Source organism: Bradyrhizobium sp. BRP56 (assembly GCF_020194035.1).
Classification (GTDB): Bacteria; Pseudomonadota; Alphaproteobacteria; order Rhizobiales; family Xanthobacteraceae; genus Bradyrhizobium; species Bradyrhizobium australafricanum.
Map to the genome: position 1 here is coordinate 1 of NZ_JADYVV010000050.1, position 57,148 is coordinate 57,148.

Annotated in this window: 48 protein-coding genes, 1 other RNA gene and 1 pseudogene; 34 read left to right on the forward strand and 16 right to left on the reverse strand. The window is 65.5% G+C overall.

Features of this window, described 5'->3' with window-relative positions:
• The first annotated feature begins 415 nt into the window (after positions 1–415).
• On the forward strand, positions 416–3,088 hold the full coding sequence (locus I6F38_RS29305; protein ID WP_225162829.1) for an alpha/beta hydrolase fold domain-containing protein: 2,673 nt from the start codon (positions 416–418) through the stop codon (positions 3,086–3,088).
• 182 nt (positions 3,089–3,270) lie between these two features.
• On the opposite strand, the gene I6F38_RS29310 is transcribed toward I6F38_RS29305, so the two are convergent.
• Together I6F38_RS29310 and I6F38_RS29315 are read right to left on the reverse strand one after the other, a co-directional pair.
• On the reverse strand, positions 3,271–4,113 hold the full coding sequence (locus I6F38_RS29310; RefSeq protein WP_225162830.1) for a GNAT family N-acetyltransferase: 843 nt from the start codon (positions 4,111–4,113) through the stop codon (positions 3,271–3,273).
• Between the two features lie 154 nt (positions 4,114–4,267).
• The gene (locus tag I6F38_RS29315) at positions 4,268–4,903 is read right to left on the reverse strand and encodes a TetR/AcrR family transcriptional regulator (RefSeq protein WP_225162831.1); all 636 of its coding nucleotides are present in this window, start codon (positions 4,901–4,903) and stop codon (positions 4,268–4,270) included.
• A 188-nt stretch (positions 4,904–5,091) separates the two neighbouring features.
• Between I6F38_RS29315 and I6F38_RS29320 the strand changes: the two genes are divergently transcribed.
• The 3 genes from I6F38_RS29320 (at position 5,092) to I6F38_RS29330 (ending at position 10,327) form a co-directional block, all read left to right on the forward strand.
• Positions 5,092–6,378, forward strand: coding sequence for an HlyD family secretion protein (locus I6F38_RS29320; protein WP_225162832.1), 1,287 nt, complete (start codon positions 5,092–5,094; stop codon positions 6,376–6,378).
• A gap of 47 nt (positions 6,379–6,425) precedes the next feature.
• The gene (locus tag I6F38_RS29325; RefSeq protein WP_225162833.1) at positions 6,426–8,015 is read left to right on the forward strand and encodes a DHA2 family efflux MFS transporter permease subunit; all 1,590 of its coding nucleotides are present in this window, start codon (positions 6,426–6,428) and stop codon (positions 8,013–8,015) included.
• 512 nt (positions 8,016–8,527) lie between these two features.
• The gene (locus I6F38_RS29330) at positions 8,528–10,327 is read left to right on the forward strand and encodes an ABC transporter ATP-binding protein (protein WP_225162834.1); all 1,800 of its coding nucleotides are present in this window, start codon (positions 8,528–8,530) and stop codon (positions 10,325–10,327) included.
• Between the two features lie 64 nt (positions 10,328–10,391).
• On the opposite strand, the gene I6F38_RS29335 is transcribed toward I6F38_RS29330, so the two are convergent.
• Positions 10,392–11,135 (reverse strand): sulfite exporter TauE/SafE family protein, encoded by a 744-nt coding sequence (locus tag I6F38_RS29335; protein ID WP_018273026.1) that lies wholly within the window; start codon positions 11,133–11,135, stop codon positions 10,392–10,394.
• Between the two features lie 205 nt (positions 11,136–11,340).
• Between I6F38_RS29335 and I6F38_RS29340 the strand changes: the two genes are divergently transcribed.
• Positions 11,341–12,057 (forward strand): alpha/beta hydrolase, encoded by a 717-nt coding sequence (locus I6F38_RS29340; RefSeq protein WP_225162835.1) that lies wholly within the window; start codon positions 11,341–11,343, stop codon positions 12,055–12,057.
• Between the two features lie 132 nt (positions 12,058–12,189).
• On the opposite strand, the gene I6F38_RS29345 is transcribed toward I6F38_RS29340, so the two are convergent.
• Positions 12,190–14,697: an arylsulfatase gene (locus tag I6F38_RS29345; RefSeq protein ID WP_225162836.1), complete on the reverse strand. Its 2,508-nt coding sequence runs from the start codon at positions 14,695–14,697 to the stop codon at positions 12,190–12,192.
• Between I6F38_RS29345 and I6F38_RS29350 the strand changes: the two genes are divergently transcribed.
• Positions 14,696–14,836, forward strand: a complete 141-nt coding sequence (locus tag I6F38_RS29350; RefSeq protein ID WP_225162837.1) for a hypothetical protein — start codon at positions 14,696–14,698, stop codon at positions 14,834–14,836. The genes I6F38_RS29345 and I6F38_RS29350 overlap by 2 nt on opposite strands.
• Before the next feature lie 117 nt (positions 14,837–14,953).
• Here I6F38_RS29350 and I6F38_RS29355 read toward each other — a convergent pair whose 3' ends face one another.
• Both I6F38_RS29355 and I6F38_RS29360 read right to left on the reverse strand, forming a co-directional pair.
• Positions 14,954–15,481 (reverse strand): hypothetical protein, encoded by a 528-nt coding sequence (locus tag I6F38_RS29355; RefSeq protein ID WP_225162838.1) that lies wholly within the window; start codon positions 15,479–15,481, stop codon positions 14,954–14,956.
• A gap of 184 nt (positions 15,482–15,665) precedes the next feature.
• Complete coding sequence (locus I6F38_RS29360; protein ID WP_225162839.1) at positions 15,666–15,845, reverse strand: hypothetical protein; 180 nt, start codon at positions 15,843–15,845, stop codon at positions 15,666–15,668.
• Positions 15,846–16,074: 229 nt separating this feature from the next.
• Here I6F38_RS29360 and I6F38_RS29365 point away from each other — a divergent pair, with 229 nt between their 5' ends.
• Complete coding sequence (locus I6F38_RS29365; protein WP_026193140.1) at positions 16,075–17,094, forward strand: patatin-like phospholipase family protein; 1,020 nt, start codon at positions 16,075–16,077, stop codon at positions 17,092–17,094.
• A 4-nt stretch (positions 17,095–17,098) separates the two neighbouring features.
• A complete protein-coding gene (locus tag I6F38_RS29370; protein ID WP_225162840.1) occupies positions 17,099–18,550 on the forward strand; it encodes a GntP family permease in 1,452 nt (483 codons plus the stop codon).
• Between the two features lie 110 nt (positions 18,551–18,660).
• Here the strand turns inward: I6F38_RS29370 and rnpB are convergent.
• An RNA gene (rnpB, locus tag I6F38_RS29375) (RNase P RNA component class A) lies at positions 18,661–19,075 on the reverse strand.
• A gap of 147 nt (positions 19,076–19,222) precedes the next feature.
• Between rnpB and I6F38_RS29380 the strand changes: the two genes are divergently transcribed.
• Positions 19,223–20,122 (forward strand): LysR family transcriptional regulator, encoded by a 900-nt coding sequence (locus I6F38_RS29380; protein WP_168859073.1) that lies wholly within the window; start codon positions 19,223–19,225, stop codon positions 20,120–20,122.
• A gap of 105 nt (positions 20,123–20,227) precedes the next feature.
• On the forward strand, positions 20,228–20,662 hold the full coding sequence (locus tag I6F38_RS29385) for a PAS domain-containing protein (protein ID WP_225162841.1): 435 nt from the start codon (positions 20,228–20,230) through the stop codon (positions 20,660–20,662).
• Positions 20,663–20,834: 172 nt separating this feature from the next.
• Here I6F38_RS29385 and I6F38_RS29390 read toward each other — a convergent pair whose 3' ends face one another.
• Together I6F38_RS29390 and I6F38_RS29395 are read right to left on the reverse strand one after the other, a co-directional pair.
• On the reverse strand, positions 20,835–21,035 hold the full coding sequence (locus I6F38_RS29390; protein ID WP_225162842.1) for a hypothetical protein: 201 nt from the start codon (positions 21,033–21,035) through the stop codon (positions 20,835–20,837).
• 7 nt (positions 21,036–21,042) lie between these two features.
• Positions 21,043–21,198 (reverse strand): hypothetical protein, encoded by a 156-nt coding sequence (locus I6F38_RS29395; RefSeq protein ID WP_225162843.1) that lies wholly within the window; start codon positions 21,196–21,198, stop codon positions 21,043–21,045.
• A 228-nt stretch (positions 21,199–21,426) separates the two neighbouring features.
• Here I6F38_RS29395 and I6F38_RS29400 point away from each other — a divergent pair, with 228 nt between their 5' ends.
• Both I6F38_RS29400 and I6F38_RS29405 read left to right on the forward strand, forming a co-directional pair.
• The gene (locus I6F38_RS29400) at positions 21,427–21,780 is read left to right on the forward strand and encodes a YciI family protein (protein ID WP_057014988.1); all 354 of its coding nucleotides are present in this window, start codon (positions 21,427–21,429) and stop codon (positions 21,778–21,780) included.
• 94 nt (positions 21,781–21,874) lie between these two features.
• Entirely contained in the window at positions 21,875–23,110 is a 1,236-nt protein-coding gene (locus I6F38_RS29405; RefSeq protein ID WP_225162868.1) for an RNA polymerase sigma factor, read from the forward strand.
• Positions 23,111–23,190: 80 nt separating this feature from the next.
• Here I6F38_RS29405 and I6F38_RS29410 read toward each other — a convergent pair whose 3' ends face one another.
• The gene (locus I6F38_RS29410) at positions 23,191–23,418 is read right to left on the reverse strand and encodes a hypothetical protein (protein ID WP_016840052.1); all 228 of its coding nucleotides are present in this window, start codon (positions 23,416–23,418) and stop codon (positions 23,191–23,193) included.
• Between the two features lie 120 nt (positions 23,419–23,538).
• Entirely contained in the window at positions 23,539–24,405 is an 867-nt protein-coding gene (locus I6F38_RS29415) for an N-acetylmuramoyl-L-alanine amidase (RefSeq protein ID WP_176937093.1), read from the reverse strand.
• A gap of 580 nt (positions 24,406–24,985) precedes the next feature.
• On the opposite strand from I6F38_RS29415, the gene rsmH reads away from it, so the two are divergent.
• The 10 genes from rsmH (at position 24,986) to murC (ending at position 37,996) form a co-directional block, all read left to right on the forward strand.
• Positions 24,986–25,981 (forward strand): 16S rRNA (cytosine(1402)-N(4))-methyltransferase RsmH, encoded by a 996-nt coding sequence (gene rsmH / locus I6F38_RS29420; RefSeq protein ID WP_225162844.1) that lies wholly within the window; start codon positions 24,986–24,988, stop codon positions 25,979–25,981.
• A 2-nt stretch (positions 25,982–25,983) separates the two neighbouring features.
• Positions 25,984–26,433, forward strand: coding sequence for a hypothetical protein (locus tag I6F38_RS29425; RefSeq protein WP_225162845.1), 450 nt, complete (start codon positions 25,984–25,986; stop codon positions 26,431–26,433).
• A gap of 11 nt (positions 26,434–26,444) precedes the next feature.
• A complete protein-coding gene (locus tag I6F38_RS29430; RefSeq protein WP_225162869.1) occupies positions 26,445–28,202 on the forward strand; it encodes a penicillin-binding protein 2 in 1,758 nt (585 codons plus the stop codon).
• 49 nt (positions 28,203–28,251) lie between these two features.
• Positions 28,252–29,709: a UDP-N-acetylmuramoyl-L-alanyl-D-glutamate--2,6-diaminopimelate ligase gene (locus tag I6F38_RS29435; RefSeq protein ID WP_225162846.1), complete on the forward strand. Its 1,458-nt coding sequence runs from the start codon at positions 28,252–28,254 to the stop codon at positions 29,707–29,709.
• Positions 29,706–31,139 carry a UDP-N-acetylmuramoylalanyl-D-glutamyl-2,6-diaminopimelate--D-alanyl-D-alanine ligase gene (locus I6F38_RS29440; protein WP_225162847.1) on the forward strand — a complete coding sequence of 478 codons (1,434 nt, stop codon included), beginning with the start codon at positions 29,706–29,708 and terminating at the stop codon, positions 31,137–31,139. The genes I6F38_RS29435 and I6F38_RS29440 overlap by 4 nt, the downstream gene beginning before the upstream one ends.
• Before the next feature lie 10 nt (positions 31,140–31,149).
• Complete coding sequence (gene mraY / locus I6F38_RS29445) at positions 31,150–32,256, forward strand: phospho-N-acetylmuramoyl-pentapeptide-transferase (RefSeq protein WP_016846578.1); 1,107 nt, start codon at positions 31,150–31,152, stop codon at positions 32,254–32,256.
• 109 nt (positions 32,257–32,365) lie between these two features.
• Entirely contained in the window at positions 32,366–33,766 is a 1,401-nt protein-coding gene (gene murD, locus I6F38_RS29450) for a UDP-N-acetylmuramoyl-L-alanine--D-glutamate ligase (RefSeq protein ID WP_225162848.1), read from the forward strand.
• Positions 33,767–34,107: 341 nt separating this feature from the next.
• Complete coding sequence (gene ftsW / locus I6F38_RS29455) at positions 34,108–35,259, forward strand: putative lipid II flippase FtsW (protein ID WP_016846580.1); 1,152 nt, start codon at positions 34,108–34,110, stop codon at positions 35,257–35,259.
• 112 nt (positions 35,260–35,371) lie between these two features.
• Entirely contained in the window at positions 35,372–36,472 is a 1,101-nt protein-coding gene (gene murG / locus I6F38_RS29460) for an undecaprenyldiphospho-muramoylpentapeptide beta-N-acetylglucosaminyltransferase (protein ID WP_225162849.1), read from the forward strand.
• Positions 36,473–36,592: 120 nt separating this feature from the next.
• Positions 36,593–37,996, forward strand: coding sequence for a UDP-N-acetylmuramate--L-alanine ligase (murC, locus tag I6F38_RS29465; RefSeq protein ID WP_225162850.1), 1,404 nt, complete (start codon positions 36,593–36,595; stop codon positions 37,994–37,996).
• Positions 37,997–38,052: 56 nt separating this feature from the next.
• Here murC and I6F38_RS29470 read toward each other — a convergent pair whose 3' ends face one another.
• The gene (locus I6F38_RS29470) at positions 38,053–38,388 is read right to left on the reverse strand and encodes a GIY-YIG nuclease family protein (RefSeq protein WP_225162870.1); all 336 of its coding nucleotides are present in this window, start codon (positions 38,386–38,388) and stop codon (positions 38,053–38,055) included.
• A gap of 20 nt (positions 38,389–38,408) precedes the next feature.
• Here I6F38_RS29470 and murB point away from each other — a divergent pair, with 20 nt between their 5' ends.
• The 10 genes and pseudogenes from murB to ligA all read left to right on the forward strand — a co-directional run bounded on the left by murB (position 38,409) and on the right by ligA (position 51,274).
• Positions 38,409–39,329 (forward strand): UDP-N-acetylmuramate dehydrogenase, encoded by a 921-nt coding sequence (gene murB, locus I6F38_RS29475; RefSeq protein WP_225162851.1) that lies wholly within the window; start codon positions 38,409–38,411, stop codon positions 39,327–39,329.
• A gap of 107 nt (positions 39,330–39,436) precedes the next feature.
• Positions 39,437–40,423, forward strand: coding sequence for a D-alanine--D-alanine ligase (locus tag I6F38_RS29480; protein WP_225162852.1), 987 nt, complete (start codon positions 39,437–39,439; stop codon positions 40,421–40,423).
• Between the two features lie 66 nt (positions 40,424–40,489).
• Positions 40,490–40,814, forward strand: a pseudogene (locus I6F38_RS29485) (D-alanine--D-alanine ligase); the annotation flags it as partial.
• Positions 40,754–41,764 carry an FtsQ-type POTRA domain-containing protein gene (locus tag I6F38_RS29490; RefSeq protein ID WP_225162853.1) on the forward strand — a complete coding sequence of 337 codons (1,011 nt, stop codon included), beginning with the start codon at positions 40,754–40,756 and terminating at the stop codon, positions 41,762–41,764. The pseudogene I6F38_RS29485 and the gene I6F38_RS29490, both read left to right, overlap by 61 nt.
• Positions 41,761–43,077 carry a cell division protein FtsA gene (gene ftsA / locus I6F38_RS29495; RefSeq protein ID WP_028332543.1) on the forward strand — a complete coding sequence of 439 codons (1,317 nt, stop codon included), beginning with the start codon at positions 41,761–41,763 and terminating at the stop codon, positions 43,075–43,077. The genes I6F38_RS29490 and ftsA overlap by 4 nt, the downstream gene beginning before the upstream one ends.
• 89 nt (positions 43,078–43,166) lie before the next feature.
• A complete protein-coding gene (gene ftsZ, locus I6F38_RS29500) occupies positions 43,167–44,957 on the forward strand; it encodes a cell division protein FtsZ (RefSeq protein ID WP_092088690.1) in 1,791 nt (596 codons plus the stop codon).
• A gap of 349 nt (positions 44,958–45,306) precedes the next feature.
• Complete coding sequence (lpxC, locus tag I6F38_RS29505; protein WP_225162854.1) at positions 45,307–46,269, forward strand: UDP-3-O-acyl-N-acetylglucosamine deacetylase; 963 nt, start codon at positions 45,307–45,309, stop codon at positions 46,267–46,269.
• A 273-nt stretch (positions 46,270–46,542) separates the two neighbouring features.
• The gene (locus I6F38_RS29510) at positions 46,543–47,436 is read left to right on the forward strand and encodes an outer membrane protein assembly factor BamD (protein ID WP_092088686.1); all 894 of its coding nucleotides are present in this window, start codon (positions 46,543–46,545) and stop codon (positions 47,434–47,436) included.
• Positions 47,437–47,449: 13 nt separating this feature from the next.
• On the forward strand, positions 47,450–49,120 hold the full coding sequence (gene recN, locus I6F38_RS29515) for a DNA repair protein RecN (protein WP_225162855.1): 1,671 nt from the start codon (positions 47,450–47,452) through the stop codon (positions 49,118–49,120).
• Between the two features lie 6 nt (positions 49,121–49,126).
• A complete protein-coding gene (ligA, locus tag I6F38_RS29520; protein ID WP_225162856.1) occupies positions 49,127–51,274 on the forward strand; it encodes an NAD-dependent DNA ligase LigA in 2,148 nt (715 codons plus the stop codon).
• 155 nt (positions 51,275–51,429) lie between these two features.
• On the opposite strand, the gene I6F38_RS29525 is transcribed toward ligA, so the two are convergent.
• Positions 51,430–52,707, reverse strand: a complete 1,278-nt coding sequence (locus I6F38_RS29525; RefSeq protein WP_225162857.1) for a multidrug effflux MFS transporter — start codon at positions 52,705–52,707, stop codon at positions 51,430–51,432.
• 309 nt (positions 52,708–53,016) lie between these two features.
• Positions 53,017–54,846, reverse strand: coding sequence for an aminopeptidase P family protein (locus tag I6F38_RS29530; RefSeq protein WP_225162858.1), 1,830 nt, complete (start codon positions 54,844–54,846; stop codon positions 53,017–53,019).
• A gap of 190 nt (positions 54,847–55,036) precedes the next feature.
• Here I6F38_RS29530 and I6F38_RS29535 point away from each other — a divergent pair, with 190 nt between their 5' ends.
• Entirely contained in the window at positions 55,037–55,222 is a 186-nt protein-coding gene (locus tag I6F38_RS29535; protein ID WP_225162859.1) for a hypothetical protein, read from the forward strand.
• Positions 55,223–55,240: 18 nt separating this feature from the next.
• Here I6F38_RS29535 and I6F38_RS29540 read toward each other — a convergent pair whose 3' ends face one another.
• Complete coding sequence (locus tag I6F38_RS29540) at positions 55,241–55,747, reverse strand: hypothetical protein (protein ID WP_225162860.1); 507 nt, start codon at positions 55,745–55,747, stop codon at positions 55,241–55,243.
• A complete protein-coding gene (locus I6F38_RS29545; RefSeq protein WP_225162861.1) occupies positions 55,744–56,628 on the reverse strand; it encodes a 50S ribosomal protein L11 methyltransferase in 885 nt (294 codons plus the stop codon). The genes I6F38_RS29540 and I6F38_RS29545 overlap by 4 nt, the downstream gene beginning before the upstream one ends.
• Positions 56,629–56,798: 170 nt before the next feature.
• On the opposite strand from I6F38_RS29545, the gene I6F38_RS29550 reads away from it, so the two are divergent.
• Positions 56,799–56,963 carry a Flp family type IVb pilin gene (locus tag I6F38_RS29550; protein WP_016841571.1) on the forward strand — a complete coding sequence of 55 codons (165 nt, stop codon included), beginning with the start codon at positions 56,799–56,801 and terminating at the stop codon, positions 56,961–56,963.
• The last annotated feature ends 185 nt before the right edge of the window (positions 56,964–57,148 follow it).

Consider the following 57,148-nt stretch of genomic DNA (forward strand, 5'->3'; position numbering starts at 1 on the left):
TGCAACTGTTCAGGTTGATAGATGGAACGGGCGGGAGACCGAGCCGGCTCACGGCGTCAAGCGCCAAGGACCCAACGGCTTCCCGCCCACCCTCATCCTGACAGACTTCCAAGACACAGGGACCCATTACCACCGACGGTTATCGTTGCGCGTCGATGGAACGACGAGTCCCGTCCACAGCATCCGCCGCGGAGTATGGGTCCCGGCTTTCGCCGGGACGACATCAAAGTGTGCGGCGCCGTTCGTACCCGTTGCGTCGCCACAACTTACGTCACCACTTGCGTCTACGCGCTGTGCGGCGCGCTCCAGGCCGCGGGCGTCACAATTGCGGCGACCTCTGATTGCGTTTGTCGTGATGACAAACTGAAGGCGCAGGGCTAGCCTTCCGTCAAATCAAAACATACGGAGGAATGGCATGCCAGACGCAGCAGTTGCAGCACGCGCTTCAGACTCCACGCAGAGCGGAACCACGCAGCAGGTCGACGTTGCGGTGGTCGGCGCCGGCTTCGCCGGACTTTACCTGCTGCATCGGTTGCGCAAGGCGGGCTTCTCGGCGATCGCGCTTGAAGAGGGCGCCGATGTCGGCGGCACCTGGTACTGGAACCGTTATCCCGGCGCGCGCTGCGACATCCAGACCATCGACTACAGCTACACCTTCGACCCCGAGCTCGATCAGGCCTGGACCTGGTCGGAGAAATACGCGACCCAGCCGGAAATCCTGCGCTATCTCGGCTTCGTCGCCGACCGTTACGATCTGCGTCGCGACATCAGGTTCGGCACCAAGGTCACACAGGCGACCTGGAATGATGCGACCTCGCGCTGGCAGATCTCGACCAACAACGGCGCCAACGTCTCGTGCCGCTACTACATCATGGCGACCGGCTGCCTGTCCTCGCCGAAGCCCCCGGAGATCGACGGCGTCAAGGACTTCAAGGGCGAGATCTATTTCACCGGCCGCTGGCCGCATCAGGGCGTCGATCTCAAGGGCAAGCGCGTTGCCGTGATCGGCACCGGATCGTCGGGCATCCAGTCCATACCGATCATCGCTGAACAGGCCGCGCAGCTCACCGTGTTCCAGCGCACGCCGAACTTCGCGCTGCCTGCGGGCAACGGCCCGGCGCCGGATGATCGCAAGACCTATTTCGAGAGCGATCGTGCTGCCTATCGCGACCAGGCGCGCTGGTCGATGGCCGGCGTGCCCTATCCGCAGCAGACCGTGGTGAGCTGGCAATTGAGCGACGCCGAGCGCCGCGAGCGGTTCGAGAAGGCGTGGGCGGCGGGCGACCTCGTCCACATCCTGACCCAGCTCTGGGCTGACCAGGCGGTCGATGTCGACGGCAACAGACTGGTCGCCGACCTGATCCGCGAGAAGATCGGCGCCGTGGTCAAGGATCCGGAGACGGCGGCGGCGCTGGCCCCGCACGATCATCCGTTCGGCGCCAAGCGTCCCTGCCTCGATACCAATTACTACGCGACCTACAACCGTCCCAACGTGACGCTGGTGAATCTGCGGCAGGAGCCGATCAAGGGGATCACCACCAGCGGCATCTTCACCAACGGACGCAAGTTCGACGTCGACGTCATTGTGTTCGCCACCGGCTTCGACGCGATGACCGGGGCGATCATGGCGGTGCATCCGATCTCTGGCCGCGGCGGCAAGTCGCTGTCCGATGTCTGGGCGCACGGACCGCAGACCTATCTCGGCGTCACCGTCGCGGGCTTCCCCAATCTGTTCATGATCACCGGCCCCGGCAGCCCGTCGGTGCTGTCGAACATGGCTGTCTCGATCGAGCAGCATGTCGATTGGGTGGTGGAGCGGATCGCCGCGCTGCGCGACGCCGGCTTCACCACGATGGAAGCGACCGAGACCGCGCAGGCCGGCTGGGAACGGCACATGGCCGATTGCGCGACGCTGACGCTGCACCGGCTCGCCAACACCTGGTACACGGGCGCCAACGTGCCCGGCAAGCCGCAGGGCGTGATGCCTTATACAGGCGGCGTCGGTCCGTATCGCAGCATCTGCAACGAGGTGGTCGGCCGCGGCATGCTCGGCTTCAAGCTCACGGGTCCCGGCGTTGCCGAGCAATGCAATGACGGCGAGATCGTGCGCCTGCAGCCGGATGTGCGGCTGGTGCTGAACCTGCTCGGCGAGATGAACCTGCCGCCGCTCGAGACGATGGGGGCGCAGGGCGCGCGCGACTTCCTCACCGAATTCAACAAGGGGCGTCCCTTTGGCCGCCCGGTCGGCGAGGTCGGCAGCGGCATGCTGCAGGGCGCGGACGGTCCGCTGCCGTACAAGCTGTACCGGCCGGCGACGCCGGGGCCGCATCCGATCGTGGTGTATTTCCACGGCGGCGGCTGGGTGCTCGGCGACGAGATGTCGGACGATCCGTTCTGCCGCGACCTGTGCCGGCGCACCGGCATGATCATCGTCAGCGTCGGCTATCGCCATGCGCCCGAGCATCGCTTCCCGGCCGCGGCCGAGGACGGTTTTGCCGCGACGCGCTGGATCGCGGCCCATAGCGCCGAGCTCGGCGGCAGGGCAGGGCCGCTGCTGGTCGCGGGCTGGAGCGCCGGCGGCAACATCGCGGCCGTCACCTGCCAGCTCGCGCGCGATCGCGGCGGGCCTGAGATCGCGGGCCAGCTACTGATCTGTCCGGTCACCGATTCCACATTCGACCGGCCGTCCTATGTCGACAACGCGACCGGCTATTTCCTGACCCGCGGGCTGATGTACTGGTTCTGGGACCTGTACTGCTCGCCGGGCGACCGCACCGACCCGCGCGTCGCGCCGCTGCGCGGCAAGCTCGAGGGCCTGCCGCCGGCGTTCATCGCGACCAGCGAGTTCGATCCGTTGCGCGACGAGGGCATCGCCTATGGCGACGCACTCGCCAAGGCCGGCGTCAAGGTCGAGCAGCTCAAGGCGCAGGGCCACTTCCACTCGTCGTTCGTGATGGTCGACGTCATCATCACCGGCGTTGCCGGCCGCGTGAAGATGGCGAAGGCGCTGCGGCGCTTCGCCGGCCTGCCCGAGGAGGTCGAGCAGGACAACGTCGCTACGCCGGAGGTCAACGCGGCGGCGAACTAGCTCGGGTTTGAATTGCAGCCGCGCTCCCTCTCCCGCTTGCGGGCACTTGCGGGGGAGGCGCGTTGCGAAAATATCGAAAACAACCCCATGCAAAGGAGCCGGCGGTGGCAGGCGTTCGACCTAGCCACTTGACACGTCGGGCAACTCGCGGATATATTTCTAATATCCCGAAATATCTCGCGCTAACCGAGCTCGAACGTCGTGACGCCGAACACGCGATCGATCCGGAGTGGCGGGATCGTGCCGGTATACATCCGCGCGGTCTCGAACACCGGTGACAGCCCGAGGCCTTGCGCCAGCGCGACGGCGTCGCGGTTGACCGCGGGGACATCGAGGAAGACCTCGCCGCTGCCCGCGCTCGCGAGCAATGCGGCGACAACGGCCTCGGCGCCGGCACGGTCATCGGCAACGAGCGGACCGATCTTGCGGCCGGTCCGGCACGGGCGGATCACGCCCCAGCCGGCCAGCCTGCCGTCGCGCATCAGCGCGCGCCCGACATGTCCTGACGTGTTGATCCAGGCGCGCAGGAATGCCGGCCGCGGTGCGGGAAACACCGTGGCGTCATCGGCCTCGATCAGCGCCATCGGCAGATCGGTCAGCGCGACGGTGCCGTCGCTCGGCGCGTATGGTGCGGCGACAGTGCCGCCATAGCGCACATTGGCGTAAGCGAGCGCGAAGCCGGACTTCTGGTAGTTCGCCTGCTGCGCCACCACGCCATCGAGCCCGATCACGCGCGGGCGCGCATGCGCGATGGCCGCATTCCAGATCTTCAGGCCATGGCCGCGGCCGCGCAGATCCGGACGCACGATGTAGAAGCCGAGGAAGGCAAATTGCGCGCCGTAATTGACGCAGGAGATCACCGCGGCCGGCTCGCCATCGAGCTCGCCGATGAAGAAGCCCTGCGGGTCCTCGGCGGCAAAGCAGGGCGCATCGGCGAGACCGGGATTCCATCCCTCCGCCGCGGCCCAATCCACCGCGAGCGCGATCTCGTCCGGCTGCATCTGTCGGATGGTGAGGTCGTTCATGGTCGATGACTACCTCGAATTGGTGTCGGAGTAGCCATCGTAGCGCGCCGATGTCTCCTCGTCATTGCGAGCGAAGCGAAGCAATCCATCGGGCCGCGACTAAGAAGCTGGATTGCTTCGCTTCGCTCGCAATGACGAAGAGAGAGCAGTTAGGCTACTTCGGCCGGTACGCAGCGAAGAACACGCGCGTTGCGCTGTCGACGACGGTTGCGATCCGCTCCGGCGAGGGCGATGGCCTGGCCTGGAAGATGAATGCCTGGAACAGCGTCGCCTGGCACATCTGCATGAATTGCCAGGCCGCGAGCTGGTAGTCGTCGATCACGAGCTCGCCGAGCGCGGCGCGTGCCTCGAGATAGGCGGCGAAGCGGTCGACGGTGTGGGCGATGACGTGGGTGTAGAACCGGCTGCCGAGCTCGGGCATCCGCTCGGCGATCGCCATCACGGTGCGGATCGCCGAGCCGCCGCCGGGCCGGCACAACACCGCGACATAGGCGCGGCCGAATTCGGGGAGGGTGGTGTCGACGTCGCGCGCCGGATCGAAATTGAAGGCGACCTTGCCCTGCTCGAGCTTCTCTTCCTCGACGATCGCCGCGAACAGCCCGGCCTTGTCGGGGAAATAGACGTAGAGCGTGCCCTTGGAGACGCCGGCGGCGCGCGCGATCTCGCCCATGCTCGCGCCGTCAAAGCCGAGCTCCAGGAATACCTTACGGGCGCCGTCCAGGATCTGGCGGCGTTTCGACGATTCCTCCTCGCCGACGGACTGGAGGGAGGCTCGGGGCGCTGCAACCATTGATTTAGCTTCTCGGGAAGAAACTCAACCCAAAGTAGGAAAGGGAAGAATCGAAGCTTTATAATCTAGCGGACGGGAATGTATATTGACCGAACCGTTCGGTCAATGGTATCTTGGGAGTGACGATGCGCCGCACGGCCCTTATTCCGCCATCGCGCGCGTCAAGATTTTTGTGGGGAGCCTCGGCCATGGCCGCAGCACGGGATCAGGCTGCACGCATTGTTCGTTCCGAGCCTGAGATGGCCGAGGACGCGATCGCGCGCGATGCATCCGCCGATCTCGGCGAGCAGGGCCGTGCTGATGAAGCCAAGCGTCCCGCGGAGGCGCCGCCCGCGTCTGCACCCGAGCAGCCGGCGGCTTCGTCCGTTGCGGCGCCGGCGCCGAAATCCGGCAAGCGCAAATTCGTGATGATGGGCGTGGTCGGCCTGCTCGCGCTCGCCGCGGCGGGCTATGCCGCCTATTACCTGATGGTCGGGCGCTTCTACGTCTCGACCGACGATGCCTATGTCCGCGCCAACAACTCCATGCTCGGCGCGCGCGTCGCGGGCCATATCGCGGCGATCCTGCCCGGCGACAACGCGCTGGTGCGCGCAGGCGACGTGATCTTCCGGATTGATGACGGCGACTACCGTATCGCGGTTGACGCCGCCCGCACCCGGATCGCGACCCAGCAGGCGACGATCGAGCGCATCGGCCGCCAGGTTGCCGCGGCGGCGAGCTCGGTCGAGCAGGCGCAGGCCCAGCTCGTGTCCGCCCAGGCCGGTCTGAAGCGCGCCGATCTCGATTTCGATCGGCAGCAGGCGCTCAGCACCAAGGGTTTTGCCTCGCGCGCCACCTTCGAAGTCTCGGAGGCCGGCCGCGATCAGGGCGCGGCCAGCGTGCGATCCGCGCAGGCGGCCTATGATGCCGCCAAGGACAATGTCGAGGTGACCAAGGCGCAGCAGGCCGAGGCCCGCGCCCAGCTCGCCGAATTGCAGACCCAGCTCGCCAAGGCCGAGCGCGATCTCGAATTCACCAACGTCCGCGCGCCGGTCGACGGCACCTTCTCCAACCGCCTGGTCAACACCGGTGACTACATCAATGTCGGTCAGCGGCTCGGCAATGTGGTGCCGCTCGACGGCGTCTACATCGATGCCAACTATAAAGAGACCCAGCTCAAGCGCATCCGCACCGGGCAGCGGGTGACGATCAAGGTCGACGCCTACGGCTTCCGCAAGTTCACCGGCCTCGTCGACAGCATTTCGCCGGCGGCGGGCTCGGTGTTCACGCTGCTGCCGCCCGACAACGCCACCGGCAACTTCACCAAGATCGTGCAGCGCCTGCCTGTCCGCATCCGCGTGCCTGCCAGCGTCGCCAGGCAGGGCCTCCTGCGCGCCGGCATGTCGGTCTACACCACCGTCGACACCCGCGAGGGCGCGGCCGATGCCGACGCCGAAACCGATCTCGACGCACCGATGATGATCCATCCGCAGTGATGTCTTGAAGCTTCGGACAGAGTCCGAGGCTCGGAGCCGATGAGCCCATGGCTGATACGACCACTGCTTCACCCTCGATGATGACCGGCGCCTCGGAGTCCGAGCGCATCCAGCCGAAGCGGCTGGTTGCCTTCATTATCATGGTGTTCGGCATGTTCATGTCGATCCTGGACATCCAGATCGTCTCGGCCTCGCTGTCCGAGATCCAGGCCGGCCTGTCGGCCTCTTCGACCGAAGTGTCGTGGGTGCAGACCGCCTATCTGATCGCCGAAGTGATCGCGATTCCCTTGTCCGGATTCCTGTCGCGCGCGCTCGGCACAAGGCTGTTGTTTGCGATCTCGGCGTTCGGCTTCACCGCCTCGAGCCTGCTGTGCGGCTTCGCCTCCTCGATCGAGCAGATGATCCTGTGGCGCGCGCTGCAGGGCTTTCTCGGCGCCGGCATGATCCCGACGGTGTTCGCCTCGGCCTACACGATCTTCCCGCGCACCAAGTTCCACATCGTGGCACCGATCATCGGCCTCGTCGCGACGCTGGCGCCGACGGTTGGACCGACGGTCGGCGGCTACATCACCGACCTGATGTCGTGGCACTGGCTGTTCTTCATCAACATCGTGCCTGGCGTCATCATCACGGCAGGCGTGCTGGCGCTGGTCGATTTCGACCAGCCGAACTTCGCGCTGCTCGAGCGCTTCGACTGGTGGGGCCTGATCTTCATGGCCGGTTTCCTCGGCTCGCTCGAATATGTGCTGGAGGAGGGTCCGCAATATGAGTGGCTGCAGGACACCTCGGTCGCGGTCTGCGCCGCGATCGGCTTCGTCTCGGCGGTCGCGTTCTTCTGGCGCGTCTTGACCGCGGAGGAGCCGATCGTCGATCTCTACGCCTTCAGTAACCGCAACTTCGCGGTCGGCTGCGTGCTGCAGTTCTGCATCGGCATCGGGCTCTATGGCCTGACTTACGTCTATCCGCGCTATCTCGCGGAGGTTCGCGGCTACAGCGCGCTGATGATCGGCGAGACCATGTTCGTCTCCGGCGTCACCATGTTCTTGATGGCGCCGGTGGTCGGGCGGCTGATGCAGAAGGTCGATTTGCGCTACATCATCGCCTTCGGCCTCGTGACCTTCGCGCTCGGCTCCTGGCAGATGACCTGGATCACCCGCGACTATGATTTCTACGAGCTGCTGCTGCCGCAGATCCTGCGCGGCATCGGTATGATGTGCGCGATGGTGCCGACCAACAACATCGCGCTCGCGACGTTGCCGCAGGATCGCGTCAAGAACGCCTCCGGCCTGTTCAACCTGATGCGCAACCTCGGCGGCGCGGTGGGTCTCGCCGTCATCAACGAGGTGCTCAACGACCGCACCGATCTGCACATCTCGCGACTGCATGACCGCGTGACCTGGGGCAACACCACCGCGGTCGAGACCCTCAACATGTTCACCCAGCGCATGCAGGGCATGGGCGATTCCGCCGTCATGGCGATGAAGCAGCTCTCGCAGATCGTGCACCGCCAGGCCGCGGTGATGGGCTATGGCGACGCCTTCTTCATGCTGTCGCTGTTCTATGTCGCGCTCAGCCTTCTGGTGCTGTTCGTCAACAAGCCGCCGTCGATGACCGCGAGCGGCGGCGATGCGCATTAGGTGGTGTCATTTGTTCTTCATAGCCCGCATGAGCGAAGCGATATGCGGGCCGATCTCAGCAGTTCATCACTGAACGTGACGCGGCCCCGGATATCGCTTCGCTCATCCGGGCTACGGACTACGAAAGTGTGCCGTTGTCGCCGGGCTGAGTGCATCGCATCGGCGCGCGGGCTGCGCCCGGTCGCGTGAATAGCTGATATCGCCGACACATTGACGCACTCACGCCGATGTTACCTTGCCAATCGCGCGTGATGCATTTATAAGCAGCGCTTCCTTACTCGAACCGGGGAGATGCGCATGAAGTCGCTTATTTCGCAGATCGCGCGCCCGCGTTCGACGGTGCTGGACGCGTTTAAGCGTTAGCTCCCGACGTTGATCGGGCCTGATCCCCGATCAGCAAAACTTCCCAATACGCTATCGACAATTTCCAGCGGCGCTCGCGGTCGGATTCTGCCCGCACGTCGCCTCAGATGGAGCCGGCACGCGCTGCAAAGGCGTGGCCGGAATGTGCCATGACCTCTCTGACGACCAAGCGGCCGGCCGCAATCCGGATCGTGCTTCCCTTTGTCTTCCGCCATTGGCTGGAACAGCCGCTCCGTGCCTCCGCAGTGACGGCGGGATTCCTCGGCGCAACCGCGGCCGACCTGTTCATGCCGGTGTTTTCCGGCCATCTGGTCGACGCGCTGACCGCGGGCGCCACCGATGCGGCCGCGCGCCGTGCGGCGATGCTGGCGTTCGGCGCCATCGTCGGCCTTGGCGCGCTGTCGCTGGTGCTGCGGCTGGTCGGCATCCAGACCATCGTGCCGTTCACGCTGAAGACGATGTCCGATGTCGGGCAGCAGGCCTTCATGCGGGTGCAGCGCTTCTCGACCGACTGGCACGCCAATTCGTTCGCGGGCTCCACCGTGCGCAAGATCACGCGCGGCATGTGGGCGCTCGATTTGCTGAACGACACCATCCTGATGGCGCTGCTGCCGTCGGTCGTGGTGCTGCTCGGTTCGATGATCCTGCTCGGCGTGCATTGGCCGCAGCTCGGCGCGGTGATCGCGGTCGGCTCGGTGATCTATGTCGCGATGACCATGGTGTTCCAGGTGCGTTACGTCGCGCCTGCCGCGCGCGTTTCCAATGCGTGGGACACCAAGGTCGGCGGCACGCTGGCCGACGCCTTGACCTGCAACGCGGTGGTGAAGTCGTTCGGCGCGGAGACGCGCGAGGACATGCGGCTCGACGGCGTCATCAGCCACTGGCGCCGGCGGGTGCGGCGGACCTGGTTCCGCTACAACCATACTTCGACGGCGCAGCTCGTGGTGCTGCTGTGCTTCCGCGCCTCGGTGATCGGCGGTGCGATCCTGCTGTGGGCGCAGGGCCGCGCCACGCCGGGCGACGTCACCTATGTGCTGACCAGCTACTACATCATCCACGCCTATCTGCGCGATGTCGGCATGCACATCAACAACCTGCAGCGTTCGGTGAACGACATGGAGGAACTGGTGCAGATCCATGGCGAGCCGCTTGGCATCGTCGATGCGGATGATGCTGGGACGATCGACATCCAGGGCGGCCGCATCGTGTTCGACGACGTCACGTTTCACTATGGCGGCCATCGCCGGCCGCTCTATGACGGGCTGTCGGTCGACATCGATGCCGGCGAGCGGGTCGGCCTGGTCGGGCGCTCCGGCTCCGGCAAGACGACCTTCGTCAAGCTGGTGCAGCGGCTCTACGACGTCTCCGGCGGCCGGATCCTGATCGACGATCAGGACATCGCCAGGGCGACGCAGCAATCGCTGCGCAGCCAGATCGCGATCGTGCAGCAGGAGCCGATCCTGTTCCACCGCACGCTGGCGGAGAACATCGCCTATGGCCGGCCGGGCGCCGGCATGGAGGCGATCGAGCAGGCGGCGCGGCTTGCCAATGCGCACGACTTCATCATGCGGCTGCCGAAGGGTTACGGCACGCTGGTGGGCGAGCGCGGCGTCAAGCTGTCGGGCGGCGAGCGGCAGCGCGTGGCGCTGGCGCGCGCCTTCCTGGCCGATGCGCCGATCCTGATCCTGGACGAGGCGACCTCGAGCCTCGATTCGGAATCCGAGGCGCTGATCCAGCAGGCGATGGAACGGCTGATGAAGGGCCGCACCTCGATCGTGATCGCGCACCGGCTGTCGACCGTGCGCAGCATGGATCGCATCCTGGTGTTCGACCGCGGCGAGATCGTCGAGCAGGGCACGCATGAGGTGCTGGCCGCGCGTCCCGGCGGCATCTATCGCGGCCTGTTCGAGCGTCAGGCGACCGAATTCGGCCAGGCTGCGGCGGAGTGAGATGGCGCGTGGCTGGAGCGTCGGTTCTGATTGGATCAGAACCGGCGCTCTCGCACGGTCAGCGCTATTTCGGCGCCAGCCCGTTCCACACCAGCGCGACGCCGGACAGGAACAGCAGCAGCAGCACGACGTCGGAAAAATTGCGGTCGCTGAGCGCGTGATAGAGCCGCGCGCCGAGCCAGGCGCCGAGCAGCGTCCCCGGAAACGCGCATGCCACCAGCCAGATCAGCTCGGGCTTCACCAGGCCGCTTGCGATCTGCACGCAAAGCGCGGCCGCCAGGATCGTGAAGTTGAAGATCTGGAACACGCCGCGGCGCTGCTGCTTGCCCCAGCCGCGCACGCTGGCCCACAGGATCGGCAGCGGGCCGGACAATCCGGCGAGGCCGCCGAGAATGCCGCCGGCAAATCCGATCGCGCCGTCGGCCCATTTGCCGCCGAAGGCGATCGACATCGGCTTGCGCTGCAGGAACAACGCGGTCGGAAACACCAGCAGGAAGACGCCGATGGTCAGCTTGAAGACCTCGGGGTCGGCCCGCGCGATCAGCAGGATGCCGATCGGCACGCCGGCGAGGCCTGCGATGACGAACGGCCAGACCAGGCGGAAATCGATGCTCTTCCAGATCGAGGGCAAGGTCGAGAGTTGCGCGATGACCGAGCAGACCAGCACCAGCGGCACCGCGAGTGTCGGCGGCAGCACATAGAGCCAGATGCCGAGCGCCATCAGCGCGGTGCCGAAGCCGGCAAGGCCGGAGACGAAACCGCCGGCAAGCGCGCCGAAGAACAGGATCGCATAGCTTGCCGGGGTCATTTTTTCTCCTTCGTCATTCCGGGATGGTCCGAAGGACCAGACCCGGAATCTCGAGATTCCACAATGCGCAGTTGCGCATTAGGGTTCGATGCTGGCGCATCGCCCCGGAATGACGGTGATGTTTGGCGCCACGTTTACACAACGCGTCTCGCAGGTACTATTCAAAATCGCGGCTCATCAACGACAATCGGAACGGAAGCATCCCATGACTGCGAATTCGCAAAAAACCTTTCTGGTCTGTCACGGCGCCTGGTCGGCAGGCTGGGCATGGAAGAAGATGCATCCGCTGATGCAAGCCGCCGGGCACCGCCTGGTCACGCCGAGCTACACCGGGCTTGGCGAGCGCGCGCATCTTGCGCATCAAGGACTCGACCTCGAGGCGCATATCCAGGATGTGCTCAGCGTCATCAGTTACGAGGACCTGCACGACATCGTGCTGATCGGGCACTCCTATGGCGGCATGGTCGCGACCGGCGTCGCCGACCGGGTGCGCGAGCGCATCGCGCAGATGATCTATATCGACGCCTTCGTGCCGCGCGACGGCCAGTCGCTGTTCGATCTCAACGAATCGGCCATCGAGACCATGCGTGAGTTCGCGAGCGACGGCGACGGCTGGCGTATTCCGCCGATGCCGCTGCCGCCGGACACGTCGCCCGCAGACGTCGCATGGCTGAGCGCGCGGCGCGTCGATATGCCGATCAAATGCTTCGAGCAGAAATTGAAGTTGAAGCACGGCGAGAGCAGCCTGCCGCGCAGCTACATCTACGCCACCCGCACCACGCAGGCCGACACGTTCGGCCAGTTCGCCCGGCGCATCAGGAACGAAGCCGGCTGGCGCTATTTCGAGATCGACGCCAGCCATTCGCCGAACGTCACCGCGCCGGAGGCGCTGATGGCGATGCTCATGGAGATTGCCGCCTAGCCGGGGCGATGCCAACCATCGCACCCGGCATCCCGAGCTTCGCGGCGCATTGCTCTCGAAAACGCCGCCGCGCCGTGGACAGCAGGTGCGGGCTCTCCGTCATGTGGCGCGGCCCGCACGTATGCCCTGCGATCAGTCGGCGCTGGCCTTTTCCTGCATCGCCGCCTGCAGTTTTTTGATGTCCGCGGGCGTGAGTTGCGGCCGGTCGACCTTGATCGTGAGTTTGTTGAGCTTGGCCGTCAACGGGAATGGAGGCTTATAGTCTGCATCGTTCACACCCGTGAGCGTGTCGGAGCCGATGTCGAAGCTCTCGTCCCACTGGAGGATCATCGGCAGCGTCTTCTCCATCTTCTGGCTGGCAACCGCCTTGCCGTCGACCTTCAGCGTGCCGGTGCCGGGCTGAGCGAGGCCGCTGAAATCGTTGTACGCGAGCGTGCCGGCACCAATGCCGTCGTATTTGAAATCGAACTCGACCGTGTGCCGGCCCGGCGACAGCGCATCAGGGCCCTCCCACCTGATGCGTTCGAGATCGACCATGTTCCAGAGGAAGACCGGTTTGCCCTGCAGCAGGTAGAAGCCATAGCCGGCGAAGCGGCCTCCCGAAGTCAAGATCATGCCTTCGGCGCCACCCTGCGGCACATCAATGTCCGCGGTGATCGTGTACGAGGTATTGAGCAGCGCGGGCGAATCCCCCTGCGGCAATCCCGTCATCGGCCGCGTGTACACGAACTCCTTGCGGCCGGCGGTGATGTTCGGGCGCGGCGCCACGATGCGGGCCGCGACGGAAGCATCAAGCGGGAAGACTTGATACTTCCTGGCTTCGGAAACGAACTTCTGCCGCATCGCCTTGACCTTCTGCGGGTTCTGCGCCGCGATGTCCTCGGTCTGGCTGAAGTCGTTGTTCAGGTTGTAGAGCTGGAAGACCTGATGGTTGAGCGGGTCCGGGTTCGCCGGGCCGAACGTCTGCCAGGGCGCGCGGTTGACTTTGGTGGAGAGCATCCAGCCGTCGTCATAGAGAGCCCATTGGCCGAACATCTCGAAGTACTGGGTCTTGTGGCGCGAGGCGGTCTTCGCGTTCGCCGCGTCGAAAGTGTAGGCGAAGCTCGTGCCTTCGATCGGTGCCTGCTTGATGCCGTCGACGATCTCGGGCGCGCGGATGCCGGCCGCCTCGAGGATCGTGGGGACGACGTCGATCACATGCACGAACTGCTCGCGCAAGGCTCCCTTGTCCTTGATGCGTGCCGGCCACGACACAACCATGTTCTGGTTGATGCCGCCGAGCCTGGACGCGTTCTGCTTGAACCAGTCGAACGGGGTGTCGAATGCCCACGACCAGCCGGCGGACATGTGGTTGTAGGTCTGTTCAGTGCCCCAGACGTCGTAGAACTTCATCTGCACGTCTGCCGGCAGCTCGTTCAGGCCGTTGAAGAACGCAACCTCGTTCGGCGTGCCGAGCGGTCCGCCTTCGGCGCTGGTGCCGTTGTCGCCGTTGATGTAGATGACGAGCGTATTGTCGAGCCGGCCGAGATCCTGGACTTGCTGGATCACGCGGCCAATCTCGTGGTCGCTGTAGGCGGCGTAGGCGGCAAAGACCTCGACCTGGCGGATGAAGAGCTTCTTCTCCACGGGGCTCAACTGGTCCCACGGCTTCAGCATCTCCTTGGGCCATGGTGCGAGCCTGGTGTTCTTGGGAACGACGCCGAGACGCTTCTGGTTCTCGAGGATGCGCTCGCGCAGCTTCTCGTAGCCATCGTCGAACAGATGCATCGCGCTGATCTTGTCGACCCACTCCTTGGTGGGGTGATGCGGCGCGTGGGTGGCGCCGGGCGCGTATTTGATGAAGAGCGGTTTCGACGGATCGGTCTGGTGCATCCGCGTCATCCAATCGATGGCGTCGTCGGCCATCGCGGTGACCAGGTTCCAGGTGCCGGGCGGCTTGCCCTGGAACGGATAAATCTGCGTCGTGTTGCGGAAGAGGTTGGGCTCCCACTGGTTGGCGTCGCCGCCGACGAAGCCATAGAAATACTCGAAGCCCATGCCGACCGGCCATTGGTCGAACGGCCCGACCTGGCTCGCGGCAAAGGCTGGCGTGTTGTGCTCCTTGCCGAACCACGAAGTGCCGTAGCCGTTGTCGAGCAGGATCCGACCGATTGTGGCTTTATCCTTGCCGATAATGCTGTTGTAGCCCGGGAAGCCGGTCGACTGCTCGGAGACCACGCCGAAGCCAGCCGAATGGTGATTGCGCCCGGTGATCAGCGCGGCGCGGGTCGGTGAGCAAAGCGCGGTGGAGAAGACGCGGTTGTAGCGCAGGCCGTCATTGGCGATGCGGTCCATCGCCGGCGTCGGGATGACGCCGCCAAAGGTGCTCGGCACGCCGAAGCCGGCGTCGTCGGTGATGATCAGGAGCACGTTCGGTGCGTCCTTGGGCGGGACGATACGCGACGGCCACCACGGCTTCGACTGCAGGGCGCCGTCCTTGATGATGCCGCCGAACTTGGGATCGGGTGGCGGAAGCTGCCTTCCGTCGATCGCTGTCGTGGCGCTGGGCGAGCCGGGTGAACCGGTGCCTTGCTGGGCGAGCGCCGAAGTGGAGATGAGCAATCCAAGGGTAAGAGCTGACACAGCTTTGGGGCAATGCATGGCGACGCTCCCAATTCAAAAAATATGGGCAGCGTCACCTGTCATGGCGGTCGCGACATTGATGTACATCAAGCCGGAAAGCGCGGGCGAAGATTGGAGCGATCCCGACCAGGTCAGCGGCGTTGACCAATCCCGCTGAAACGCCGCGCGCTGTCCGCTTCAGCATGCGGGAGGCCGCGCGCAACCGCGACGGCTGGCGTATGCCGCGGGATGCCGATGCCACGCCGGAATCAATCAGCCGCTTGTTTGTCCGGGATCATGCACCGCGCGCGTCGCGGACGGCTTGAGCGACCTTTGTCGCCTGCGATACGCGTCCGATCTTTGCGCCTGCAATGATCTTTCGTCGGCGTTCGCTTGGCTTCGACGCCATGCCTTCGCCCGCGGTGGCTCCAGCCGGGGGACGAGTCGTGAAGTTCGCGGCCCGGTGCAGTGCGAGGGCCTTTCGCGCAGCTTCGACATGTGCGGTCCGGGCTGCCAAATTGTGCTGACGCCTCAGCTCCGTGTTGACCCGTTTCAGCGCCGCTGCGAAGACCTGCTTACGCTCTGACGCATGCTTGGCGGTTCCCGGAAAGCTCGTGCCGCGAGCCTCGGCCTTTCCGCGGCTCTCTCGCTGCTTTTGTCGGCCGACCGTTCGCTCCTTGTCGCGCATCTTGCGCAAGCGGGGTCGCATGGCCTCGAGCTCGCTCACCTCGACGCTGTAGATGGCGGGATGATGCGTCAGGCGGATTGCTTCATATTCTTCGTGGCTGAGGATGCTGCGTTCGAACTTGCAGGCGACCGACATTCCTATTCCTCCTCTTGATCTTCTTGAATCTTGGGGCAGAAGGACACGTCCAGCTCCAGCGGATCATAGCTGCAATGCCGCCGGATGGCCAATCTGCCACGATCCAAACTCGGCCAGCGCTTCGATCGCAGTGATCGATTGTCTTGCTACAGCGTCAAAGCACAGTGGCTCCTACTTTGGGCTCCTACTTTTCTGCTTCGTCGTCCTTGAGACGAATCCCCTCAGTCCGCAGAGCCGTAAAGAGAGCCGCGATATCTTCGGGCTCCATATTGTTGGGGCACATCCCGTTGAGTTGCTCGGTCGTGATCGTGCCGCTTCTCCTGGCGATGTCTCTTGCCTTCGCCATGATCTTCTGAAGGTCCATCTGCGATCCTCCGCGAGGGGCACACTCTACGCCCGCCACCCTATGGATGTCGCCTTTTTAAGAAACGTGGCCTGTGGCGGCACTGAAGCGATCGGTTCGCTTCGCTTCGAGTTGAGATAATATCGTTCGAAGTTCGCCGTCGGAATTGGGCAGCGACCGCAACTTTGTCTCGCATGTTCGGTTAAACTGCGACATAATGAACGCCTCGCGTGCTGGTGAGCATGGATTCATGAACCGCAGCCCCGTGCTCGTAGACCTGGCGCTTCAAGGTGGGGGATCGCACGGTGCGTTCACGTGGGGTGTCCTGGATCGGCTTCTCGAAGAACCATGGTTTCAGATTGCGGGCATATCCGGGACATCGGCCGGAGCGATGAACGCAGCCGTGCTGGCGGACGGCTGGACCGCGGGCGGCGCCGCCGGTGCACGCGAAGCGCTTGAAAAATATTGGCGAAGCGTCTCGCGCGCCGCCGCATTCAGTCCGTTGCAACGGTCGCCGCTCGACCGCCTGATGGGACGCTGGTCGCTTGACAGCTCCCCGGCCTATCTCTTCACCGATTTGATGTCGCGGATGCTTTCACCGTACGACCTCAATCCGCTTGGCTTCAATCCGCTACGCGACATATTGAACGACAGTATCGATTTCGAGCGTCTTGCACGCGCGCCGATCAAACTCTTCATCACCGCCACGCGCGTGCGTACGGGACGCGGACGGATTTTTCGCAACGCGGAGATTACCGCTGATGTCCTGCTTGCGTCGGCTTGCCTGCCAACGATGTTTCGTGCGATCGAGATCGATGGCGAGCCCTATTGGGACGGCGGCTACGCGGGCAATCCCACGATTACGCCGCTCGTTCGCGAGACCGACGCGCGCGACACCGTCGTCGTCCAGATCAACCCGACCGAGCGTCCGGAGCAGCCGCGCACGGCCGCTGACATTCTCAACCGGCTTAACGAGATCTCGTTCAACTCGCCGCTGGCAAAGGAGCTGCGGATGATCGCGTTGCTTCGCCAGGTCGCCGACCCCGGCACAGGGGAAGGCGCCCGCTGGGCGCAGATGAAGACGCACCGGATCAAGAGCGACATGCTCGCGACGTTCGGTTCGTCATCCAAGCTCAATGCCGAATGGGCGTTCGTGGCGAAGCTGCACGAGGAAGGGCGGCGAGCCGCCGGCGAATTCCTCGACGCGCATGGCGCCGATCTCGGTGAGCGTTCGACGGCGGATCTCGATATTCTGCTGGCGGAGTGCTGAGACGATGGGTCTTCTCGGCATTCTCGTCGGGCTTGGACTGCTGGTCTGTCTCGCTTTCCGCGGTTGGAGCGTGCTGCTGCTCGCACCGCTCTGTGCGCTGGTGGCCGCAGCCTTCGGTGGCGAGCCGCTGCTTGCCAACTGGACGCAGACCTTCATGGGTAGTGCGTCGGAGTTTCTCGCGCAGTTCTTTCCTATTTTTCTGCTTGGCGCGGTGTTCGGAAAGCTCATGGATGACAGCGGCGCGGTCGCTGCGGTCGCGGGCTTCATCTCCCGGTGCCTGGGCGAACGCCGGATCATCCTCGCGGTCGTGCTCGCAGGCGCACTGGTCACCTACGGCGGCGTCAGCCTGTTCGTCGCTTTCTTTGTCATCGTTCCGATGGCGCAGTCGCTGTTTCGCTCGGCCGGGATTCCACGTCGTCTGGTGCCGGCGGCGGTCATTCTCGGGACTTCGACCTTCACCATGTCGGCGCTGCCGGGCACGCCGTCGATACAGAATGCGATACCGATGCCTTTCTTCGGCACGACCCCCTTTGCCGCACCGGGCCTCGGCGTTGTCGCCTCGATCATCATGCTGGGCGTCGGGCTGTGGTGGCTTCTTCGCGCGGAGAAGGCAGCGCATCGCGCAAAAGAGGGGTATGGCGACGAGCCGCCGGTTCCGGCGGATGCAGCCGACGATGAGCTGTTGCGCGAGCGTGCTACGACGGCGCGGGAATTCGACCCGGCGGAGCTCCGTCACGGATATCACAGCGACGCCGCCGTCCCGATTTTCAACGCCTTGCTTCCCCTGATCGTCGTCGTCGCCGTCAATCTGGTGATGTCGCTGGTTGTGCTGCCTCGGCTTGATTTCTCGTTCCTGGCCGACCAGCGGTGGGGAAATACATCGCTGGCTGCCGTGGCCGGTGTCTGGTCGGTGGTCGTGGCGTTGGCGGGAGCGATCGTGACGGTCATCCTCTGCAACTGGACGCGGCTGCCCGCACTGCGACGAACCATGGATGCCGGTGCCAACGCGTCGGTCCTGCCGGCGCTGAGCGTCGCAAGCCTTGTCGGATTCGGCGCCGTTATCGCCTCGCTTCCCGCTTTCGGCGTGGTGCGGGACTGGGTGTTGCGAATTGAAGGCGGTCCATTGGTGTCGCTCGCGGTCGCGACGAACATCCTTGCGGCGCTGACGGGGTCGGCTTCCGGCGGCTTGACGATCGCGCTCGATGCGCTGGGACGGACCTATATGGATCTTGCCGCGGAGGCGGGTATTGACCCCGGCCTGTTGCATCGCGTCGCGGTGATCGGTTCTGGAACGCTCGACATTCTACCTCACAACGGCGCTGTCGTTAGCCTGCTTGCGATCTGTGGGCTCAAGCATCGCGATAGCTATCTCGACATAGTCATGGTCGGCATTGTGAGTTCTGTCATTGCTCTCGCAGCGGTGATTGCGATCGGCACCGCATTCGGGTCGTTCTGACGCAAGACGATGGGTTGGCTCTACTTCCCGCCGGCGCGCGTAGCTGGAACGATGCTGATCTGAAAATGGCGAGGGGCCCGGCGTGTCGCGCCGAGCCCCTCATACTCCAAGATATCAGCCGGCCTGTAAGCCGGGTTCTGTAGGGCACCATTCTCGCGAATGGTACGCGACGGCCATTCCTCTGGGACAAGGTTTGCACCTTGCCTCGGGCAACCTACCCGGACAGCGGGCCTGACATCGCCCTGCGGTGTTATCGCGCGTGCGCGAACTAACCGCGTTGCCGTCCCTATTCGGTTTTGCTCCCGGTGTGGTTTGCCATGCCGTCTCCGTTGCCGGAAACGCGGTGCGCTCTTACCGCACCTTTTCACCCTTACTTCCTCCGAGGAGGGAGCGGTTCGTTCTCTGTGGCACTTTCCCTGGGGTCGCCCCCGCCGGATGTTATCCGGCACCGCATGTCGATGGAGCCCGGACTTTCCTCCCCCGCGGCCTTTCGGCGCTTGCGGGAGCGGCCGTCCGGCCGACTGACGGCGTACGCATGCGGGCTTTGGCCGCTCGCGTCAAGCGATTGCGATGGTTAACCTTGGCCTGGCGCCCGGCTGGCCCTCGATTTTGACATTCGCGGAGGAAGGGCCTTTGATATCGATTTGATCGATCCAAAGGTCGAGGCGCGCCATGGATACCGAACTGGCCCGGACGTTCCTGACGGTGGTGAGCGCCGGCAACTTCATCACCGCGGCCGAGCGGCTGCACGTCAGCCAGTCGACCGTCAGCACCCGCATCCATACGCTCGAGCAGCAGCTCGGCTGCGTGCTGTTCGTGCGCAACAAGGCCGGCACCACGTTGACGCCGGCCGGCCGGCAGTTTCAGCGCCACGCCTCGGTGCTGGTCCGCACCGTCGAGCAGGCGCGCCATGATGTCGGAATCCCCAAGGGGTTTTCCGCGACGCTGGTGGTCGGCGGCCGCATCGGACTTTGGGAAGAGTATCTGCTGCGCTGGCTACCGCTGATGACGCGCGCGCATCCCGACATCTCGATCCGCGCCGAGAGCGCGCTCGAGCCCGAGCTGATGCAGGGGCTGGTCGAGGGACGCATCGATATCGGCGTGATGTACACGCCACAGAGCCGCCCCGGCCTCAAGGTCGAGCAGCTGTTCGAGGAGCAGCTCATCCTGGTGTCGACCGATCCGAAGAGCGCGCCGGAGCCGGGGCCGGGCTATGTTTATGTCGATTGGGGACCCGAATTCTACGCGCGTCACGCCACGCTGTTTCCGAATTTCGCGGGCCCAGCGCTGACGGTGAATATCGGCTGGCTCGGATTGCAGCATCTTTTGGAGAATGGCGGCTCCGGATTCTTTGCGCGTCGTATCGTCGAGCCGCTCCTGAAGGCGCGGCGGCTGCACGCCGTTGCCGGTGCGCCTGGCTTTGCGATGCCCGCCTATGTCGCCTATCCGGCTGACAGCCAGGACGATCATCTGGCGCGCGCGGTCGAGACCATGCATCGGCTTGCCGCGTCGCAGGTTAATGCGAGCGCGGACCTGCCGCGGGCCAGGCCTGCCGCGCGGCGGCGGCGCTGACCGCGATTGCTATCGGCATCTCCGATCGATTCCATCGGCTTTCTTCGCTTGTCAGCGCAAACGTCCGCGTTCACAGCAGGATCGGGATCAGCAGGAGGTCAAACGATGGATATTGCGGCAGAAGTGGGAGACGCGTTGCTCAAGGGCGCCTCCGACGCGATCGTTGCGACCGATGTCGAAGGCCGCATCACCTTGTGGAATCCCGGTGCAGTCAGGATGTTCGGCTTCGGCGCCGAGGAGGCGATCGGGCAATCGCTCGATTTGATCATTCCGGAGAATCTGCGCGCGCGTCACTGGGCCGGCTTCCGGCACACGATGGCGACCGGGACGAGCCGCTACGGTCAGGGCGATCTGCTGTCGGTGCCGGCGCTGACCAGGCACGGGACGCGCATCTCCGTCGAATTCACCATCGTGATGCTGCACGATGCGGCGCACAAGGTCGCCGGCACCGTCGCCGTGATGCGTGACGTGACCAAGCGTTTCGAGGAGCTCAAGGAGTTGCGGCGCCGCGCCGCGCAGCAGGCCGGGACATCGTCGTAAAGGCTGTGAAGCCATGCCGTCATTGCGAGGAGCGGTAGCGACGAAGCAATCCATCGTTCCGCACATGCGGACAGATGGATTGCTTCGCTTCGCTCGCAGTGACGCGGATAAAGCTACAGGCAAATGCCAGGTTCTCGGTCATCCCCTCCGGAGCCGGTCACGGCCGCTGGAGCTATTTTCCCGATCGCAGGCGGGTTTCCGCGAGCGCGGTCACGAGGCCGATGATCAGCATCGAGGCCACGATGTCGGCTTCCGCACCGAAACCAAATGCGATCACCGTCGCTGCGGCGACCGCCGCAAGGATCGCGATGGTCAGCCCTTCGTCGGCGATCAGCTGACGCAGCGCCTTCAGGCGCGTGATGCCCCGTTGCATTGCCTCCTCACACGCCGAGCGGATTGCCGCCCGCGGCGATGTTCGAGGCGACCTGACTGGCGTGATGGCGCGGTTTCGCCACGATCCGGTTGCGCAGGATTCGGTACAGCATCGACAGCAGGAGCCGGGAAAGGCGTGTGGCTGTCTGCGGCAGTGGTGTCATGGCGAAGTCCTCCGGGCATCCGAAGGCTACGCGCTGCCATGAATTTAACAAACGAATAATGTTGGCGATTACTATCGGATTATCCGATATAAGCTGGCTCTGCGGCCCGCCGGGCCGGTGAGACATTCACGCCGGGCGGCCAAAATAATTTATCCTGACGATGTCGTCCTGCGTGTCGCCCGGTCGACTGGGTGTCGGCGATCCAGCCGATCAAGAGGAGTTCTCAAGATGCAATATCTGTTGCTGATCTACCGGAGCGACGCGGAATATGGCCGCATGAATGCCGACGACCGCAAGGCCCTGTCGGCGGAATATGGCGTCTACACCCAGTCCATCATCCAGAGCGGACACTTCAAGGCGGGTGACGGGCTGCAGCCGGTGTCGACCGCGACCACCGTTCGGGTGCGCGACGGCAAGACGCTGACGACCGACGGGCCGTTTGCGGAAACCCGCGAACAACTCGGCGGCTATTATCTGGTCGATGCCAAGGATCTCGACACGGCGCTCGGCCTCGCGGCGCGGATTCCCGGCGCCAAGACCGGCTCGATCGAAGTCAGGCCGGTGATGATCTACGACAAGTGATGGTTTCGTCGTTCCGGGGCGCGCGAAGCGCGAACCCGGAACGACGAGATTCCGGGTTCGATGCTTCGCATCGCCCCGGAATGACGGTGTGACCATGACCCCCAGCCAGATCGAAAAAGTGTTTCGCGACGAGGCGGGGCGGGCGCTCGCAACGCTGATCCGTCTCGTCGGCGATTTCGACCTGGCCGAGGATGCGCTTCAGGATGCTTTTGCGGTGGCGCTGCAGCGCTGGCCGATCGGCGAATTCCCCTCCAATCCGCGGGCCTGGCTGGTCAATGTCGGCCGCAACAAGGCGATCGACCGCGTTCGCCGCGCGGCGACGTTTCGCGGCAAGCAGCAGGAACTGACGCATCAGATCCTGCTCGATGCGGAGTCCTCGCCCGAGCCGGCCGATGCAACGCTCGACGACGACATGCTGCGGCTGATCTTCACCTGCTGCCATCCGTCCTTTGCCGCCGAGGTCCAGGTCGCGCTGACCTTGCGCACGGTGTGCGGGCTGACGACGGTGCAGGTCGCGCGCGCCTTCCTGGTGAGCGAGGACGCCATGGCGCAGCGCCTCTTGCGCGCCAAGCAAAAGATAAAACTCGCCGGCATTCCCTATGAGGTGCCGGAGCGTGAAGCGCTGGAGCCGCGCCTCACCGGCGTGCTCGCGGTGATCTACCTCGTCTTCACCGAAGGTTATGCGGCAACCGCCGGCGAGGATCTGATGCGGCCCGATCTTGCGCGCGAGGCGATCCGGCTGGCGCGGCTGATCGATGCCCTGATACCGGCGCGCGGCGAGATCAAGGGGCTGCTGGCGCTGATGCTGCTGCATGATGCGCGTCGCGCCGGCCGCCAGACCGCCGGCGGCGATATCGTGCTGCTCGAGGAGCAGGATCGTTCGCTGTGGGATTTCCAGCAGATCGCCGAAGGCCTCGAACTGGTCGAGGAGGCACTGCGGATGCCGGGCCGGCCGCAGTCCTACGCCGTGCAGGCCGCGATCGCCGCGCTGCACGCGCGGGCACCGAGTTACAAGGACACCGATTGGCCGCAGATCGCCGGTCTTTACGAGGTGCTGCTGCGCATCAGCCCGTCGCCGGTGATCGAGCTCAATCACGCCGCCGCGGTGTCGATGGTCGATGGTCCGGCGCGCGCGCTCGACCTGATCGATGCGCTGGATGCGCGAGGCACTTTGAAGGGATATGACCAGCTGCCCGCGGTGCGCGCCGACCTGCTGCGCCGCCTCGGCCGCAAGGACGAAGCGCGGCAGGCCTATCTCGCCGCGACCGCGGCGACCCAGCTAGAACCGCTGCGCCGGCTCTATGCACGGCGGATTGCCGAGATGGGGTGACGCACCCCATCTCGTGCGTGGCCAGTGACGGCGCGCCATTCATCCACGATGGTCAGCGCGCCGTGAGGCGTTGAGCGTGCTCAGTACCCTGTCTTTGCCTTGGCGCCGGTGCTCGATTGCCCGGTCGTCGTCCCCTTCGACATGCCGGTCGTGGTGCCGGGTGCCATCTTCTTCTGCGCGTGATGGACCTTCTGGGTCTTGTGATGGGTCGACGACATGGTCTTGCTTTGGGTCGACATAGCGCCAGCGGCTGCCGGAGCGACAATGAGGCCGACGGCGGCGGCTCCTGCGATCAGTGCTTTGAACATGGACGAATCTCCACTCGGACCGCCCCACCTACAAAGACCGCTCATGCCGAAAAGTTCCAATGTGCACGCACACTTGGCCGGTAAATGCACCGCTCCTCGCGACGACGGACGGAGGCGAGCCTAGCTCGACGCGACCACCGTCGCCGCATCCGGCGGCAGGCTCTCGAGCAGCGCGTGCAGTGTGGCCATGGTGGAACGGTCGGCGATCCCGTCGATGCGCTCCGGGCGGAAGTGGCGCTGGAAGGCGGTGACGACCTCCATGGTCGGGCCGTCGAACTTGCCGTTGTTCGGGATGTTGTAGCCGTAGCGCCGGAACGCGGCCTGCATGTTGGAGACGCTGTCGCTGATCGCACCGAGCTGCAGCGCGTCGCCGCGCACGATCGGCGCCGGCTGCACCCAGTGCCCGACGCCGGAATTGGCCAGCGAGTGCCACGGGAATTTCTCGCCGGGATCCTTCTTGCGCGCCGGTGCCACGTCGGAATGGCCGAGCACGCGATGCGGGACCACCTTGCGGCGAAGCATGATGCCGCGGCACAGCGCGATGACAGCCGCGATCTGGCGCAGCGGAAAATCCGGATAGCCCCAATCGTGGCCGCGATTGACGATCTCGACGCCGATCGAGCAGGAGTTGATGTCGTCATCGCCAGCCCACGCGGACACGCCGGCGTGCCAGGCGCGCTTGCTCTCCGGCACGCACTGCACGATGCGGCCGTCCTCGAGCACGATGTAGTGCGCCGAGACCTCGGTGCCGGCCGTGCAGAGCTGGGTGATCGCACCCTCGACGTCGGGCATGCCGGTGTAGTGCAGCACGATCATGTCGGGTTGCCGGCCATTGGCGCGATCGCCGAAGTTCGCCGACGGGATCACGTCGGAGGCGATCGAGGAATCCGGCGTGAACGTCTTCGCGTCCGCCACCCCCTTTGGAACAGGGAGCGCGCGCTGACGCTTCGAATCAGCGTTGCCGGACGAAGACGAACTTGAAGCCATACGAATCACTCAAACCCGAACCAGGAGAAAGCATTTTGACACATGGATAAACAAATAGGCGTTTACTATTCCTTTACCGTGCGGGCCGCGCAATCGACCCCTGCCGGGTTCCATGATCCGCACGATGCGCCGCGCCATTGTGCCAGGAGCGGGTCGCGAGGGTATCACTCGAATGCGGATCAAAGCCGCGCGATTCCGCTAACCGATCATCAACGTTTTCTTAACGTTAAGTGCCGTTACTGAGAGGTGAAGTGCCGAACCGGTTTCGGGGGACGGCTAAAGGACGCTGAGCCCCGCTGTTTGCGCGAAATCCCATGGAAACCTCCCAATTCCGGTCGGATATCAGGATTTGCGGCCGAGGACGGGAGTTGGCGCTGGCGTCACGCAGCGGCTTTTTCACGCGTTTTCGAGCGAAGTGGATACCGGTTCGCGTGAAGAAAACGCGTCAAGACAGGAATCCAGAGCCCCGTTCCGATCCAATCGGAACGAAGAGGGCTCTGGGCGCGAGGATTCGAGGCGCAATGAGTCGGCGCGCACCCAGCTTGCATGCCAGTTACGCGGCCCCGCCCGGGAGCGGCGCATGAGCGAGCGTGCGCCGCGTCACATTTCGGTGCTGGGCCGCGAGGCGGTCGCGTATCTCGCGCCGCGCGCCGGCGGCGTCTATGTCGACGCCACCTTCGGTGCCGGCGGCTACAGCCGGGCGATCCTCGATGTCGCCGATACCCGCGTGATCGGCGTCGACCGCGACCGCACCGCGATAACCGGCGGCTTCGATCTGGTCGACGGCGCAGGCGGTCGGCTGACACTGGTCGAGGACCGCTTCTCCAACCTCGCCGAGGTCTGCGCATCGCAGGGGGTGGATAAAGTCGACGGCGTCGTGATGGATGTCGGCGTCTCCTCGATGCAGCTCGACCGGGCCGAACGCGGCTTCTCATTCCGGCTCGGCGGTCCGCTCGACATGCGGATGGCCCAGAGCGGCCCGACCGCGGCCGACGTGGTCGCGACCGCTTCCGAGAAACAGCTCGCCGACATCATCTATATCTTCGGCGAGGAGCGGCATTCGCGCGGCGTCGCCCGCGCCATCGTCGCCGCCCGCAAGGACGCGCCGATCACGACGACCGACGCGCTCGCCGATATCGTCGCGAAGGTCGTGCGCGCCAAGCCGAACGAGATCCATCCGGCGACGCGGACCTTTCAGGCGCTACGCATCTTCGTCAATGAGGAGCTCGATGAACTGCACGAGGCGCTCGCAGCGGCCGAGCGCGTGCTGAAGCCGGGCGGCCGGCTCGTCGTGGTTTCGTTCCATTCGCTGGAAGACCGCATCGTCAAGAATTTCCTCAGCCTGCGCGGCAAGGTCTCCGCCGGCTCGCGGCATTTGCCCGAAATGGCGCAAGCGGCGCCGAGCTTTCAGATCCTGACCAAGCGTCCGGTGACGCCCGATGAGGCCGAGCTTGCCGCCAATCCGCGCGCGCGATCGGCCAAGCTGCGTGCCGCCGAGCGCACCGCGGCGCCGGAGCACGCCGACGACGACCTGCCGTCATGGCCGCGGCTGTCCGACCTGAAGCGGGGAGGGTGACGATGCGCCTTCTCCATCTCCTCGTCATCGGCATGCTGATCTTCGCGGCGTCCTATGTCTACCGCATCAAGATGGAATCGACCGCGCGCGTCGAACGCGTGCTGCAGCTCAATGCCGAGATCCGCGAGCAGCGCAATGCGATCGCCGCGTTGCGCGCCGAATGGGCCAAGCTCGATGCGCCGCTCCGGCTGCAGGGCCTCGCCGAGCGCCATCTGCCGCTGAAGCCGGTCAACGCCAACCAGTACGATTCCCTGAAGAGCCTGCCGGAGCGGCCGCCGAGCTTCACGCGGCCCGGTTCGCGCGATCCGATCGGCGCGATGATCGACACCATCGAGGCCGCCGCGGCGCCCGACAGCACCACCGGATCGATCGACAAGGCGGCGACCGACCAGCCGGCCGCCGACCAGCCTGCGCCCGACAACTCCGGGCAGGGCGGGGGAGACCAGCAATGACGGGACCAGCCATGACCGATCCGGCACCCGCCAACACACCGGCCGTGAAACCCACCGAGCCCTGGAACCAGCGGCTGATCCGCACGCTGCTGTATGGCAGCAATGTCGACCGCGCCGCCAAGGCGCGCGCGCGCGTTGGCCTTGCCATCCTCGCTTTCGCCGCGGTCTATTGCGTGCTGGCGGGGAGGCTGGTGCTGTTCGCCGTCGGCGCCGACAGCCATGGCGCACGCCGCACCGCCTCGCAGGACGCCATCGCGACCGCGAGGCCCGACATCACCGACCGCAACGGCGAAATCCTCGCCACCGACGTCAAGGCGCCGAGCCTGTTCGCCGAGCCGCGCCGTCTCATCGACAAGGACGAGGCGATCGAGCTTTTGACCGGGGCCTTGCCCGATCTCGACACCAGCGAGGTGCGCGACCGCCTGTCGTCGCGCAAGGGCTTCGTCTGGCTGAAGCGCGAGATCACGCCGAAGCAGCAGAGCGACATCCATCGCCTCGGCCTTCCCGGCGTCGGCTTCCTGCGCGAGAACAAGCGCGTCTATCCGACCGGCAACGAGGTCGCCCACCTGATCGGCCTGGTCAACATCGACAACCAGGGCATCGCCGGCATGGAGAAGTGGCTGGACAGCAACGGTCTGGCCGATCTGCATCGCGCGGGCTTCGCCACCGACCGGCTGCAGAAGCCGGTGGAGCTGTCGGTCGACCTGCGCGTCGAGCACGCGCTGCGCGACGAATTGCTCAAGGCGAAAGAGAAGTTCAAGGCCAAGGCCGCCTCCGGGCTCGTCTCCAACGTGCGCACCGGCGAGATCGTGGCGATGGTCTCGCTGCCGGATTTCGATCCGAACAATCCGAAGGAGGCGCACGATCCCGATCGCATCAATCGCCTGACCACCGGCGTCTACGAGATGGGCTCGACCTTCAAGGCGTTCACGCTGGCGATGGCGCTGGATAGCGGCCGGTTCGACCTCAACTCGATGTGGGATGCGCGCGGCCCGCTGCACTACGGCAAGTTCGCGATCCATGACGATCACAACATGGGCCGCATGATCAACATGAAGGAGGTGTTCTACTATTCCTCCAACATCGGCGCCGGGCGCATTGCGCTGGCGATGGGCGTCGATGCGCACAAGGCCTTCCTGCGCAAGATGGGCCAGCTCGAGCGGCTGCGCACCGAACTGCCGGAGAGCGCGTCCCCGATCGTGCCGAAGAAATGGGGCGAACTGAACACCGTCACCATCTCGTTCGGTCACGGCATCGCTGTGGCGCCGCTGCAGGCGGTGATGGGCATCGACGCGCTGGTCAATGGCGGCTACCTGATCCCGCCGACCTTCCTGAAGCGCACCGAGCAGGAGGCGATGGCGCTCGCCAAGCGCGTCATCAAGCCCGAGACCTCGGACAAGATGCGCTATCTGATGCGGCTCAACGCCGAGATCGGCACCGCGAAGAAGGCCGACGTCAAGGGCTACTATATCGGCGGCAAGACCGGCACCGCGGAGAAGGTGATCAACGGCCGCTACGCCAAGAAGCGCGTGCTCAACGCCTTCACCGCGATCCTGCCCGCCGACAATCCGAAATACCAGCTCCTGATCATGCTCGACGAGCCACAGCCCCTGAAGGAAACCTACGGGTTCATCACCTCGGGCTGGAATGCGGTGCCGACCGGCGGCAACGTGATCGCCCGAATTGCGCCGCTTTTGGGCGTTGAACCGCGATTCGACCTGCCGCCGTCCGACCGCCTTATTCTTGCGGCATCCAGAACAACCCAGTAAGGCGTATACTCACGCGGCGCCAGAACGGCGCCGGCCAGACTGGAAGATCATGAGACTTCGCGACCTCTTCAGCGATGATGCCACGATCGATCCGAGTGCCTCCTCGCTCATTGTCGGAGGGCTTGCGGTCGACAGCCGCGCGGTGAAGCCGGGCGACCTGTTCTTCGCGCTGGCCGGCAGCAGGACCGACGGTGCGCGCTTCGTCGATGCGGCGATTGCCGCCGGCGCGGTCGCGGTCGCCAGCGACCATCTGCCGCAAGGTCACGCGCGCGCCCCCTTCGTCATCACGCCGAATCCGCGCCGCGCGCTGGCGCTCGCCGCGGCCAAATTCTTTTCCCGCCAGCCGGCGACGATCGCGGCGGTGACCGGCACCAGCGGCAAGACCTCGGTCGCAGCGTTCACGCGCCAGATCTGGCAGCGGCTCGGTCATTCCTCCGCCAGCATCGGCACCATCGGCCTCGTCTCGGACAAGCGCACGGTCTATGGCTCGCTGACCACGCCGGATCCGATCGCGCTGCATCGCCAGCTCGACGAGATCGCGAGCGACGGCGTCACCCATCTGGCGTTCGAGGCGTCCTCGCACGGCCTCGATCAGTATCGCCTCGACGGCGTGCGCATCGCAGCCGGCGGCTTCACCAATCTGTCGCGCGACCACATGGATTATCATCCCGATGTCGCGCATTACCTCAACGCAAAACTCCGGCTGTTCCGCGATCTGGTCGCGCCAGGCGGCGCCGCGGTGATCTCGGCCGATCATGACTGTTCGGGCGAGGTGATCGATGCGGCGCGCTCGCGCGGCCTGCGCATCATCACGGTCGGGCGCGACGCCGATGCAGGCGATGGCATCAAGCTCACCGATGCTGTCATCGAAGGCTTTGCACAGAAGCTCGCGATCGAGCACCGCGGGCGCAAATATGCGATCCGGCTGCCGCTGGTCGGCGAATTCCAGATCGAGAACGCGCTGGTCGCGGCCGGGTTTGCGATCGGCACCGGCAGCGCCGCCGACGACGTGTTCGGCTGCCTCGAACATCTCGAAGGCGCCAAGGGTCGGCTGGAATTCGTCGGCGAGCACAATGGCGCGCCGATCTTCGTCGACTACGCCCACAAGCCCGACGCACTCGCCAAGGCGCTGCAGGCGCTGCGGCCCTACGCCAGGCGCAAGCTTGTCGTGATCTTCGGCGCCGGCGGCGACCGCGACGCCGGCAAGCGTCCGATCATGGGCGCGATCGCGGCCGAGAATGCCGATCAGGTCATCGTCACCGACGACAATCCGCGCAGCGAGAAGCCGGAGGCGATCCGCGCCGCGATCATGGCGACGGCGAGGGGCGCGCGCGAGATCGGCGACCGCGCCGCGGCGATCCGCGCCGGCATTGCCGGCCTCGCGCCGGGCGATGCGCTGGTCGTTGCCGGCAAGGGCCACGAGGTCGGGCAGATCGTCGGCAACACGACGCTGCCGTTCAGCGATCATGAAGCGGTCGCCAGTGCACTGGCCGCGGAGGGCGCATGAGCACGATGTTGTGGACCTCGGATGCGATGGCGACGGCGATGCGCGCCGCCACGCAAGGCGCGCTGCCGGGCGGCGTCACCGGTCTCTCGATCGACAGTCGCACCATCGCGCCCGGCGAGGCGTATTTTGCGATCAAGGGCGACGTCCATGACGGCCATGCCTTCGTCGAGGCGGCACTGAAGGCCGGTGCCGCGCTCGCGGTGGTCGAGACCGCGCAACGGGCAAATTTTCCCACTGATGCGCCGCTGCTGGTGGTCGACGACGTGCTCGCCGGCCTCGTCGAGCTCGCGCATGCCTCGCGCGCGCGGCTCGACGCGCAGATCGTCGCGGTGACCGGCTCGGTCGGCAAGACCTCGACCAAGGAGGCGCTGCGCCGCGTGCTGTCGGCGCAGGGCGAGACCCATGCCTCGGTGGCGTCGTTCAACAATCATTGGGGCGTGCCGCTGTCGCTGGCGCGCTGCCCGGCCAGCACGCGCTTTGCGGTGTTCGAGATCGGCATGAACCATGCCGGCGAGATCACGCCGCTGGTGAAGATGGTGCGCCCGCACGTCGCAATCATCACCACGATCGAGCCGGTGCATCTGGAATTCTTCGCCGGCATCGAGGCGATCGCCGACGCCAAGGCGGAGATCTTCGCAGGGCTCGAGCCCGATGGCGCCGTCGTGCTCAACCGCGACAACGGGCAATTCGCGCGGCTGCAAAAGCAGGCCAAGCAGGCCGGCATCTCGCGCATCGTCTCGTTCGGCGCCGACAAGCGTGCCGAGGCGCGGCTGCTCGACCTGTCGCTGCACGCGACCTGCTCGGCGGTGCATGCGGATATTCTGGATCACGACATCACCTACAAGATCGGCATGCCCGGCCGGCACATGGCGATGAACTCGCTCGCGGTGCTCGCCGGTGCTTCGCTGCTCGGCGCCGATATCGCGCGCGCGGCGCTGTCGCTGTCGCAGCTCGAGGCGCCGACCGGCCGCGGCTTCCGCCGCACCCTCGAGGTCGGCCATGGCGAGGCGATGCTGATCGACGAGAGCTACAACGCCAACCCGGCCTCGATGGGGGCCGCGCTCAACGTGCTCGGCCAGGCCCAGACCGGGCCGCATGGCCGGCGCATCGCCGTGCTCGGCGACATGCTCGAGCTCGGGCCGACCGGGCCCGAACTGCACCGCGGCCTCAACGAGGCCGTGACCGCCAACCGCATCGACCTCGTATATTGTTGTGGTCCGCTGATGCGGAATCTGTGGGATGCCCTTTCCACCGGCAAGCGGGGAGGCTATGCCGAGAGCTCGGCGGCGCTCGAAGCGCAGGCGGTCGCCGCGGTCCGTGCCGGTGACGTGATCATGGTGAAGGGCTCGCTGGGATCGAAGATGAAGCTGATTGTCAGCGCGCTGGAAAAACGCTTCCCCGACAAGGCCGCGCACGAAGAAGCGGTATAGGACTCCTCGAATGTTCTACTGGTTGATCGAACTGTCCAACACCGTTCCGGGGTTTGGGGCGTTCCGCAGCGCTTTGAACGTGTTCCGCTACATCACCTTCCGCACCGGCGGCGCGATGGTGACCGGCGCATTGTTCGTGTTCCTGTTCGGGCCCTGGATCATCGATCATCTGCGGCTGCGGCAGGGCAAGGGCCAGCCGATCCGCACCGATGGTCCGCAGTCGCATCTGATCTCCAAGAAGGGCACGCCCACCATGGGCGGGCTGATGATCCTGTCCGGGCTCGTGGTGTCGACGCTGCTCTGGGCCAATCCGCTCAATCCCTATGTCTGGATCGTGCTGGCGGTGACGCTCGGCTTCGGCTTCGTCGGCTTCTATGACGATTATTTGAAGGTCACAAAGCAGTCGCACAGCGGCTTCGCCGGCAAGCTGCGGCTCCTGATCGAGGCGGCGATCGGGCTCGCCGCCACCTACGCGCTGGTCCGGCTCGGGCGCGACGTGTCGTCGACCTCGCTCGTGATTCCGTTCTTCAAGGACCTCGTGATCAATTTCGGCTGGTTCTTCGTGATCTTCGGCGCCTTCGTGATGGTCGGCGCCGGCAATGCGGTGAATCTCACCGACGGCCTCGACGGTCTTGCCATCGTGCCGGTGATGATCGCCGCCGCCAGCTTTGGCATGATCTCGTACCTGACCGGCAACGCGGTGTTCTCGGATTATTTGCAGATCAATTACGTCGCCGGCACCGGCGAACTGGCGGTGCTGTGCGGCGCGGTGCTTGGCGCGGGCCTCGGCTTCCTCTGGTTCAACGCGCCGCCGGCCTCGATCTTCATGGGCGACACCGGTTCGCTGGCGCTCGGCGGCATGCTTGGCGCGACGGCGGTTGCGGTGAAGCACGAGATCGTGCTCGCCGTGATCGGCGGCCTGTTCGTGCTGGAGGCGGTCTCGGTCATCGTCCAGGTCACCTCGTTCAAGCTCACCGGCAAGCGCGTGTTCCGGATGGCGCCGCTGCACCATCACTTCGAGCAGAAGGGCTGGACCGAGCCGCAGATCGTGATCCGGTTCTGGATCATCTCGGTGATGCTGGCGCTCGCCGGCCTGTCGACGCTGAAGCTGCGCTGATGGCTTCGCATCCCATTGACTGTCATTCCGGGGCCCGCGTAGCGAGAACCCGGAATCTCGAGATTCCGGATAACCGCTGCGCGGTTTCCGGAATGACAGGGAGATAGACATGATCCCGGTCACCTCCTTCTCCGGCAAGACGGTCGCGGTGTTCGGGCTCGGCGGCTCCGGGCTCGCGAGCTGCCACGCGCTGAAGGCCGGCGGCGCGGAGGTGATCGCGGCCGACGACAATGCCGACAACGTCGCCAAGGCGGCGCAGGCCGGCTTCACCACCGCTGATCTGCGCACCGTGTCGTGGGTGAATTTCGCCGCGCTGATCCTGACCCCCGGCGCGCCGCTGACCCATCCGGCGCCGCATTGGAGCGTGCTGAAGGCGCGCGAGGCGGGGTGCGAAGTGATCGGCGACGTCGAACTGTTCTGCCGCGAGCGGCGCCGTCACGCGCCGAACGCGCCGTTCGTCGCCATCACCGGCACCAACGGCAAATCGACCACCACCGCGCTGATCGCGCATCTGATTGATGTCGCCGGCTACGACACCCAGATGGGCGGCAATATCGGCACCGCGATCCTGTCGCTGGAGCCGCCGCGCATGGGGCGTGTCCATGTGATCGAGATGTCGTCCTACCAGATCGACCTCGCACCGTCGCTCGATCCGTCGGTCGGTATCCTGATCAACATCAGCGAGGATCACATCGACCGTCACGGCACGCTTGAGCATTACGCCGCGGTCAAGGAGCGGCTGGTCGCCGGCGTGCAGGCCGGCGGCACCGCGATAACAGGCGTCGACGACATCTGGTGCCGCAACATCGCCGACCGGCTCGATCGCGCCGGCAAGCGCGTGGTGCGCATCTCGGTGAAGAACCCGCTGCCCGACGGCCTCTATGTCGAGCACGAGACCATCGTGCGCGCATCTGGCGCGGCGCGCAGCGAGATCGCGCGGCTAGGCGGCATCGGCTCGCTGCGCGGCCTGCACAATGCGCAGAACGCCGCCTGCGCCTCGGCCTGCGCGCTGGCGATGGGGATCGCGACCGACGTGCTGCAGAACGGCCTGCGCAGCTTCCCGGGTCTTGCGCATCGCATGGAGCAGGTCGGCCGCCGCGGCAACGTGCTGTTCGTCAACGACTCCAAGGGCACCAACGCGGATGCGGCCGCGCATGCGCTGTCCTCGTTCGCCGACATCTACTGGATCGCCGGCGGCAAGCCGAAGGCCGGCGGCATCACCAGCCTGACCGAATATTTCCCGCGCATCCGCAAGGCCTATCTGATCGGCGAGGCGGCGGCCAAATTCTCCGGCACGCTCGGCGAGCGCGTCCCGCACGACATGTCGGGCACGCTCGACGTAGCGATCGCCAGCGCCGCGCGCGATGCCGAGGCGTCGGGGCTCGCGGAAGCCGTCGTGCTGCTGTCGCCGGCCTGCGCCTCGTTCGACCAGTACCGCAATTTCGAAATCCGTGGCGCCGCCTTCCGCGACATCGTGCAAGCGCTGCCCGGCGTCAAGCCGGTGGTGTGACGATCACGTAGGGCGGATTGGCACAGCGTAATCCGCCGTTCGGTGCCGGGCGATGACACCGAGATGAAGTACGCAGTGACGGTGCGTCGTATCGCGCGAGAACCATCCTCATCGTCGTCCTGGCGAGAGCCAGGACCCATTACCCCAAATCTCAATCGTTGCGCGACGCTGGGGCCGCGGTAGCGTCCATTATCAAGTGCGGTGGTTATGGGTCCTGGCTTTCGCCAGGACGATGTCGGGATGGGATCAACCACCTCCCTCAAAAGTTACCCATCCCGTTAACCCCTTGGAAACCATCCTGCGCCACGAATGGACGTTATCTCTGCCATCTGGGGACGCCCATGCTCGCCCGTGACCAACGCACCCCGTTCTCGGACTGGTGGTGGACCGTCGACAAGCTGCTGCTTGTGGCGATCGCCGCGTTGATGCTGGCCGGCGTCATCCTGTCGCTGGCGGCGAGCCCGCCGGTGGCGACCCGGATCGGGCTCGATCCGTTCCACTTCTTCAACCGCCACGTCATGTTCCTGGTGCCGTCGCTGATGGTGCTGATCGGCGTCTCGTTCATGACGCCGCGGCAGATCCGGCGCACCGCGCTGATCGTGTTCGCGGTCTCGATCGCGCTGATCGTGCTGACGCTGCTGGTCGGGCCCGAGGTCAAGGGCTCGCGGCGCTGGATCACGCTGCTCGGCGTCAACATCCAGGCCTCCGAAGCCGCAAAACCCTCCTTCGTCATCGTCGCGGCCTGGCTGTTTGCGGAATCGACCAAGCGGCCCGAGATGCCGGCGACCTCGATGGCGCTGGTGCTGTTGCTGACGCTGGTCACGCTGCTGGTGATGGAGCCCGACTTCGGTCAGACCATGCTGATCCTCACGGTCTGGGGCGCGCTGTTCTTCATCGCGGGCATGCGGATGATCTGGGTGTTCGGGCTCGCCGGCGCGGCGGGCGCGGGCCTGTTCGGCGCCTATCTCCTCGTGCCGCACGTCGCCGGCCGCATCAAGCGCTTCATGAATCCTGCCTCCGGCGACACCTTCCAGGTCGACACCGCGATGGAGGCGTTCTGGAACGGCGGCTGGTTCGGCTTGGGGCCGGGCGAGGGCATCGCCAAGCGCAGCCTGCCGGACAGCCACACCGACTTCGTATTCGCGGTCGCGGCGGAAGAGTTCGGCATCATCCTCTGCCTGATGCTGGTCGCGCTGTTCGGTTTCATCGTGATCCGCACGCTGACCCGCGCCTATGCCACCGAGGACATGTTCTCGCGCTTTGCGGCGTCGGGGCTTGCGATCCTGTTCGGCGTGCAGGCGACCATCAACATGGCGGTCAACCTGCAACTGATCCCGGCCAAGGGCATGACGCTGCCGTTCATCTCTTATGGCGGTTCCTCGTTCGTGTCGCTTGCCTATGGCGTCGGCATGATGCTGGCGCTCACGCGGCAGCGGCCGCGCACCGAGATCGAATCTATGGAAGGCGCCAGCGCTCAGCGCGCCTACGCGTAGGTGAACCCTTGTTGTCATTGCGAGGAGCGAAGCGACAAAGCAATCCATCCCTCCGTTCTGCGGGGCGATGGATTGCTTCGCTTCGCTCGCAACGACGATGTAAAAGGCGGCCATGGACAACGCGCCCCTGATTCTGCTGGCGGCCGGTGGCACCGGCGGCCATCTGTTCCCGGCCGAAGCGCTCGCCGTGGAATTGATCAGGCGTGGCCTGCGCGTCCGGCTCGCCACTGACGGCCGCGCGCTGCGCTATTCCGGCCTGTTCGGCAGGGAGAGCATCGACCTCGTGCCGAGCGCGACCGTGCGCAGCCGCAACCCGATCTCGCTGGCGCGCACCGTGCTGATGCTCGGCTATGGCACGCTGGTCGCCGCCAACCTGGTGCGCCGGCTGAAGCCCGCGGCCGTGGTCGGCTTCGGCGGCTACCCGACCTTGCCGCCGCTGATGGCGGCGCGGTTGCTCGGCGTTCCCGGCATCATCCACGACGCCAATGCGGTGCTCGGCCGCGCCAATCGTTTCCTCTCCGGCCGCGTCAACGCGATCGCGACCTCGCTGCCCGGCGTGCTCGATCGCGATCCCGCGCTGGCCGGCAAGGCCACCACGGTCGGCACGCCGATGCGGCCGGCGATCCTTGCGGCTGCGGCAGTGAAGTACACGCCGCCCGAGGCGAACGGTCCGCTGCGCCTACTCGTCGTCGGCGGCAGCCAGGGCGCGCGGGTGATGAGCGATATCGTGCCGCCCGCGATCGAGCAGCTCGCGCCCGCGCTGTGGAGCCGCCTGATCGTCACCCAGCAGGTGCGCGAAGAGGACATGAACCGGGTGCGCGCGGTCTATGACCGGCTCGAGATCAACGCCGAACTCGCGCCGTTCTTCGCCGACCTGCCGGCGCGCCTCGCCTCGAGCCAGCTCGTGATCTCGCGCTCCGGCGCCGGCACGGTCGCCGAGCTCGCCGCGATCGGCCGGCCCTCGATCCTGGTGCCGCTGCCCGGCGCGATCGATCAGGACCAGTTTGCCAATGCCGGCGTGCTGTCGCAGGCGAGCGGCGCGCTGCGCATCGCGCAGAGCGACTTCACGCCCGAGCGGCTGGCCGCTGACATTTCGGCCTTCGCCGCCGAGCCCGCGAAACTGACCGCGATGGCGGAAGCCGCGCGCGGCGTCGGCCGGCTCGATGCCGCCGAGCGGCTGGCCGATCTGGTTGCGAAAGTGGCCGGAATTTAGGCCGCTTTCGAGGAATTTCGGCCGTGGGACGCCATGGCCGGGCTTGTCCCGGCCATATCAGTCTTTCATAAGTCGGAGAATTGCCGGGGTGAGTCCGGAGACGATGAAGGTGCTAGCATCATGAGACTGCCGCGCGAGATCGGACCCATTCACTTCGTCGGGATCGGCGGCATCGGCATGAGCGGCATCGCCGAGGTGCTGATCAATCTCGGCTACACCGTGCAGGGTTCCGATGCTTCGGACAATTACAACCTCGACCGCTTGCGCAAGAAGGGCGCCAAGGTCTCGGTCGGCCACGCCGCCGAGAATGTCGACGGCGCCGACGTCGTCGTGGTCTCGACTGCGATCAAGCGCGACAATCCCGAACTGATGGCGGCCCGCGCGCGGCGCATTCCGGTGGTGCGGCGCGCCGAGATGCTGGCGGAACTGATGCGGCTGAAGAGCTGCGTCGCGATCGCCGGTACCCATGGCAAAACCACCACGACGACGATGGTGGCGACCCTGCTCGACGCCGGCGGGCTCGACCCGACCGTGATCAATGGCGGTATCATCAACGCCTATGGCTCCAACGCGCGGCTCGGTGCCGGCGACTGGATGGTGGTCGAAGCCGACGAGAGCGACGGCACCTTCCTGAAGCTGCCGTCCGATGTCGTCATCGTCACCAATATCGACCCCGAGCATCTCGATCACTTCAAGACCTTCGAGGCGATCCAGGACGCGTTCCGCAATTTCGTCGAGAACGTTCCGTTCTACGGCTTTGCGGTGATGTGCACCGATCACCCCGTGGTGCAAACTCTCGTCGGCAAGATCGAAGACCGCCGCATCATCACCTACGGCCAGAACCCGCAGGCCGATGCGCAGCTTAAGGATCTGACGCCGACGGGCGGCGGCTCGAAATTCTCGGTCGCGATCCGCGATCGCAAGTCCGGCGCGGTCCATGAGATCGCCGATATCATGCTGCCGATGCCGGGGCGCCACAACGCATCGAATGCGACGGCGGCGATCGCGGTCGCGCACGAACTCGGCGTGTCCGACGACGTCATCCGCCAGGCCATGACCGGCTTCGGCGGCGTCAAGCGGCGCTTCACCAAGACCGGCGAAACCAACGGCATCACCGTGATCGACGATTACGGTCATCATCCGGTCGAGATCGCAGCCGTGCTGAAGGCGGCGCGGGAATCCGTCAATGGCAAGATCGTCGCCGTGGTGCAGCCGCATCGCTATACCCGCCTGCAATCCTTGTTCGAGGAATTCTGCACCTGCTTCAACGATGCCGATGCGGTCGTGGTCGCCGAGGTCTATCCGGCCGGCGAGGCGCCGATCGCCGGCATCGACCGCGACCATTTCGCCGCCGGCCTGCGCGCCCACGGCCATCGCAACGTTGTCCCGCTGCCGAACGCGGGCGAGCTCGCGAAGATCGTGCACGGTCTTGCCAAGCCCGGTGACCTCGTCGTCTGCCTCGGCGCCGGCAACATCACGCAATGGGCCTACGCGCTGCCCGGCGAATTGAAGGCGTTGGGGTGATGATGGCCTCGTATCCATCCACGTCATGGCCGGGCTTGTCCCGGCCATCCACGTCTTCACTGCACTATCGTGTCGTACAGGTCGTCCCAGTTCGGATTCGCTGCGATGATCTTGCGGATCTTCCAAGCGCGCGGCCCATGCTTGATGGTGTGTTCGCGCTGGATGGCTGTACGGATGTCGTCAAAGTGCTCAAAGTAGACGAGTCGCTTCAGTCCGAATCGCTTGGTGAAGCCGTCGACGAAGCCGGAACGGTGCTCGAATATCCGGCGGACGAGATCGCTCGTTACCCCGACGTAGAGCACGCCGTTCGGACGGTTGGTCAGAAAATAAACGTATCCCCCTGCCATGTGGAGATACTGCAAGACGTGGATGGCCGGGACAAGCCCGGCCATGACGGATGGAGAGGTCACCCATGACCTTCCCCGACATCACGCCCGACCTGAAAGCCGCGATGCCGGAGCTGCGCGGGCGGCTGCTGGCGAACCAGTCGCTGGCCGAGTTGACCTGGTTTCGCGTCGGCGGCCCGGCACAGGTGTTGTTCACGCCGGCAGATGAAGATGACCTCGTATATTTCCTGAAGCGCCTGCCGCAGGAATTGCCGGTCTATGTCGTCGGCGTCGGCTCCAATCTGATCGTGCGCGATGGCGGCATGCCCGGCGTCGTGATCCGGCTCGCGCCGCGCGCCTTCGGAGAGACCAGCGCGGCCGGCGATGTCGTCACCGCCGGCGCTGCGGCGCTCGACAAGCGCGTCGCCGAGACGGCTGCGTCTGCTGACATCGGCGGCATGGAATTCTTCTTCGGCATTCCCGGCACCGTCGGCGGCGCGCTGCGCATGAATGCCGGCGCCAATGGCGGCGAGACCAAGGACGTGCTGATCGAGGCCACCGGCATCGACCGCGACGGAACGAAGCATAGGTTCGGCAATGCCGACATGAAGTTCGTATACCGCAACAGCGGCGTCGATCCGTCCATCGTCTTCACCTCGGCGCGCTTCCGCGGCACGATCACTGATGCCGATGCGATCCGCGCCCGCATGAACGAGGTGCAGAGCCATCGCGAGACCGCGCAGCCGATCCGCGAGAAGACCGGCGGCTCGACCTTCAAGAATCCGCCCGGCAACAGCGCCTGGAAGCTGATCGACGCCGCCGGCTGCCGCGGCCTCAAGGTCGGCGGCGCGCAGGTGTCGGAGATGCACTGCAATTTCCTGATCAACACCGGCAACGCCACCGGGCACGACATCGAGACGCTCGGCGAGACGGTGCGTGAACGGGTCAAGCAAAGCAGCGGAATTGAGCTACACTGGGAAATCAAGCGGATCGGGAATTCATCCTAGTCGTCATTCCGGGGCGATGCGCAGCATCGAACCCGGAATCTCGAGAGTCCGGTCTGGTGCTTCGGACCATCCCGGAATGACGGAAGCAGCGAAGACAGGCAAAGAAGATGCAGGTGACCATTCTGTTCGGCGGCACCAACAAGGAGCGGCTGGTCTCGGTGGCGAGCACGCAGGCGCTGCACCGCGCGCTGCCCGACGCGGATCTCTGGTTCTGGGATGTCGACGACACCGTGCACGCGGTGACGTCGGAAAAACTGCTCGGCCACACGCGGCCGTTCGAGGTCGACTTCAAACCCGACGGTCGCGGCATCGCGCTCGACCAGGCGCTCGACAAGGCGAGCGCCGAGCAGCGTGTGCTGGTGTTCGGTTTGCATGGCGGCCGCGCCGAGAATGGCGAATTGCAGGCGATGTGCGAGATGCGCAATGTCGCGTTCACCGGTTCCGGCTCGGCATCGTCGCATCTGGCGTTCGACAAGCCGTCGGCAAAGCGCTTCGCCGCGATCGCAGGCCTCAACGCGCCGCAGGGCATCAATGTCGAACAGATCGATGACGCCTTTGCGAAACACGGCAAGCTGATTGCAAAACCGGCCAAGGACGGATCGAGCTACGGGCTGATCTTCGTCAACGCGAAGCAGGATCTCGTCGCGGTCCGCAATGCCGCAAAGCATGAAGAATATCTGATCGAGCCGTTCGTATCGGGCGTGGAGGCGACCTGCGGCGTGCTCGAGCAGTCCGACGGCTCCGTGTTCGCGCTGCCGCCGATCGAGATCGTGCCGGGGGAGGGAACCTTCGACTACACAGCCAAATACCTTTTGAAGTCGACCCAGGAGATCTGTCCCGGCCGCTTTGCGCCCGAGGTCAGCGCCGCGATCATGGACCATGCGCTGCGGGCGCACCGCGCGCTGTCCTGCACCGGCTACTCGCGCAGCGATTTCATCGTCTCGGCCAATGGCCCGGTCTATCTCGAGACCAACACCCTGCCGGGGCTCACCGCGGCATCACTGTACCCTAAGGCCTTGAAAGCACAGGGCATCGCCTTTGCCGACTTCCTCACCGACCAGATCGAGCTGGCCCGCCGCCGCGTCCGAAGTTAATGCCCGGCCGGGGAACCCGCCCTGGTCGGCCGGATGGAACCCGGGCGCTGTTGCTAAAATGCTAACGAGTTCGCGGCAAAGTACTCACAGCGTTGGTCAAAACACGCTCCAGGCCGAAGTCATTTACCCTTTGTTTACCAGGAAGCCCGAAGGTTAACGCTGGCGGCGCATGTAGCGCTTGGCTGCCGGGGCGTGAGCTGTCGCGGATTACCGCTTCGAGGATCGCAACCAGGGAACAGGGGGCCACTCTAATCCCACCGGTCTAGCCGAGACGTGATTTGTGCCGGGACCCGCGGGGTTTGCGGGCGCAACATGTGACGAGCTCGTGCAATGGATGGTGCAGGACGCCTCACCCGATCGCTGCGATCGCTGGGGCCTCAAGCTGACCTGAGAGCAGCCGCTATTGGAGCGGCGGTGCTGCTGCGCGAGTATGTCGGCGCCCATCTCGCGCGCCGCAGGCGGCATCCCGCCAAGCGGCCGCAAGTCATCATCGATCGCGAGCCGCCGAACCGCTACATCCTGATGGTCGAACGTTATCTGCCGCGCCGCATCGGGCTGGTCGCGACGCTCGCGATCCTGTTCGGCAGCCTGGGCCTCGGCATCGTCAAGGGCGGCCATGTCGAGGAATTCACCACCGCGCTCAGCGACGCCCGCAACGCGCTCGCCAACACCGCCGGCTTCCGCATCACCACCGTCGGTATCAACGGCCGCAAGCAGCTGAGCCAGGACGAGGTGCTCGCGATCGGCGGCGTCAACGGCCGCTCCTCGCTGCTGTTCCTCGACGCCGACACCGTGCGCGCCAAGCTGAAGGCCAATCCCTGGATCGCGGATGCCACGATCCTGAAGCTCTATCCGGGCCGGCTGCAGATCGACATCGTCGAGCGCACCGCCTTCGCGCTGTGGCAGCAGAACGGCCGCCTGTCGGTGATCGCCTCCGACGGCGCGGTGCTCGAGCCCTACGTCTCGCGCCGCTTCCTCAATCTGCCGCTGGTGGTCGGCAAGGGCGCCGACGTCAGGGCCCACGACTTCCTGGCGCTGCTCGACCGTTATCCGCAGGTCCGTTCGGTGACCAAGGCCGCGATCTTCGTCGGCGAGCGGCGCTGGAACCTGCGCCTCAAGGACGGTCTCGACGTTCGCCTGCCGGAGAACGACGTCGGCAACGCGCTCGCTGCGCTCTCCAGGCTCGACAAGGACGAGAAACTGTTCTCGCGCGACATTGTCGCCGTCGACATGCGGCTGCCCGATCGGCTGATCGTGCAATTGTCCGAGGACGCCGGCAAGGCGCGCGACGAGCTGTTCAAGGACAAGAAGTCCAAGAAGAAGGCCGGTGACTCCGCATGACCGGCCTCGATCGCAACCTGACCCCGAAGACCCGCCCGATGCAGAAGCGCACCGCGATGGTGGCTTCGCTTGATGTCGGCTCCAGCAAGATCGCCTGCATGATCGCGCGGCTGAGGCCGTCGCCGCCGAACGAGGCGCTGCGCGGACGCACCCATGCGGTCGAATTGATCGGCTACAGCCAGATCCAGTCGCGCGGCGTCAAGGCCGGCTCCGTCGTCGATCTCGCCGAATGCGAGAAGGCGGTGCGTCACGCGGTGGCGCTGGCCGAACGCATGGCCAAGGTCCGTGTCGAATCCGTCCTGCTGTCGGTCTCCGGCGGCCGGCAGCACGGCCAGCTGGTCGAAGCCGCGGCCGATATCCGCGGCGGCTCGGTCACCTCGGACGATATCAGCCGCGTCACGTCCGCCGGCATGCGCCACGCCGCGGGCGCCGGCCGCACCGTGCTGCACGCGCTGCCGGTCGGCTACGCGCTCGACGGCGTCAAGGGCATTCGCGATCCCAGAGGCATGGTGGCGCGCCAGTTCGGCGTCGACATGAACGTGGTGACGTCGGACGCGACGGTCGCCAAGAACCTGATGCTGGTTGTCGAGCGCTGCCATCTCAACGTCGAAGCCATGGCGTCGAGCCCCTATGTCGCGGGTCTCTCGGTGCTGACCGACGACGAAGCCGATCTCGGCGCTGCCGTCGTCGAGATGGGCGCGGGATCGACCACGATCGCGACATACTCCGGCGGACGTCTCGTGCACGCATCCGGATTTGCGCTGGGCGGGCAACACATCACGATGGACCTTGCGCGCGGCATCGGCGCATGCATTGCGGATGCCGAGCGAATCAAGACCTTATACGGAACGGTGCTGACCGGCGGTTCGGACTCGCGCGAGCTGATGTCCGTTCCCACTGCAGGCGATGATCGGGAGACACCGCAAATCGTGTCCCGCGCCACGATTGCGAACATTGTCCGGCATCGCGCCGAGGAGATTTTCGAAATGGTCCGTGACCGGCTCGCGGATTCCCCCTTTGCGGCAGAGCCGAGGGCGCGCGTCGTGCTGAGCGGCGGCGCCTCGCAGCTCACCGGCACCGTCGAGCTTGCCACCCGCATCCTGAACCGTCAGGTCCGCATCGGCCGTCCGCTCGGCTTCGGCCGGCTGCCGAACGAGGCGAAGGGCGCCTCATTCTCGGTGCCGACGGGCCTCCTGGTCTATCCGCAATACGCACATCTTGAACATGTCGAACCGCGGCGCACGCGGCAGCTCAGGACAGGGACAGACGGTTACTTCGGAAAGGTCGGACGATGGCTTCGCGAGGGCTTCTGATGACCGCACCCCGGCTCACTGCATTTTCACCAGCTCCGGCGGCCAGCGGCCGGGACGAACCAACGCGCGCATAATCGAGAGAGGCAACCATGGCACTCAATCTGACACCCCCTGACATCAGCGAGCTGAAACCGCGGATCACCGTCTTCGGCGTCGGCGGCGCGGGTGGTAATGCCGTCAACAACATGATCACCGCCGGGTTGCAGGGCGTCGACTTCGTCGTAGCCAACACCGACGCGCAGGCGCTGACCATGTCGAAGGCGCAGCGCATCGTGCAGATGGGCACCCAGGTCACCCAGGGCCTCGGCGCCGGTTCGCAGCCCGACGTCGGCGCTGCGGCCGCGCAGGAGGTCATGGACGAGCTGCGCGATCACCTCACCGGCGCCAACATGGTGTTCGTCACCGCCGGCATGGGCGGCGGCACCGGCACCGGTGCTGCACCCGTGATCGCCAAGGCCGCTCGCGAGATGGGAATCCTCACCGTCGGCGTGGTGACGAAGCCGTTCCACTTCGAAGGTCAGCGCCGCATGCGCACCGCCGAGCACGGCATCGCCGAGCTGCACAAGGTGGTCGACACGCTGCTGATCATCCCGAACCAGAACCTGTTCCGGGTCGCCAACGAGAAGACCACCTTCGCCGACGCCTTCGCGATGGCCGACCAGGTGCTCTACTCGGGCGTCGCCTGCATCACCGACCTGATGGTCAAGGAAGGTCTGATCAACCTCGACTTCGCCGACGTCCGCGCCGTGATGCGTGAAATGGGCAAGGCGATGATGGGCACCGGCGAAGCCACCGGCGAGAAGCGCGCGCTGACCGCCGCGGAAGCCGCGATCGCCAACCCGCTGATCGACGACAGCTCGATGAAGGGCGCCCGCGGCCTCTTGATCTCGATCACGGGCGGCAAGGACCTGACCCTTTTCGAGGTCGACGAAGCCGCCACCCGCATCCGCGAGGAGGTCGACGCCGACGCCAACATCATCGTCGGTGCCACCTTCGACGAATCGCTCGACGGCGTCATTCGCGTCTCGGTGGTCGCAACCGGTATCGAGCAGGCCGCGATCGCCTCCCGCGCCCAGGCTCCCGCCGCGCAGCAGTCGGGCGGTTCGCCGGAGAGCCGGCTGGCCGATCTGACCGCCCGCCTGCGTGCCGACAATCAGCGCATGGCCGAGCGTGCCCAGAAGCTGGAACCGCCGACCGGCGTGACGGTCGCCCCGATTGCAGCTCCCGCCGCTCCGCAGCAGCGTCCGGCCGTCGAGCGCGCCGCGCTCGCGGCGATCGCCGCCGCGGTTGCTCCCGACAGCGCGCCGGCTGCCCAGGCGCCGATGCAGCCGGCCTCCTACGGTGACGTCACCGTGCGGCCGATTGCCCAGAAGCCCTCGCTGTTCCCGGACCACGAGGCCGCCCGGGCCGAGCAGCATGAGCCGATGCCGCCCGAGACCTTCATCCCGCAGGCGGCGGAACGGTCGCCGGTCCGTGCTCCGCGGATGCCGAAGTTCGAGGATCTGCCGATGCCGGCGCAGGCCGAAATCCGCCAGGCCAGCGGTGACGGCGAACCGGAACACCCGCAGAAGACCCGCCTGTCGCTGCTGCAGCGGCTGGCCAATGTCGGCCTCGGCCGCCGCGACGAAGAGACCGAGCCGCCGATCGCGGCCCGTAGCTCCGGTCCGGCCATGCCGACGATGCCGCCGCTGCCCGAGCGCAAGCCGGCCCGCAGCGTCGCCCAGCAGATCTCGGCGAACGAATCGCCGGTATCCGAATATGCAAAACGCCCAGCGCCGCAGGGTCTGGACGCTCATGGCCGCCAGGCACCTGTTGCCCCAGCGCCACAGGGCGACGACCATCTTGATATCCCGGCCTTCCTGCGCCGGCAGGCAAACTGAAGTTTGTTACAATCTTGGCCGCGAAGAAGGCCTCGGCGGGGAACCGCCGGGGCCTTCTCCTTGTCGCAGGCAGGCGATCGCGCCGGATGAACAAGCAACTGATTTTAAATGATTAATTATTCTTTCGGTGGTCAGATGGCGGCTCGCCGAGGACCGCTTTCGCTGCCGTAGTTTGGTTTACCTTGGGCGTGAATGCGGCGGAGATGGGGTAACAATCGGTAAAGAAGCGTGAGTTGGCGCGGTTTAGGGCCGTGACTATGGTCTGCCGTGACTTGGGGAGCTCAAGCGAGTCGGCCTTGGGGAAATTTGGCCACTTGAATTGAGTGAAGTCGGTAGTGGGCATTATCGAATGAAGTTCAGCCGTCAAACAACGCTTCGGTCGCAAGCCACCGTGACTGGCGTAGGCGTTCATTCCGGTCTTCCTGTCAGTCTCACCCTGGGACCTGCACCTGTTGATGCGGGTTTCATTTTTGTCCGCACCGGTCTCGACGGTTCCGACCGCGAAGTCGTGGCCACCGCCGATGCGGTGATCGCGACCGAGTTCGCGACGGTGCTGGGTGACCGCGAAGGGCCGCTGGTTTCCACCGCCGAGCACGTGCTCGCGGCGCTGCGCGGCATGGGCGTCGACAACGCCACCATCGAAGTCGATGGCGCCGAAGTTCCGATCATGGACGGCAGCGCTGCAGCGTTCGTCGCGGCCATCGATCAGGCCGGCATTGTGACCCAGCCCGGCGTCCGCCGCTTCATCCAGGTTTTGAAGCCGGTGCAGGTCAAGATCGGCGAATCGGTTGGCGAGCTGCGTCCGTTCGCCGGCGGGTTCCGCACCGAAGTCGAGATCGATTTCACCAACCAGGTGATTGGCCGCCAGACCTTCACCTTCGATCTGTCGCCGGAAGGTTTCCGCCGCGAGGTCGCACGGGCCCGCACGTTCGGCTGCATGAGCGACGTAGCGCGGCTGTGGGGCGCGGGCTTCGCGCTCGGCGCGTCCTTCGACAACACCGTGGTGTTCGACGAGGCCCGTCTGCTCAACGCCGAGGGCCTGCGCTACGCCGACGAATGCGCCCGCCACAAGGTGCTCGACGTGATCGGCGATCTGGCGCTGGCCGGCCTGCCGCTGCTCGGCGCCTACCGTTCGGTACGGGGCGGCCACAAGCTCAACAACGCGGTGCTGAAGGCGCTTCTTGCCGACCGCAGCGCCTGGCGGGTGGTCGAATCGGAGACGGCTCGGCGGCCGGCCCGTGGCCATGTCGAAGCCGGTGCGGGCACCGTGGGCGGCCTCGTCGCCCCGGCCTATGGCCCGGACGTGTCCTGATCGCCCAAGTCCTGATCGCCTGGCCGGTCGGGTCCAATTTCCGTAATAACCACAGCAGGCTGTGAGCTTCGTCGGGTCGCCTTATTCCCGGCGGAATGGCTCCCTATTCGGTTGGTCCACGGTCATTTTTCGGCTAAGCAGGCCTGCGGTTGCGAGTAACGGCAGTCAAGGCACTGGAAATATTGCATCCATGACCGCGGTTCATGGGTGGAGTGGGGTCGCCGTTAACCGCATCAAAGGCGTCAGGTTTTAAAAGTCATGTCGGCAATGCGTATGGCGCTCGAATCACGCAATTCTTCTGACGTCTCCGGCCTGACCAAGGCCGCGCGCACGCTGCGTTTTGCGGCGGGCCTGATCGTGCTGGCCATGCCGCTCAGCGGCTGCGGCACCGGCGCGCTGTGGGACAAGTTCATGGCCAAGGACGACACGTTCGTCGATGAGCCCGCGGACAAGCTCTACAATGAGGGCTTGTACATGATGAACGAGAAGAAGGACCTGAAGGCCGCCTCGAAGAAGTTCGAGGAAGTCGACCGTCAGCATCCCTATTCCGACTGGGCGCGCAAATCGCTCCTGATGTCGGCCTATTCGTTCTACCAGGCGGGCGACTACGACAGCTGCATCGGCTCTGCCACCCGCTACGTCACGCTGCATCCCGGCAGCCCAGACGCGTCCTACGCCCAGTACCTGATCGCGGCCTCGCATTTCGACCAGATCCCGGACATCTCGCGCGACCAGAGCCGCACCGAGAAGGCGATCGCGGCGCTCGAAGAGGTGGTCCGCAAATATCCGACCTCGGAATACGCCACCCAGGCCAAGTCCAAGATCCAGGCTGCGCGAGACCAGCTCGCCGGCAAGGAAATGGCGGTCGGGCGCTATTACATGGGCAAGCGCGACTTCACCGCCGCGATCAACCGCTTCAAGACCGTGGTCACGCAGTACCAGACCACGCGCCACGTCGAGGAGGCGCTCTACCGCCTCACCGAGGCCTACATGGCGATCGGCATCGCCGGCGAGGCGCAGACCGCGGCCGCGGTGCTCGGCCACAATTTTCCAGACAGCCGCTGGTACAAGGACGCATATAATCTAGTAAAGTCCGGCGGTCTCGAGCCGAGCGAGAATCAGGGATCCTGGATCAGCAGGACCTTCAAGAAGATAGGTCTCGGCTAGGAATTGTCCTCGCATGCTGGCGCGTCTGTCGATCCGTGACATCGTCCTGATCGAACGGCTCGATATCGAATTTTCCCGTGGCCTCGCGGTGCTGACCGGCGAAACCGGCGCAGGCAAATCCATCCTGCTCGATGCCTTTGCGCTGGCGCTCGGCGGCCGCGGCGATGCCGGACTGGTGCGCCACGGCGCCGAACAAGGGCAGGTCACCGCCATGTTCGACGTCCCGAAGGGGCATCCGGCGGCCGGGATCCTGGCCGAGAACGGCCTCGACGACACCGGTGAGATGATCCTGCGCCGCGTGCAGCTCGCCGATGGCCGCACCCGCGCCTTCATCAACGATCAGGCGATCAGCGTGCAGACCCTGAAGGCGGTCGGTGCCGCGCTGGTCGAGATCCACGGTCAGCATGACGAGCGCGCGCTGGTCGACGCCTCCACCCATCGCCAGCTGCTCGACGCCTTCGCCGGACACGAGAAGGACGTCGCGGCGCTGGAAGCGCTGTGGGATATCAGGCGGACCGCCAATGCCGATCTCGACGAGCATCGCGCCGGCATGGAGCGCGCCGCGCGCGAGGCGGACTATCTGCGCCATGCCTCGCAGGAATTGAAGACGCTGGCGCCGAAGGAAGGCGAGGAGACCGAGCTCGCGGGTCGCCGCACCACCATGATGCAGGGCGAGAAGATCGCAACCGATCTGCGCGAGGCGCAGGAGGCGATCGGCGGCTCGCATTCGCCAGTGGCGTCGCTGTCGGCCGCGGTACGGCGGCTGGAGCGGCGCGCCGCCAATGCGCCTGCGCTGATCGAGCCCGCGGTCAAGGCGATCGATATTGCGATCAACGCGCTGGAAGAGGCCGACCAGCATCTCAACGCCGCGCTGGCGGCGACCGATTTCGATCCGGCCGAGCTGGAGCGCATCGAGGAGCGGCTGTTCGCGCTGCGCGCCGCCTCACGTAAATATTCGACGCCGGTCGATCTGCTGGCCGCGCTGGCGGCGCAATATGCCGGCGACGTCGCGCTGATCGATGCCGGCGCCGACCAGCTGAAGAAGCTGGAAGCGGCCGCCGGTGAAGCCGACAAGCGCTATGCGGCAGCTGCCGCCAAACTGTCGGCGGCGCGCACCAAGGCCGCCGAGAAGCTCAACAAGGCCGTCAACGCCGAGCTTGCGCCGCTCAAGCTCGAGCGCGCGAAGTTCATGACCCAGGTCGAGAGCAACGCGGCCGCGCCGGGGCCGCAGGGCATCGACCGTGTCGAGTTCTGGGTGCAGACCAATCCGGGCACCAAGCCGGGGCCGATGATGAAGGTCGCCTCCGGCGGCGAACTGTCGCGCTTCCTGCTGGCGCTCAAGGTCGTGCTGGCCGATCGCGGCTCGGCGCCGACCTTGGTGTTCGACGAAATCGACACAGGCGTCGGCGGCGCGGTGGCCGATGCGATCGGCTCGCGGCTGGCGCGCCTCGCCGGCAAGGTGCAGGTGATGGCGGTGACGCACGCGCCACAGGTTGCCGCCCGCGCCAGCCAGCATCTCCTGATCTCCAAGGACGCGCTCGACAAGGGCAAGCGGGTCGCCACCCGCGTCAACGCGCTCGCCGCCGACCACCGCCGCGAAGAGATCGCGCGCATGCTGGCCGGCGCCGAGATCACTGCGGAGGCGAGGGCGGCCGCGGAACGGCTGCTCCGGGCGGCGAGTTAGTCGCCGATGGCCACCAAAGCCAAGAAAGCGCTGGTCGACGTCGACAAGCTCACCAAGGCCCAGGCCAAGGTCGAGTTGATGCGCCTTGCGCTCGAGCTCGAAGGTCACGACAAGCGCTACTATCAGGACGATGCGCCGAGCGTCACCGACGCCGAATACGACGCGCTGCGGCAGCGTTACAATGCGATCGAGAAACGCTTCCCTGAATTCGTCACCGCGGAATCGCCGTCGCAGAAGGTCGGCGCCGCGCCGTCGGGGCGCTTCCGGAAGGTTCGCCATTCGCTGCCGATGCTGTCGCTCGACAACGCGTTCGCGGAAGCCGACGTGGTCGACTTCGTCGGGCGCATCACGCGCTTCCTCAAGCTGCCGGATGACAGGATCGATTTCTCTGCCGAGCCGAAGATCGACGGGCTCTCGATGTCGCTGCGCTACGAGGGCGGCGAGCTCGTCACTGCGGCAACCCGCGGCGACGGCACCGAGGGTGAGGACGTCACCGCCAACATCCGCACGCTCGAGGACGTGCCGCAGAAGCTGAAGGGCCGCAACGTGCCTGACATCTGCGAGGTGCGCGGCGAGGTCTACATGACCAAGAAGGCGTTCCTTGCGCTGAACGAGCGGCAGAAGGCGGCCGGCGACACCATCTTCGCCAATCCGCGCAATTCGGCGGCCGGTTCGCTGCGGCAGAAGGATCCCGCAATCACTGCCTCGCGGCCGCTCGGCTTCTTCGCCTACGCCTGGGGCGAGATGAGCGCGCTGCCGGAGGATACCCAGACCGGCATGATCCACTGGTTCGAGCGGTGCGGCTTCAAGACCAATCCACTGACCAAATTGTGTCACTCGGTCGAGGAGCTGGTCGCGTTCCATCGCAAGATCGAGGAGCAGCGCGCCGAGCTCGACTACGACATCGACGGCGTCGTCTACAAGGTCGATCGCATCGACTGGCAGGAGCGGCTCGGCTTCGTGTCACGCACGCCGCGCTGGGCGATCGCGCACAAATTCCCGGCCGAGCGCGCCATGACGGTTTTGCGCGACATCGAGATCCAGGTCGGGCGCACCGGCTCATTCACACCGGTCGGCAAGCTCGAGCCGGTCGGTGTCGGCGGCGTAATCGTGCAGAACGTCACGCTGCACAATGAGGACTACATCAAGGGCATCGGCAACAAGGGCGAGGTGCTGCGCGAGGGGCGCGACATCAGGATCGGCGACACCGTGGTGATCCAGCGCGCCGGCGACGTGATCCCGCAGGTCGTCGACGTCGTGATCGACAAGCGGCCGAAGAATGCGAAGGAATTCCACTTCCCGAAGAAATGCCCGTGTCCGCTGCACACCGACGTGGTGCGTGAGGAGACCGCGGCCGGCGAGGAGGGCTCGCGCGCCCGCTGTACCGGCGAGTTCGCCTGTCCGTTCCAGAAGGTCGAACACCTCATTCTGTTCGTGTCGCGCCGCGCCTTCGACATCGACGGTCTCGGCGTGAAGCAGTTGCAATATTTCTTCGACGAGGGATGGGTCAAGGAGCCGGCTGATATCTTCACGCTGCAAAAGCGCAACGCGAAGCTGAAGCTCGAGGGCATCGAAGGCTATGGCGAGACCTCGGTGCGCAATCTGTTCGCCGCGATCGACAGCCGCCGCAGGATTGGCCTGGAGCGCTTCATCTACGCGCTCGGCATGCGCCATGTCGGCGAGACCACCGCGCTGGCACTGGCGCGCGGCTATGGCTCCTGGGACGCGTTCCACGATGCCTGCCTCAAGGTCGCCAAGGGCGACGAGGAAGCGATGGCGGAGATGGATGCGCTCGACCAGATCGGCGACACCGTGATCAAGAGCATCGCCGACTATTTCGGCGAGAGCCACAATCGCGGCATCGTCGAGCGGCTGACCGGGGAGCTCGACGAGATCATCGACGCCGAGAAGCCGAAGAGCAATTCGGCGGTGGCCGGCAAGACCGTGGTGTTCACCGGATCGCTCGAAAAGATGACGCGCGACGAGGCCAAGGCGACGGCCGAACGGCTGGGCGCCAAAGCGGCCGGTTCGGTGTCGAAGAAGACCGACTACGTCGTCGCGGGGCCGGGCGCCGGCTCGAAGCTTGCCGAAGCGCAGAAGCACGGCGTCCAGGTGCTGACCGAGGACGAGTGGCTGAAGCTGATCGGGGAGTAGGGGCGCCGCCGCGCCGCGTTCCTCCACTGTCGTCCTCCGCGAAAGCGGGGGACCCAGTATTCAAAAGACAGTCATTGTTGAGCCGATAGGCCGCGGCGTGCTGGATCCCCGCATGCGCGGGGATGACGAGTTGCGGTGTGGCGCCAGTGCCGCTCTCACATCATCCCCTGCTCATCCTCCTCGGCCTGCGCGATCAGCTCCTCGCTCACCACCACCTGCCGCCGCGGCACGACGAAGATCATGGTGCAGGCGCAGGCGATCGAGATCGCGAAGATCGCCGCGGTCAGCGGCAGCGTCGTGGTGGAGTGGCCGCCGAGATAGGCGCCGAATTGCGAGATCAGCGAGCCGATGCCCTGCTGCAGGAACCCCATGGCGCCCGAGGCGGTACCAGCGGCTTCGGGCCGGATGCTGATCGCGCCGGCGGCGGAATTGGCCATCACGAAGGCGTTGGCGATCATCACGATCATCTGGGTGCCGAACAGCCAGAGCGGGGCCTGGTTTACTCCAGTAAAACTCCAGACCAGGTTCAACAGGCTGCCGCCGACCTGCAGGGCAAGGCCGAACCAGATCAGTTTCTCCAGCGAGTGCCGCGGCGCGAAGCGCACGCACAGGAGATTGCCGACGAAGTAGCCGAACCCCGTCATCGCGAACCACGCGCCATACTCGGCGCTGGTCCGGCCCATCTGGGTCACCACGATGTAAGGGCCGCCGCCGGCGAAGGCGAAGATGATCTGCGACGCCAATACCTGGCACAATAGATAGCCGACGAAGGCGCGGCTCGTCATCAGCTTGCCGAGGTCGCCGCGGAAGCTGGAGCTCTCGGCGCGGTCGCGGCGGGTTTCCGGCAGCGCCAGCGCGATGAAGATCGTGGTGATCAACGACGCCGCGGTGATGAGATAGAGGATCGCGCGCCAGCCGAATGTGGTCTCCAGCAGGCCGCCGGTCAGCGGGCTCACCATCTGCGCGATCATCAATGCGGCGACGACGAGGCTGATCATGGCGCCGACCCGCTCGCGCGGATAGAGATCGCGGATGATGGCACGGCTGATCACCATGCCGCTGGCGCCGCCGAGCGCCTGGAAGAAGCGCGCCGCGATCAGTTGCGGCAGGGTCTCGGCGAACACCGAGCCGACGCCGGCCACCACCATCAGGCCGAGGCCCGCGAGCAGCACCGGCCGGCGGCCGAACCTGTCGGACAGCGGCCCCATGATCAGCTGTGAAAGCGCGATGCCGACCATGTAGAGCGACACGGTCATCTGCGCGATAGAGATGTCGCGGCCAAAGGTGGTCGCCAGCACCGGCAGCGCCGGCACCAGCATGTAGAGCGAGATCGGCGCCACGCCCGTCATCACGACGAGCATCAGCAGCATGACCTTCGATGTCGCGATGTTGTCTTTGGCCGCGCCGGGCGGCTTGCCCATCACGCCGTGCATTCAGGTCCGATCCAGCATTGTGGAAAGACTGTAGCGTGCCCGTCCGCGCGGAATACGGGTGTTTCGGCATACGCCCATGCGATTTCAGGAGACGCGGTGACGATGTTTCGTCTCGCGCAATAAACCCAATGTCGTCAGCTGCGAATTCCGCTGTCGTCCTCCGCGAAAGCAGGGGACCCAGTATTCCAGAGGCAGGCGTATTTGAATTGATAGGCCGCGGTGTACTGGATCGATCCTCCGCTTTCGCGGGGGATGACACCGAGCGTTAGGGGGGACGACGTCGAGTGTGCGGATGCCTGGAGGGCGCCGCTACTTCAGCGCCGCCGTCGCCTCATCCAGCCACAGCTTGGTGGCGTTGTCGTCGAGATGCGGACGCACCACATGCGCGACGCGGGCGTGGTAGTCGTTGAGCCAGGCCAGTTCGTCCGGGCTCAGCAAGCTGACCTCGATCAGACGGCGATCGATCGGCGCCAGCGTCAGCGTCTCGAATGCATTGATCGGCTTCTCGGCGCCGGCAATGTCGGTGCCGATCACGAGCTCGAGGTTCTCGATCCTTATGCCGTAGGCGTCGGTCTTGTAGTAGCCGGGCTCGTTGGACAGGATCATGCCGCGCTTCAGCGGCGTGGTGCCGAGCTTGGAAATCCGCGCCGGCCCTTCATGGACGCTGAGATAGCTGCCGACGCCGTGGCCGGTGCCGTGCTCGAAATCGATCCCGGCCTGCCAGAGATATTGCCGCGCCAGCGTGTCGAGCTGCGCGCCGGTGGTGCCATCGGGGAAGATCGCGCGGGCGATCGCGATATGGCCGCGCAGCACGCGGGTGAAGCGGTCGCGCATCTCGTCGGTCGGCTTACCGATCGCGATGGTGCGGGTGACGTCGGTGGTGCCGTCCTCATATTGTGCGCCGGAATCGATCAGCAGGAGATCGCCGGGCTCGATGCGGCGGTTGCTTTTGCGCGTCACGCGGTAGTGCACGATGGCGCCGTTCGGTCCGGTGCCGGCGATGGTCGGGAAGGAGACGTCCTTCAGCGCGCCGGTCTGGCGGCGGAACGTCTCCAGCGCCTCGACGGTATCGATCTCGGTGAGGCTGCCGGAGGGCGCCTCGCGATCGATCCAGGCGAGGAAACGCACCAGCGCCACCGCGTCGCGCTGATGCGCCGTGCGCGTGCCCTCGATCTCGGTGACGTTCTTGACCGCCTTCAAGAGGCTGACCGGATCGCTGCCGCGCATCGGCTTGCCGCCGGCACCCGCGATCAGGCGGCTCAGGGCGTCGGCTGCGGTCGCGTTGTCGAGCGCGATCGAGGCGCCGCGCTTGGCGAGCTCGGTGAGTTTTGCCGCCAGCGCCGCGGGCTGCTCGACATCGGCCGATTGCTCGAGATGGTCGCGTGTCGAGTTGGACAGCTTGCGCTGATCGATGAACACCAGCGGCCGGCCTTCCTTCGGTACCAGCGCATAGGACAGCGGCAGCGGCGTATGCGAGACGTCGGCGCCGCGAATGTTGAAGGTCCAGGCGACCGCGTGGCTGTCGGACAGCACCAGCGCGTCGACGCCGAGCTTGTTGATCTCGAGCCGGATGCGCTTGAGCTTCTCGGCTTCGATCTCCCCGGAAAACTGCGCGCCGTGGATCGTAACCGGGCCGAGCGGCGGTGCTGGCCGCTCGTGCCAGATCGCGTCGAGCGGATTGCTGTCGACGGCGACCAGTTCCGCGCCGGCCTTGGCGCAGGCCGCTGCCAGTCGTTCGGCTGCCGCAGAAGTGTGCAGCCAGGGGTCAAATCCTAGGCGGTCGCCGGCCGCCAGATGCCGGGTCAGCCAGTGCTCCGGCGGCGGCTCGACCAGCGGCTCGACCTGCCAGGCCTTGCGGTCGACCTGCTTGCCGGCCTGCAGCGTGTAGCGGCCGTCGACGAACAGGGCGGCCTCCTTGCTCAGCACGATCGCGAGCCCGGCCGATCCGGTGAAGCCGGTCAGCCAGGCGAGCCGCTCCTCGGAGGCCGCGACATATTCATTTTGCTGCTGGTCGGCGCGCGGAACCACGAATCCGGTCAGCTTGCGCCGCGCCAGCTCCTCGCGCAGCGCGCTCAAGCGGGCAGTCAGCGCCACGCCGCCTTCGGGCTCTTCGAACGTCTGGAAATGGGCTTCGAACATCGCCGTCGCACTCTCTTCGGATGAAGCATGACCTTCGCGCGAGCGCGGTCAAGCATGACCATATTTTTGGCATAACTTATGCTTGAATATGGCATAGTGGAATTGGCCGGACGATGTCCACTGCACGTCAACGGTCAAGCGTACGGGGAGTGTCCAGGAGTGTTTCAACTCAACGGTGAGGAGATGCACGATGCCTGCATTCACGTTTGAGAAGATCTCGCCGCCGGTCCGCCGCGGCCCGATCGCGCCGGTCGAACAGAAGCAGCGCGGCGTCATCGTCCAGATGCTGGAACGCCTGGTTGAGGCGCGCGCCAAGCGCGCGGCCGGTCAGGACAAGGTCGAGACCATCCGCAGCGATTCGCCAGCGCCCGAATAAGCAACCCACGGATCGCGGCTACCGTTCCAGATCGGACGCCTTCGCCACGGTCACATTGACGACCTTGCCGTCCTCGAGTTCGCGCACGATCCGCTCATCGGGGCCGACAATACCGAGATCGAATTCGCGCTCGGGCGTCACCAGCGTCATGCGCTGGCCGGCGATCACGACAACGGTCATGTCGAGCGTCTCGCCGGAGATCGCCCAGTCCCTGAGCTCGTTGCGAAACGGCTCTTTGCGCCAGGCGTCGGGGAAGCCCGGATCGCATCTGACCTCAAGACCATCTTCCGATGTGGTCAGGACGAGTTTCGACCTTGAAGGCTTCCAGTGCTCCTCCAGCAGCTCGTTCGCCAGCCAGACGCAGCTGAACGAGCGGCATTCCGCCGGCCGGCCCGGATAGGTCCTGCAGCCGCGCCCCGGCTTGCAATGCGGGCACCACGTGTTGGCGGGCTTGGCCAGTTCCTCGATCGCCATCACCTTGCAGCAGAGCGTGCAGTCGCCGCACTGTCTGCCGGTCGCGGTCACTTCACGAAACGCAGCAGCAGGCTGCTCCAGCCCTCGATCTTCAGATGCCGCAGCGGCACCAGCCCGCGGGCACGGTAGGCGGCGATGACCGCCGGCGCCTGGTGCGTCAGCAGGCCCGAGAGAATGACCTGCGCCGACGAGGCGAGGTGGCGCGCCATCGGGCCGGCCAGCTGCCGCAGCGGATTGGCGAGGATGTTGGCGAGCACCAGGTCGAACGGACCGTCCTCGGCGAAGCGCGGAGCGGCAAAGCCGGTGGCGCGGATCACGTCCACCAGATCGCCGGCGCCGTTCAGCCGGGCATTCTCCTCGGCGACCCTGACCGACGGCGGGTCGATGTCGCTTGCCAGCACCTTGCCGTGCAGCGCCTTGGCGGCGGCGATCGCCAACACGCCGGTCCCGGTGCCGAGATCCAGCACGCGGCGGGGCTGATACGCCTTCAGCACGTGGTCGAGCAGCAGCAGGCAGCCGCGGGTGGTGCCGTGATGGCCGGTGCCGAAGGCCAGCGCCGCCTCGATCTCGATCCCGAGCTTGTTGGGGGGTATCCGGTGCCGGTCATGCTGGCCGTGGACGATAAAGCGGCCGGCGGCGACCGGGACAAGGTCCTCCAGGCTGGCCTTGACCCAGTCCTTAGCCTCCACGGTATCAAAGACTAAAGTAGATGCGACATCCTGCCGCACCACTTTGCCGACCAGCTCGCGCAGTAAATTTTGGTCCGGCGGCTCGGCAAAATGGACGGTGACGTCCCAGCGGCCATCCGGCCGCTCGAAGGCCGCAAACGCCGCCTGATCCTCGAAAAACAGCTCGGAAAGCGTGTCTACCACGCGCTTTGCGGTCGATTCATCTGGAAGGGTGACGCTGGCGCGGTGTGTGGACGGGGTCATCGGAGGCCGGTAGCGCGGTTTTTGTTAAAATTTCAAGCCGGATTCAATCGAATATCGCGAGAATTGAGAGGTTCCCGGTTCAGACAACCTTAGATGTTGCCGTACTACTAGGGTGGCGGAACTGGGAACACCCTTCGTTCCAAGGCATCACAACCAAGGGCAGGGCTGCAATGAAGGCTTTTATCGTTAAGTTTTTGCGGAATGAATCCGGCGCGACCGCCATCGAATACGGACTGATCGCAACCGGTATCGCCATCGCCATCATCGCTGCGGTGAATGGCGTCGGCACGGCACTGAGCGGGACCTTCAACTCGATCAGCGGCTCGCTGAAGTAATTTCTCGAACGGCGTTCTCAGGGAAGCACCGGGCGACTTGTCGCCCGGTGCTTTCTTTTTGGCCGGTTGTCCACAGAGCCACGCGCAGCTTCTCGACAAGACGTCAACAGCGTTGTCCCGGGATTGTCAGCGTCCATCGCACAGCCGCTCCACAGTGGCGTCCACCGGTTATTCCGGCTTGAGGC

Excerpts from the sequence above, each read along its gene's own strand:
- murG (WP_225162849.1), top strand. The coding sequence starts at position 35,372 with ATGGACAACGCGCCCCTGATTCTGCTGGCGGCCGGTGGCACCGGCGGC.
- murD (WP_225162848.1), top strand. The coding sequence starts at position 32,366 with ATGATCCCGGTCACCTCCTTCTCCGGCAAGACGGTCGCGGTGTTCGGG.
- ftsA (WP_028332543.1), top strand. The coding sequence starts at position 41,761 with ATGACCGGCCTCGATCGCAACCTGACCCCGAAGACCCGCCCGATGCAG.
- I6F38_RS29415 (WP_176937093.1), bottom strand. The coding sequence starts at position 24,405 with ATGGCTTCAAGTTCGTCTTCGTCCGGCAACGCTGATTCGAAGCGTCAG.
- I6F38_RS29340 (WP_225162835.1), top strand. The coding sequence starts at position 11,341 with ATGACTGCGAATTCGCAAAAAACCTTTCTGGTCTGTCACGGCGCCTGG.
- I6F38_RS29405 (WP_225162868.1), top strand. The coding sequence starts at position 21,875 with ATGACCCCCAGCCAGATCGAAAAAGTGTTTCGCGACGAGGCGGGGCGG.
- I6F38_RS29330 (WP_225162834.1), top strand. The coding sequence starts at position 8,528 with ATGACCTCTCTGACGACCAAGCGGCCGGCCGCAATCCGGATCGTGCTT.
- I6F38_RS29310 (WP_225162830.1), bottom strand. The coding sequence starts at position 4,113 with ATGAACGACCTCACCATCCGACAGATGCAGCCGGACGAGATCGCGCTC.
- I6F38_RS29535 (WP_225162859.1), top strand. The coding sequence starts at position 55,037 with ATGCCTGCATTCACGTTTGAGAAGATCTCGCCGCCGGTCCGCCGCGGC.
- I6F38_RS29510 (WP_092088686.1), top strand. The coding sequence starts at position 46,543 with ATGGCGCTCGAATCACGCAATTCTTCTGACGTCTCCGGCCTGACCAAG.
- I6F38_RS29525 (WP_225162857.1), bottom strand. The coding sequence starts at position 52,707 with ATGCACGGCGTGATGGGCAAGCCGCCCGGCGCGGCCAAAGACAACATC.
- lpxC (WP_225162854.1), top strand. The coding sequence starts at position 45,307 with ATGAAGTTCAGCCGTCAAACAACGCTTCGGTCGCAAGCCACCGTGACT.
- I6F38_RS29325 (WP_225162833.1), top strand. The coding sequence starts at position 6,426 with ATGGCTGATACGACCACTGCTTCACCCTCGATGATGACCGGCGCCTCG.
- I6F38_RS29335 (WP_018273026.1), bottom strand. The coding sequence starts at position 11,135 with ATGACCCCGGCAAGCTATGCGATCCTGTTCTTCGGCGCGCTTGCCGGC.
- I6F38_RS29435 (WP_225162846.1), top strand. The coding sequence starts at position 28,252 with ATGAGACTTCGCGACCTCTTCAGCGATGATGCCACGATCGATCCGAGT.
- I6F38_RS29305 (WP_225162829.1), top strand. The coding sequence starts at position 416 with ATGCCAGACGCAGCAGTTGCAGCACGCGCTTCAGACTCCACGCAGAGC.
- I6F38_RS29470 (WP_225162870.1), bottom strand. The coding sequence starts at position 38,388 with ATGGCCGGGCTTGTCCCGGCCATCCACGTCTTGCAGTATCTCCACATG.
- I6F38_RS29350 (WP_225162837.1), top strand. The coding sequence starts at position 14,696 with ATGGCGACGCTCCCAATTCAAAAAATATGGGCAGCGTCACCTGTCATG.
- recN (WP_225162855.1), top strand. The coding sequence starts at position 47,450 with ATGCTGGCGCGTCTGTCGATCCGTGACATCGTCCTGATCGAACGGCTC.
- I6F38_RS29530 (WP_225162858.1), bottom strand. The coding sequence starts at position 54,846 with ATGTTCGAAGCCCATTTCCAGACGTTCGAAGAGCCCGAAGGCGGCGTG.
- I6F38_RS29425 (WP_225162845.1), top strand. The coding sequence starts at position 25,984 with ATGCGCCTTCTCCATCTCCTCGTCATCGGCATGCTGATCTTCGCGGCG.
- ligA (WP_225162856.1), top strand. The coding sequence starts at position 49,127 with ATGGCCACCAAAGCCAAGAAAGCGCTGGTCGACGTCGACAAGCTCACC.
- murC (WP_225162850.1), top strand. The coding sequence starts at position 36,593 with ATGAGACTGCCGCGCGAGATCGGACCCATTCACTTCGTCGGGATCGGC.
- I6F38_RS29320 (WP_225162832.1), top strand. The coding sequence starts at position 5,092 with ATGGCCGCAGCACGGGATCAGGCTGCACGCATTGTTCGTTCCGAGCCT.
- I6F38_RS29545 (WP_225162861.1), bottom strand. The coding sequence starts at position 56,628 with ATGACCCCGTCCACACACCGCGCCAGCGTCACCCTTCCAGATGAATCG.
- I6F38_RS29430 (WP_225162869.1), top strand. The coding sequence starts at position 26,445 with ATGACCGATCCGGCACCCGCCAACACACCGGCCGTGAAACCCACCGAG.
- I6F38_RS29395 (WP_225162843.1), bottom strand. The coding sequence starts at position 21,198 with ATGACACCACTGCCGCAGACAGCCACACGCCTTTCCCGGCTCCTGCTG.
- ftsW (WP_016846580.1), top strand. The coding sequence starts at position 34,108 with ATGCTCGCCCGTGACCAACGCACCCCGTTCTCGGACTGGTGGTGGACC.
- I6F38_RS29390 (WP_225162842.1), bottom strand. The coding sequence starts at position 21,035 with ATGCAACGGGGCATCACGCGCCTGAAGGCGCTGCGTCAGCTGATCGCC.
- I6F38_RS29385 (WP_225162841.1), top strand. The coding sequence starts at position 20,228 with ATGGATATTGCGGCAGAAGTGGGAGACGCGTTGCTCAAGGGCGCCTCC.
- I6F38_RS29380 (WP_168859073.1), top strand. The coding sequence starts at position 19,223 with ATGGATACCGAACTGGCCCGGACGTTCCTGACGGTGGTGAGCGCCGGC.
- I6F38_RS29345 (WP_225162836.1), bottom strand. The coding sequence starts at position 14,697 with ATGCATTGCCCCAAAGCTGTGTCAGCTCTTACCCTTGGATTGCTCATC.
- I6F38_RS29490 (WP_225162853.1), top strand. The coding sequence starts at position 40,754 with ATGGATGGTGCAGGACGCCTCACCCGATCGCTGCGATCGCTGGGGCCT.
- I6F38_RS29365 (WP_026193140.1), top strand. The coding sequence starts at position 16,075 with ATGAACCGCAGCCCCGTGCTCGTAGACCTGGCGCTTCAAGGTGGGGGA.
- I6F38_RS29550 (WP_016841571.1), top strand. The coding sequence starts at position 56,799 with ATGAAGGCTTTTATCGTTAAGTTTTTGCGGAATGAATCCGGCGCGACC.
- I6F38_RS29440 (WP_225162847.1), top strand. The coding sequence starts at position 29,706 with ATGAGCACGATGTTGTGGACCTCGGATGCGATGGCGACGGCGATGCGC.
- I6F38_RS29400 (WP_057014988.1), top strand. The coding sequence starts at position 21,427 with ATGCAATATCTGTTGCTGATCTACCGGAGCGACGCGGAATATGGCCGC.
- I6F38_RS29480 (WP_225162852.1), top strand. The coding sequence starts at position 39,437 with ATGCAGGTGACCATTCTGTTCGGCGGCACCAACAAGGAGCGGCTGGTC.
- rsmH (WP_225162844.1), top strand. The coding sequence starts at position 24,986 with ATGAGCGAGCGTGCGCCGCGTCACATTTCGGTGCTGGGCCGCGAGGCG.
- I6F38_RS29410 (WP_016840052.1), bottom strand. The coding sequence starts at position 23,418 with ATGTTCAAAGCACTGATCGCAGGAGCCGCCGCCGTCGGCCTCATTGTC.
- mraY (WP_016846578.1), top strand. The coding sequence starts at position 31,150 with ATGTTCTACTGGTTGATCGAACTGTCCAACACCGTTCCGGGGTTTGGG.
- I6F38_RS29355 (WP_225162838.1), bottom strand. The coding sequence starts at position 15,481 with ATGTCGGTCGCCTGCAAGTTCGAACGCAGCATCCTCAGCCACGAAGAA.
- I6F38_RS29360 (WP_225162839.1), bottom strand. The coding sequence starts at position 15,845 with ATGGACCTTCAGAAGATCATGGCGAAGGCAAGAGACATCGCCAGGAGA.
- I6F38_RS29315 (WP_225162831.1), bottom strand. The coding sequence starts at position 4,903 with ATGGTTGCAGCGCCCCGAGCCTCCCTCCAGTCCGTCGGCGAGGAGGAA.
- I6F38_RS29370 (WP_225162840.1), top strand. The coding sequence starts at position 17,099 with ATGGGTCTTCTCGGCATTCTCGTCGGGCTTGGACTGCTGGTCTGTCTC.
- murB (WP_225162851.1), top strand. The coding sequence starts at position 38,409 with ATGACCTTCCCCGACATCACGCCCGACCTGAAAGCCGCGATGCCGGAG.
- ftsZ (WP_092088690.1), top strand. The coding sequence starts at position 43,167 with ATGGCACTCAATCTGACACCCCCTGACATCAGCGAGCTGAAACCGCGG.